Here is a 57,671-nt window from a genome sequence, read left to right as displayed (position 1 = left end):
TTGCCCTTGATGAGCGCAACGACACGACGAGCCTTCTGAGGGGTCACGCGGATGTGTCGCACGCGTGCGATGGACTCCACCATTTCTCTCTCCTCTGCCCCCGCGTCAGCGGCGGCGGCCCTTCTTGTCGTCCTTCACGTGGCCGCGGAAGGTGCGGGTGGGCGCGAACTCGCCCAGCTTGTGGCCGACCATGGTCTCGGACACGAACACGGGGATGTGCTTGCGTCCGTCGTGCACGGCGATGGTGTGACCCAGCATGGCCGGGATGATCATCGAACGGCGCGACCAGGTCTTGATGACGTTCTTGGTGCCGGCTTCGTTCTGGACGACGACCTTGCGAAGCAGGTGCTCGTCGACGAAGGGGCCCTTCTTAAGGCTGCGAGGCATCTTCCTCTACTCCTACTTCCGCTTCTTGCCGGCGTTGCGACGACGGACGATGTACTTGTCGCTTTCCTTGTTCGCGTGACGGGTGCGGCCCTCGGCCTGACCCCACGGCGAAACAGGGTGACGACCACCCGAGGTCTTACCCTCACCACCACCGTGCGGGTGGTCGACCGGGTTCATGGCGACACCGCGGACGGTCGGGCGGATGCCCTTCCAGCGGTTACGGCCGGCCTTGCCCCAGTTGATGTTCGACTGCTCGGCGTTGCCCACCTCGCCGACGGTCGCGCGGCAGCGCGCATCGACGTTGCGGATCTCGCCCGAGGGCAGACGCAGCTGGGCGTAGGGGCCGTCCTTCGCCACGAGGCGAACCGACGCACCGGCCGAGCGGGCCAGCTTCGCGCCGCCGCCGGGGCGGAGCTCGATCGCGTGGATCACGGTACCGGTGGGGATGTTCTTCAGCGGCAGGTTGTTGCCCGGCTTGATGTCGGCCGAGGGACCCGACTCGACGATGTCGCCCTGCGACAGCTTGTTCGGCGCGATGATGTAGCGCTTCTCGCCGTCGAAGTAGTGCAGGAGCGCGATGCGCGCGGTGCGGTTGGGGTCGTACTCGATGTGAGCGACCTTGGCGTTGATGCCGTCCTTGTCGTTACGACGGAAGTCGATGACGCGGTACTGACGCTTGTGGCCACCACCGATGTGACGCGTGGTGATGCGGCCCTGGTTGTTGCGGCCACCGGTCTTGCTGAGCGGGCGGAGGAGCGACTTCTCAGGCGTCGATCGGGTGATCTCGGCGAAGTCGGCCACCGACGAGCCGCGGCGACCCGGGGTCGTGGGCTTGTACTTGCGAATAGCCATATCTCTAGTCCTCTATCCCGACCGTCAGCCGACTGCCGTGAAGATGTCGATGGTGCCCGACTTCAGGGTCACGATGGCGCGCTTGGTGTCCTTGCGCTTGCCGGTGCCGAAGCGGGTGCGACGGGCCTTGCCCGCACGGTTGAGCGTGTTGACCGCTGCGACCTTGACGCCGAAGATCTTCTCGATGGCGAGCTTGATCTCGGTCTTCGAGGCGCGAGGGTCGACGAGGAACGTGTACTTGCCCTCGTCGATGAGCCCGTAGCTCTTCTCCGAAACGACCGGCTTCAGGATGATGTCGCGCGGGTCCTTGTTGACGGCGGTCATGCCGAGACCTCCTCGGTGGCGGCGCTCTTCGACGCGACGAACGCGTCGTAGGCGGCCTTGGTGAAGACGATGTCGTCCGAGACGAGCACGTCGTATGCGTTGAGCTGGTCAGCCGGCAGCACGTGCGCGAACGCGATGTTGCGGACGCTGAGGACGCTGATGTCGTCCGAGCGGTCCACGACCACGAGCACGTTCTTGGTGGCGCCGAGACCGGTCAGGACCGCAGCGGCTGCCTTGGTCGACGGAGCACCCTCGATGCCGAACGACTCCACGACGTGGAGACGCTCGCCGCGAGCACGGTCGCTGAGCGCGCCCAGCAGGGCGGCCGCGATCATCTTCTTGGGGGTGCGCTGCGAGTAGTCGCGCGGCTTCGGGCCGTGGACGATGCCACCACCGGTCATGTGCGGCGCGCGGATCGAGCCCTGACGGGCGTTACCCGTGCCCTTCTGCTTGAAGGGCTTGCGGCCGGCGCCCGAGACCTCACCGCGACGCTTGGTCGAGTGGGTGCCCTGGCGAGCCGCCGCGAGCTGCGCGACGACGACCTGGTGGATGAGCGGGATGTTCGTCTTGACGTCGAAGATCGCAGCAGGCAGCTGGACGGAACCAGCCGCCGTGCCGTCTGCCTTCACGACGTCGAGCGCGAGAGTCGAGTCAGCCATGAGATCAGGCACCCTTCACTGCGTTGCGGACGTAGACGATGCGGCCGCGAGCACCGGGGACGGCGCCCTTGACGAGCAGCAGACCCTTCTCGGCGTCGATGGCGTGCACCTTGAGGTTGAGGACGGTCACGCGCTCGCCACCCATACGGCCGGCCATGCGCATGCCCTTGAAGACGCGGCTCGGGGTCGACGAGGCGCCGATCGAGCCGGGCTTGCGGTGGTTGCGGTGCGCACCGTGCGAGGCGGAGACACCCTTGAAGTTGTGACGCTTCATGACACCTGCGGTGCCCTTGCCCTTGCTGGTGCCGACGACGTCGACCAGCTGGCCGGCCTCGAACGTGCCGTCCACCGTGAGCTCCTGACCGAGTGAGTAGTCAGCGGCGTCCGCGGTGCGGATCTCGGTGAGGTGACGGCGCGGGGTGACACCCGCGGCCTCGAAGTGGGCCGTGAGGGGCTGGTTCACCTTGCGGGGGTCGATCTGGCCGTAGGCGATCTGAACGGCCTTGTAGCCGTCCTTCTCGGGGGTACGGACCTGCGTGACCACGTTGGGCGCGATCTCGATGACGGTGACGGGAACGAGCTTGCCGTTCTCGTCCCACACCTGGGTCATGCCGAGCTTGGTGCCGAGCAGACCCTTGGAAGTCTTGTTGTTGATGTCAGCCATGTCGAACCTCAGAGCTTGATCTCGATGTTGACATCGGCCGGAAGGTCGAGGCGCATGAGCGAGTCGACAGCCTTGGGCGTCGGATCGATGATGTCGATCAGACGCTTGTGGGTGCGCATCTCGAAGTGCTCGCGGCTGTCCTTGTACTTGTGGGGAGAACGGATCACGGCGATCACGTTCTTCTCCGTCGGAAGGGGCACGGGGCCCACGACCGTCGCGCCCGCACGGGTCACGGTGTCGACGATCTTTCGCGCCGACGAGTCGATGACCTCGTGGTCGTACGACTTCAGGCGAATGCGGATCTTCTGTCCCGCCATTGTCTGCTCACTCTCTTTCTCGCGTCATACCCCTGTGGCATTGGACGCACGTGGCGCAAAGCGCCATGGCACTTCTGCACCGCTTACGCAGTGCGTGCTGCACCGCTGTTCTGCTGTCAATCCGGGTGCCGCGCCGAAGCGCTGCGTCCCGGCATCCGTCCTCCCCGCGCGCGAAGCAAGGCTCCGCCCGAGGTGGATTCGTGATGTGGTGGTTCTGCTGCCCGCGGCCTAGGACCCTGCGCATTCGCGCTGCCTATGCACTGCCCTGGCAGTGATCCGACGCACGCCAAGAGGGGCGTCGGAATGTGGAACCTCACTAGTCTACGTGCAGCCCGGGCGTGTCGCAAACTCGGGCGTGTCGCGTGACGGGTATGCTCGGGCGTTTCCCAGACGCGAAATCGGCCCGGGTCTGCCCGGGCCGCTGATAACGCGTCGGTACGCGGACCGTCGAGGCCCGCGAGTCGTCGGTTGTTAGCTCTGCTTGCGCGCCCGCGACCACGGAACGATGCCGGGATGGCGCCCCCTGAAGGTCTGCCAGCGTGGGACGGGGCCCCTTGCGTGAAGCCACGTCAGCAGCCGGCCGTGGCTCGGAGGGATGGCGAACTCGGCGGCGAACTGCGGCGTCATCGACAACGCCATTCCCGTGAGCGACTTGCGCGAGCGGTTCTCGCCGGTATCGACGTGGTAGACCACGCCGGGCCAGGGCAGCGGCTCAAGGTCGTAGCCGTGTTCCCGATACCACGCGTCGCCCCGATGCGTCGCGATGATGCCGTCCAGTCGCTCGCCGAACCCGGAGCGCAGCTCTTCCTCTGTCGCGTCGGTGCCGATATCGCTCGGCACCCCGAAGATGTCGTAGTCGACGATGTAGCAGCTTCCGCACCAGGTGTTGAAGCGGTTCAGTCGCCGGTAGCTGTTGCGTCGCTTGGAATAGATCCAGCCGCTGCTCACCACCCAGCCATCTTTTCCGGGGTTGTCGACCGTGAACTTGACGAGGTCACGGTGCAGGTAGTCGTCAGCATCGAAGATCATCGCGTAGTCAGGTTCGTGCCTGCGCGCCGCGATCAGCCCGACAGCGAGCTTTCGACCCTTGTCCCGCCGCACATCATCACGAGAGGTCGGGTTGCCGGGCGGCGCCGGAGCATCAAATGCCACCTGGACGTACTCGACGCGCTCCGGCAGCGCGAACGACGGCGCGCGGTTGCCCACCACGATGACGATGTAGTCGTCATCGGTCTGGGCGGAGATCGAGGCGAGTGTGCTCTGCAGGAGTGCCTCGACCTGGCTGTAGTCGTTGGAATTCTGGGGGTGCCGGAGTGAGGTCACAAAGGCGAGCAATCGTGATTCCTTTCATCGGAGCAGCGAAGAATCGCAGTCTCGATCCACGATCGAGACTGCCGCGCATCGGCATCGCGGCGACGCGCTATTGATCGCGGTCGACGCGCTTCACCATCGCGCGCACGCGTTGCCGCAGCCGATCCCATCGCTTGGCGATCGTGGGGGGGTGTTCGATCGCCCGGTACTTGGCGATCTCCGGCCGAAGAGCCTGGCGGTACACCTCGAGGTCGTTGGCCTCGCGTGCCTCCGCGAATGCTCGCAGACTCACCTGAGACATCTTCCTGCGCTGACGGATCAGCGCGCGACGCTGTCGCGTGACGTGCCGAGTCGATGGGGTGAAGCGCTTCTTCGGTACGGGTAGACCGCGGCTGATGTCGTCCGAGAGCCGCACCCGGAGGCCATCGCGGCGGTGCCGGAAGTTCCCGCCCTGCGAATCCGCCACGCGGTCGGGCCCGAGCGGCTCGATGGCGATCTCGCCAGTCTCTGCGCCGCCTTCGAACAACGCCAGGAGCGTCTCGTCGCGGACGACCACCACGTTCGTGCCGCGCCAGTCCTTGGAGTACTCAGGCAGCCAGGCATCGCCGAACACGACATCGGCGGTCTCGGCGAAGATGTCATCGCAGAAGTTGCATGCCTCGGGCTGGAAAGCTCCGTGCCCCCAGTTCCCGTCGATGGCCTTGCGGGTCCTCAGGGTGTGAATCGTTCCATCTTTGGCAGTCGCCTGGAAGTCGTAATCGCCGGCAGGACGCGAACGGTTCTTGACCCGGAAGTCGACGGTCTCGAGCTGGTCGGGTGATACACCGGCCTGCCACGCGAGCGATTCTCCGAAGAACTGCGACTTCAGGTGACCGCAGACGATTCCCACGAAGTAGCGCAGTTGGTCGCGGAGTTCGGGCGACTCCAGCGCGAGGCGACGCGCGGCCTTGATGAAACAGGGGACACCGACGATCGCGTACCGCCCGCCGAGACCACGGATCTCGTCAAGACCGCTCTGCAACGATGCGGACGTGTACATCGACTTGCGCCGGGCGTCGAGCTCCGCGATCGTACGCGACACCACGAACTCGAAGGCGGCACCCGAGTCCGTAGCGCGACCCACATGGATCACCCCGTCGACCTCGCCCGCCTCGAGCAGGCGCGCAAGGAACCAGGTCGTGAGGCCGCCAGAGCTGCTGTCTACGACTCGATCGTCGTCGGTGATGCGCCCAGCGAACGCACCCAGCCAATGGCCGATGCGAGGATGCCGGTCCATGTCACCGAACCTGGCGGCGGCCAGCTCATCCTCGTCGGGTCCATCGTCGGACATCGGGCACACGCGACTTGCCGCGCTGAGCTCAGCAGCGCTCAGATCCCCGGGAACAGACGCCTCGTAACTTCTGTATCGGCCCAGTGTGACGGCGACCTTGCCGTCCGTCCTCACGGCACAGGCACCACACCCGACACACAGACCTCGAGCGACGACATCAGTGATGGTGAATGCCACTACTCGCCTCCACCCGCGGTGATGTCAACGGCGGGCGCTGACTCGACACGGAGCACCTGAGCCAACGCATCACGAAGAAAGGCGATCCCACGTTCACGCTCATCGGCGATCAACGCGTTCACGCGCGTCCAGTCGATGGGCGCAGCCATGCGGTCGATATCGTGACTGTCGCCGCGAGCGATCCGGTCTTGCAGCCCGAAGACGCCGAGGAGCGTATCGAATCGGGCGACACCGCGTTTCGGGTTCGGGAACACCAAGAACGGGCGATTGAACAGTATCGAGAAAATCGCACCGTGATAGGAGTCGGTCAGCACGGCGTTGCTCATGGCGATCGAGCTCAGCCACTCCTCGACAGTCGGACGCGAATACTCGGCGGGGTGAGAGCGGGTGGCCGCCGTACCCGGCGGTTCATCCGCCCAGAGGGCCTTTTCGGTGCCGTACACCGTACTCAGGAGCCTCGCGGCCGACTGCTTCGCTGGCGTCCGATCGAGCAGATACACCGCTAGCCCGCCCGACGGCAGGTCCGCATCGGTGTTCGCCTCGTAGACCGCGCGGTATGCGGACGGCTCGAGCAGCATGGTCGGGTCCACGACGCGCACCGCTTCGATCCCCCAGTACTCCCGGCAGAGGCGCACGGCCGACTCCTCCCGGACGGAGACCGCGTTGAGCCTCGAAGCCAGAGGAGCTGTTTCGGCGATGAGGGCGGGATCGAACGGCGGGTTGTCGGACCCGAACGACGCCGCATACACGACTCTCGGTCGAGGGTCGTCCTCTCCGACGAAGTCGAAGAGGAAGCTCGGCACGTCGCAGTAGACCGGGTTCCAGACTTGATCACTGCCCGCGATGAATGCATCGGGCCACGCCACAAGTTCGCTGTCAGCTGCACGACCCGAGTACAACGGCCGCTGCTCGATCTCGCGGCGCGCGAATGAGAGCACACGACTGTTGACCTTCGCGAGCGCCGCCTTGCGATCCTTGTCGAGTCCTGGGCGCAACCGTGCGGAGATCTTGCGTTGGAGCCGCTGATACCGCGAAGGAACGGGTGGACGAGAGCGTTGGTTGGTCTTGGTGCCATCCGTCACCACGTCGGCACCGAAAGTCGACAGGACGCGCTGCAGCGCCCACGCCTGCAGGATGCCACCAGGGTTCGGATTCCGATTCGGCGGGAACGTCCGTATCAGGAGTCTCCCAGGTTTTGACATGCCGATACTCTAATCGATCGGCATTCCCGCCAGCGCACGGACCGATTGCGCGAAGGTGCCGGCACACTGCCGGCTCCCGATCGTGGTCGGCCGTCGGACGCGATTCGAGCCCGATTCATGCGCTCTCGCCCGGAAATGCCGATGCTTTCGTTCGTCTACACTGGCGCGGTGTCGTCCCGGTTAATCGTGTACCCGATGTACGTCAGCAATCCATACCTGACGATGGCGCACGTCGCGCCGGTTGCCGCAGGTTGGTCGATCATCGGCGTGCGATCGGTTGCGGATTTGGACGATGCCGTCGACGCTGGTGATGTCGTTCATATCCACTGGACGGCACCGGTGCTGCAAGCAGCGGCCGACCGGGACGTGGCATCAGCCAAGGTGGACGAGTTCGTCTCGATCCTGGATCGCCTCAAGTCCCGGGGAGCGAAGTTGCTCTGGACCGTGCACAACGAGATCGCGCACGACACACCATGGCCGGAGTTCGAAGTCCGGATCGCTGAGGCGCTGGCGGATCGCTCGGACGCGATCATCCAATTGCACGATCACACCGCCGACGCGGTGTCAGCCAGCTACACCCTCCCTGCGGCCAAGTTGGTGACGCTCCGGCATTCGAGCTACCTCGGCATCTATGGCCACGAACAGACGGCACCCGAGGCGCGGAAGGAGCTGGGCATCGAGGCGGGTCACCACGTCGTCGGATTCGTCGGGCAACTACGCCGCTACAAAGGCATCGGCACGCTGTGCGCCGCCGTCGACGTCGCCGTCGACAAAGTCTCCGACCTCACGTTGCTGGTCGCGGGCGCAGCACGCCATGGCGACAGCGCCTGGCTCAAGGAGGTGATGCCGAAGCGGGCCCGGACCGTCCGATGGAATCGGCGGGTTCCGGACAGGACGCTGGCGAACTGGGTATGTGCAGCCGACATCATTGCGCTGCCATACCAACGAGTGCTCAACTCCGGCAGCCTCCTGCTCGCCGCGACCTACGGGCGACCGGTCATCATCCCGAGCAACACGGCTCTGGCGAGCGTGTACAGCGGAGAGTCGTGGGTCCACACCTACGATGCCGACACCGACGACGTCTCCCCGCTTGCCGAGTCGATCATCAGCGCATTGGGCACCGCGCGGTCCGACTCCGATGCGGCCCGTCAGTACGCCAGGGACTGGACGCCCTACGACATGTCACGCGCATATCTCCGAATTCTCGAACGGGTGGCCAATGCCTAGCGATCGCACTCATACCGACATCAGTGTCGTGATCGCGCTGCAGGCTTGGCATGCCAGCGCGGTCGAGACGCTCTCGTCGATTCTGGACGATCAGGACGTGCACCTCGACGTCACCGTGGTCATCACCGACACGACCCTTCTCGACCCTCACCTGGCCGAGGTCCTCGCAAGAGACCCGCGCGCGCAGGTTCTTACTTCCTCGGACAGCGATCAAGCGTCGCTCGCCGCCGCCGTGGGCGTCGCTCGGGGAGACTACGTCCTCTTCCTCGAAGGTGAGGATCTGGTGCCGGCGGGAGCGCTTGCTGCGTTGCTCCGAGCAGCGCGGACGGCCGATGCCGACCTCGCCCTGGGGCGATATGTCCGTTTTCACCCGACCCGGTTGTCCACGTCCCTCGATGACGTCGTGGACCTCGACCGGCTCGGCCCGATGACCTTGGCCGTGGCACCGGGCCTTGTTCGCGCCGACATCGTCGGGTGCATGCTCATGCGGCGCGATCTCGCGGAGCGCGTATGCCTCGAACTTGATGCAGGAACTGCGGAATCGGTGGTCGCGACATCCGCTCTGCTGGGGGCGAGCCGGATAGCCGCAGTGCCACTGGCCGTGCACATCCGGCGGCTCCGTGCGGGCGTGGACCGCGAGCGCGACCTCCAGCGTCGCGTCGCTGCCGACATCGAGCGCGCGAGGCGTCTCACCGCAGCAGGCGCTTCGGTCGCACTGGTCGATCTGAGTACCAGCCAGATCCACGGCGCCTCCTGGGATCAGGTGAAAGCCTTCACGTCACGCCCGGCGCGCGATGCACGAGACCGCGAACAACGGGTACACCTTGCTGGTGAACTCAAACAACTCCTGGACCTCGTACCGGCGCCGGTTCTCGGCTCCGCCGAGGACAGAAACCGGTGGGAAGCGATTCAGCAGATGAGCAAAGGGCGATGGTCGCAGGCAGCGACTCGGACGACCCCACGTCCGGCTTTTCACGTCAGAGCCGCACGCGGCGGGGTTCGCCGCGTGCGGGGTGCCCTGCGCCGCGTGAAGAAGATACTTCTTCCTGCGGCCGCGGTCGTCGTCGTCGGCGCTGTGATCGTCGTGTGCGTGGCAGGGATCATCGGGAGCGTGACCGTCGCGTGGGTCGCGGGTTCGCTCGGCGTCCTTGCCGCCTTCTGCGCAACGGTCCTCATGCACCGCAGGACCTTGCAGCAACTTCGAAGCTCCGAGACCAGGCTGTTCCGGGTCGAGCGCGAGTTCGGAAGGACCCGACGCACGCTGACGCAGCTCGAGTCCCTGCCGACGTCTCTTGCACGCCTCGAGGCGGACGAGACCGCGCGAGCGGACGATAGGGTCAACGCACACGAACACCTGAGCCAAAGACTCGGACGAATCGAGTCCCGGACGCCGGAGCGGACTCGGAAGCTGGTCACGCGTGACGCGTTTGCGATCGCGTCGCTCACGCGCCGGCTCGACGTCGCCTTGGATATCGGCGGCTTCTCCGACTGGTCGGCGACACCCGAGATGTTCGCCTACCTCGCGGCGACGATTCCCGACCTGCCGGACGGGACCACCGTCATCGAGTTCGGTGGCGGGCTATCGACCCTCTGGCTCTCGCTCGCGAACGCGCAGCGAGAGCGTCCGATCCGGATCATCTCGCTCGATCACGATGAAGATTGGGCTTTGGAGACGCGCCGCCTCCTCGCTCGGCACGAACGCACGGACGTCGAACTTCGTGTCGCTGCGCTGCAGCCGCTGCAGATCGGAGACTGGGAGGGTGAATGGTACGACGCGGCCACGATCGCGGACGTCGGTCCCATCTCGCTGGCGCTTGTGGACGGTCCGCCCGGCACGACGTCGGATCGCGCACGGCAACCCGCGTTGCCGATGATTCGATCCAAGGTCGCCGACAGCGGCGCGCTTGTGGTTCTGGACGACATCAACCGGAGCGATGAGCAGCAGATCCGCGACGAGTGGCTTGAGATCGACGGGGTGTCGATCAATCGCGCGCTAGGACGTGCGGTCGTGCTGAAGGTCGCTCCCGAGCAACCCTAGAACCGGTCGCGCGGAGCTACGCCTGGCCTAGGCGAGCCCGCCGTAGCGCGGGCGACCGCAGCAACGCGACGCGACGGACGCCACACCTCGACTGACCCCAACACGCCAATCGCGCCACACCCACAAGAGGACTTGGATGCAACTCAAGCGTCTCGACATCCAAGGTCTGCGTGCGCTGGCAGTGACCATGGTGGTGGTGTTTCACCTTTGGCCGCACACTCTGCAGGGCGGCTACATCGGCGTCGATGTGTTCTTCGTGGTGTCCGGCTACCTGATCACCGCGCATCTGCTCTCGGAGGTAGCCCGCACGGGGTCGGTGTCGGTTACGCGATTCTGGGCCCGGCGTATCCGTCGCCTGTTGCCGGCGTCGTTCTTGGTGCTCGCGTTCTGCGTCGTGTTCGCGTTGTGGGTCGTCCCCAGAAGCCTCCTCGTGCAGAATCTCCAGGAGATCGCCGGCGCGGCGGGCTACTACGTGAACTGGCTGCTCGCATTCAACGCCACGGATTACCTCGCGAGCGAGAACAGCGACAGCCTGGTTCAGCACTATTGGTCGCTCTCGACGGAGGAGCAGTTCTACGTCGTGTGGCCGCTGCTGGTGGTTGCGGCGGTGTTCTTGGCCAAGAAGGTGTTCAGAACGTCGCGGCTGCTGGTCATCTCGATCACACTGGCCATCGTCTTCGCGGCGTCGCTGGCCTTCTCCGTGTGGGAGACCGCCACCAACCCTCCGTTCGCCTACTTCATCACCCCCACCCGCGCGTGGGAGTTTGCCGCTGGTGGCCTGGTCGCCCTCCTCCCGGCCCCGAGACGCGGTTCGCCGGGGTCCCGGAAGAACAACACGCCATGGTCCCCGTACCGGCTCCTCTCCTGGCTCGCCCTTGCCGCGGTCCTCGGCTCCGCCCTCCTCTTCACTGCCGACACCCCTTTCCCCGGATGGATCGCTCTGCTGCCGGTGCTGGGCACGGCATTCCTTCTGTGGGTGGGTGACGACGACCACCCATGGTCCCCGCAAGCCCTCTGGCATCCAGGCCCGATCCAGTTCCTCGGCGACATCTCCTACTCGGTCTATCTGTGGCACTGGCCGTTGATCATCATCAGCCCCTTCGTCCTCGGGCTCGACAGTGACTTCATGACGGGCATCCTCGTCCTCGGCGCGACGCTGCTCCTCGCCACCCTCACCAAGGCCTTCGTCGAAGACCCCGCCCGTCGGGTCACGCGTATCCCTCGCATCCGACGGGGTGCGGCAGCGATGCGTAGAGAACGTGCAACGGTCGGTGCGCAGAAGGGCATGTCGTCGGAGATGGTCGTCGACGCGACCGCTGCGCCATCCCCCCCAAGAGCCATCCCCACTCTCTGGTCGAGACGCCTGCCCGTATACGCGTTCATGCTCACCGGCATGCTTTTCTTCATCGGCGGTCCATGGGCGATGATCGCCTCGATCCGAGCCGAGACCGTCGCCGAACAGGCTCGCATCGACGAGGAGGTCGCCGACGGCGCATCCTGCTTCGGAGCGGGCGCGCTCTTGTCTGCCGATGCGCCCTGCTCCGATCCAGAATTCGCCGGCACGCTGACGCCGTCGCTTGCAGCCCGTGGAGACGACACCGACGGAGCGTTCGGCTGCTACCTATCGAAGAGCAGCGTGACCGCTCCGAACTCCGAGGTCCGCACCGACTGCCGGTACGGCAGCGCGTCCCCGTCCGCGCTCCGGGTTGCGCTCGTGGGTGACTCCCATGGCGCGATGCTGGTTCCGGGTCTGCTCCCGCTCCTGGATGGGCTCGGCTGGCAGCTGGACGTCTTCGTTGCGAACGGCGGCAACTGGGTCAAGCCCAGCGAGGGCGATGCCCGCGAGTCCTACCAGCGGTCGCTGGACGACATGCTGGTGTCGGGCGGCTACGACGTGATCCTCACTACTCAGGTCCGGCAGGACCGCACGCCAGAGGAGGCCTCCGCAACCGCTCAGCGCCTGGCCGACACGTGGGCTCCAGCCATCGCCGCGGGCGCACACGTCGTCGCGGTGGTCGACAACCCGTACCTGACGGACGATATGGAGTCCTGCGTTCAGAGCGCGACGGACCAGATGCCCGGTTCCGCCTGTGAGATGCCCCCGACCGCCGCGTTCTCGCGCAACGATCCCTTCGCAGCCGCTGCCGCCCTTGCCGGGCCCGGCGGATCGGCGATCGACATGTCGGCCGCCTACTGTGCGAACGATTCGTGCCCAGCCGTGATCGGCAACGTCCTGGTCTACCGGGACCAGCACCACATCACCGCAACGTACTCTCAGAGCCTGGGCCCCTACCTCGCAGAGGCGGTCAACGCGGCGGCCGGTCTCGATGCCGGAGCTGGGTGACATGATCGATCGAGGTCAGCCTCGATCGTTCGCGCGAGTGAGCCGAATCTGCGCGCCGGCGGGAATGCCGAACGCCCCCGAGCCGAAGCTCGGGGGCGTTCGTCAGTGAGTCAGAAGACTTACTTGATGATCTTCGTGACCGTGCCGGCGCCGACGGTGCGGCCACCCTCACGGATGGCGTAGCCGAGGCCCTCCTCCATGGCGATCGGCTGGATCAGCTCGACCGTCATGTCGGTGGTGTCGCCGGGCATGACCATCTCGGTGCCCTCGGGCAGCGTGATGACGCCGGTGACGTCGGTGGTGCGGAAGTAGAACTGCGGACGGTAGTTCGTGAAGAACGGGTTGTGACGGCCGCCCTCCTCCTTGGACAGGATGTACGCCGTGCCCTCGAAGTTGGTGTGCGGGGTGACCGAACCGGGCTTCACGACGACCTGGCCGCGCTCGACGTCGTCACGCTTGGTGCCGCGCAGGAGCAGACCGCAGTTCTCGCCGGCCCAGGCCTCGTCGAGCTGCTTGTGGAACATCTCGATACCGGTGACGATCGTCTTCTGCGTCGGGCGCAGACCCACGATCTCGACCTCGGAGTTGATGGCCAGCGTGCCACGCTCGGCGCGGCCCGTGACGACCGTGCCACGGCCGGTGATGGTGAAGACGTCCTCGATGGGCATGAGGAACGGCTTGTCCTTGTCACGCACCGGGTCGGGGATCGACGCGTCGACCGCCTCCATGAGCTCGAGGATCTTCGCGGTCCACTCGGCGTCGCCCTCGAGAGCCTTGAGGCCCGAGACGCGGACGACCGGAGCGTTGTCACCGTCGAAGTCCTGCGACGAGAGGAGCTCGCGGACCTCGAGCTCGACGAGCTCCAGGATCTCCTCGTCGTCGACCATGTCCGACTTGTTCAGCGCGACGAGCAGGTAGGGCACGCCGACCTGCTTGGCGAGCAGCACGTGCTCACGCGTCTGAGCCATCGGGCCGTCGGTGGCGGCGACCACGAGGATCGCGCCGTCCATCTGAGCGGCACCGGTGATCATGTTCTTGATGTAGTCGGCGTGACCCGGGGCGTCGACGTGGGCGTAGTGACGCTTCGGGGTCTCGTACTCGACGTGCGAGATGTTGATCGTGATACCGCGCTGACGCTCCTCGGGAGCCGAGTCGATCGACGCGAAGTCGCGCTGCACGTTGGTGGCCGACGGGTACGTGTCGGCGAGCACCTTCGAGATTGCGGCGGTGAGCGTGGTCTTGCCGTGGTCGACGTGACCGATCGTTCCGATGTTCACGTGCGGCTTGGTGCGCTCGAACTTGGCCTTAGCCACTGGGTCCTCCTCAGGACGTTCGTGTAGAGGTTCCGGGCGCTGGTGTGCGCCGGTCGTCTACGGGGATATCTCCACCTTAGTAGAGACGGTTCTGTTGATTCTGTGTGAAGTTGTGCCGTCGGGATGCCTCGTCACCGAGGCATCCCGACGGAAAAGGGTTACTCGCCCTTGACCTTCTGGACGATCTCGTCGGCCACGGCACGAGGAACCTCGGCGTAGCTGTCGAACTCCATCGAGTAGACGGCGCGGCCCGAGGTCTTCGAACGCAGGTCGCCGATGTAGCCGAACATCTCGGACAGCGGCACCAGCGCACGGACGACCTTGACGCCCTGGGCGTCCTCCATCGACTGGATCTGGCCACGACGCGAGTTCAGGTCGCCGATGACGTCGCCCATGTACTCCTCGGGAGTACGCACCTCGACCGCCATGAGCGGCTCGAGGATGACGGGGTTCGCCTTGCGGACGGCCTCCTTGAAGCCCATGGAGCCCGCGATCTTGAACGCCATCTCGGAGGAGTCGACGTCGTGCGACGCACCGTCCATGAGGATGGCCTTCACGCCCACCATGGGGTAGCCGGCGAGCACGCCGACGTTCATGGCGTCCTGGAAGCCCTGGTTGGTCGGCTCGATGTACTCGCGCGGGATGCGGCCACCGGTGACCTTGTTCTCGAACTCGTACGTCTTGTCGGCCGTGACCTCGAGGGGCTCGAGCGCGAACTGGATCTTCGCGAACTGACCCGAACCACCGGTCTGCTTCTTGTGGGTGTAGTCGTGACGCTCGACGGCCTTCTTGATCGTCTCGCGGTACGCCACCTGGGGCTTTCCGACGTTGGCCTCGACCTTGAACTCGCGCTTCATGCGGTCCACGAGGATGTCGAGGTGCAGCTCGCCCATGCCCTTGATGACCGTCTGGCCGGTCTCGGCGTTCTGCTCGACGCGGAACGTCGGGTCCTCTTCGGCGAGCTTCTGGATCGCGAGACCCAGCTTCTCCTGGTCGGCCTTGGTCTTCGGCTCGATGGCGACCTCGATGACCGGCTCCGGGAACGTCATCGACTCGAGGACGACCTGGTTGGCGCTGTCGGCCAGGGTGTCACCGGTGGTGGTGTCCTTGAGGCCGATAACCGCGTAGATGTGACCGGCGGTGACCGAGTCGACCGGCATCTCCTTGTTGGCGTGCATCTGGAAGATCTTCCCGATGCGCTCCTTCTTGCCCTTGGTCGCGTTGACGACCTGGGCACCCGAGTCGAGGTGACCCGAGTAGACGCGGATGTAGGTCAGGCGACCGAAGAAGGGGTGCGTCACGATCTTGAACGCGAGCGCCGCGAACGGCTCGTCGCGGTCCGCGTGACGCTCGATGATGATCTCTTCGTCCTTCGGGTCCTTCGCCTCGATGGCGGGGACGTCGAGGGGCGACGGGAGGTAGTCCACGACCGCGTCGAGCATCGGCTGCACGCCGCGGTTCTTGAACGCCGAGCCGCAGAGCACGGGGTAGAGCTCCGAGGCGATGGTGAGCTTGCGGATCGCTGCCTTGATCTCGGCGACCGTGAGCTCCTCGCCGCCGAAGTGCTTCTCGAGAAGCTCCTCGTCGGACTCGGCCACCGTCTCGAGCAGGATCTCGCGGTACTCCGCGGCCTTGTCGGCGAGGTCGGCCGGGATCTCCTGGATCTCGTACTTGGCGCCCATGGTCACGTCGCCCTTGGCGTCGCCGGGCCACACGAGCGCGCGCATCTCGACGAGGTCGATGACGCCGACGAAGTCGCTCTCAGAGCCGATGGGCAGCTGGAGCACGAGCGGCTTGGCCTTCAGGCGGTTGACGATGGTGTCGACCGTGAAGTAGAAGTCGGCGCCCAGCTTGTCCATCTTGTTGACGAAGCAGATGCGGGGCACGTCGTACTTGTCGGCCTGACGCCACACGGTCTCGGACTGGGGCTCGACGCCCTCCTTGCCGTCGAAGACGGCGACCGCGCCGTCGAGGACGCGCAGCGACCGCTCGACCTCGACCGTGAAGTCGACGTGGCCGGGCGTGTCGATGATGTTGATCTGGTTCTTGTTCCAGAAGCACGTGACGGCGGCCGACGTGATCGTGATGCCGCGCTCCTGCTCCTGCTCCATCCAGTCGGTGGTGGCAGCGCCGTCGTGCGTCTCGCCGATCTTGTGGTTGACGCCCGTGTAGAACAGGATGCGCTCGGTCGTCGTCGTCTTGCCGGCATCGATGTGCGCCATGATGCCGATGTTGCGGACCTTGTTGAGGTCGGTGAGCACTTCTTGTGCCACGGGGTGTCCTTAGCTGTTGAAGGTGGTAGCGGGCCCGCCGCTCCCGCGGGTCGCAGGAGCGGCGGGAATGCTGGTTACCAGCGGTAGTGCGCGAAGGCGCGGTTCGACTCGGCCATCTTGTGGGTGTCTTCGCGGCGCTTGACCGCGGCACCGAGGCCGTTCGAGGCGTCCAGGATCTCGTTCTGGAGGCGCTCGGTCATCGTCTTCTCACGACGACCCTTGGCGTAGCTCACGAGCCAGCGGAGGGCGAGCGTGTTGGCGCGGTGAGGCTTGACCTCGACCGGCACCTGGTAGGTCGAGCCACCGACGCGGCGCGACTTGACCTCGAGGGTCGGGCGCACGTTGTCGAGCGCCTTCTTGAGCGTGGCGACGGCGTCCTGGCCGTTCTTCGCCTCGACACCCTTGAGGGCGTTGTACACGATCGACTCGGCGAGCGACTTCTTGCCGTCGACGAGGATCTTGTTCACGAGCTGGCTGACGATCGGTGCGCCGTAGACCGGGTCGTTGACGACGGGGCGCTTCGGGGCGGGTCCCTTACGAGGCATCTTTCTCAGCCCTTCTTCGCGCCGTAGCGGCTGCGAGCCTGCTTACGGTTCTTGACTGCCTGGGTGTCGAGCGCACCGCGGACGATCTTGTAGCGGACACCGGGGAGGTCCTTCACACGACCGCCGCGGACCAGCACGAGCGAGTGCTCCTGCAGGTTGTGGCCCTCGCCGGGGATGTAGGCGGTGACCTCGGTGCCGTTGCGGAGCTTGACACGGGCGACCTTGCGCATCGCCGAGTTCGGCTTCTTGGGCGTGGTCGTGTACACGCGGGTGCAGACACCCGCCTGCTGCGGGTTCGCCTTGAGCGCCGGCGCCTTGGTCTTCGAGACCTTGGGCGAGCGACCCTTGCGAACCAACTGCTGAATGGTTGGCACGTTCTCTCCTTGTTGTGCTGCACGGTGACAGCGTCGTGGTCTCCCCCGCCGCATCCGGATCTTGCGATTCGTGACGCTGCGGGCTCACGCTGACCCACCGACGCGCCAGAATGACTGTCACGCTTTTCGTTGGTGGGTATGCCGTGGGGGTGGCCTGTTCGCAGGCCGTTCCCTGAGATGCGGCGCTCGCACCGCTTTCCGCACCGAGGCACGGTCGACGGCGCGCGTGAGCGCACACCCGATCCATGATACGTGGGTTTCGGAGGTCGGGCAAACGCGGAAGCACGTCGCACGCCCAACAGGCTGGCGACACGCCGCGACACGGCCGATACCGCGCTCGGGAGCGTGCGTCAGCCGCCGGTCACCAGGACGACGAGCAGGATCGCTCCCGCGACGAGGAGGACGGATGCCGCGGCCACGACCGCGATCGCGCGGCGCCGGCGGCGCCGGCGACGGGCCGCGTCGGCGGCGGCGGTGTCGACGTACTGCTGCGGCTCGCGCCGGGCGGGCTCGCCGCGCGGCACCGTCGTCGGCGGGACCGCGCGGGCCGGGTAGACGACGCGCTCGGCCTCGGGACGGTGGGCGACCCGTCCGAGCGGGGCGGGGGCATCCGTGGCCGGCCGCTCGCCCTCTGCCGTCCGGGGGTCGGCCGTCACGGGGCCGCGGCGGCCGCGCGCGACGATCGTCGCGCCTGACCGCGGGTCCTCCGGCGTGTGCGCACCGCGGCGCGGGCCGGGCTGCGCGGACGCGGTCGCCGCCTGCGTCGGGATCCCGCTGTCGGATGTCGCCGCCGGCATCGGCAGCCCCGTCTCGGACGACGCGCTCGAGCGCGACGAGACGGCGGTCGCGTCGAGGTCGACCGGCAGATCGGGGGCCCGGTCGGCCGCTCCCGCGGCGCGACGGCCACCGCGTCGCGAGGGGAGCGTGCGGTCGTCGAGGGCGTCGTCGGCGTCGGCGCGGGGCCCCGCCGCGGGGGCCGGCGCCGGCGCCGAGCGCCGCGACAGGGCCGTGCGCTCGTCGTCCGGATCGATCACCCGTTGCTCCGCCGCAGCCGGACCTCGGCGTCGCCCAGCAGGAACCGGTCGCCCGCCTCCACCTCCTCGCCGGGAGGCGCCTCGACCTCGGTGCCCATCACGGTGGCGAACAGCACGCCGTTGGTGGAGCCGAGGTCGGTGACGTACCACTTGTCGTCACGCAGCCGCAGGCGCGCATGCGTCTTCGACACCGTGCCGTCCTGGATCGAGACCAGCTGTGCGCCCGGGTGCGCCGGGTCGGCGGCCGGCCGGCGACCCAGGATCACGATCTCCGAAGAGAGCGCGACGGGCTCACCGCTCGGCGGCACGATCGACCAGTCGGTGCGCTTCCGGCGGGCGATGACCGTCTGCTCGAGGATCTCGTGCTCGTCGGGGATCTCGGGCTTGGCGTGGAACGCCGACACCGACGACCGCGCCGAGCGCGGCGAGCCGGCGTCCGGCGCGCCGTGGATCGCCGACACGGGGCCTGAGATCTCGGGGAACGCCTCGGCCTCGTTCATCGGGGAGCGCGCGGGCGCCCAGGGCTCGCGCTCGTCGCCCGCCGCGGGCGCGGCCGGCACGCGCGTGACGGGCGGCCGTGTGATGCCGTCCTCGCCGGTGGTGGCGGTCTCGGGCGCGACGAAGGGCTCGGCGGTGCTGCGGGCGGGACCGCCGCCGGGCGTGACCGAGGCGACGGGAGGAACGGACGCGAGCGGCGTCGCGGGCACCGCCGAGATCGGCGCCGGCGCACCGGGCACAGCCCCGGTGACCTCGGCGCTCAGGTCGACGCCGTCGAGCGCGAAGCCCTGCCACGGGTCGGCGTCGCCCGAGCCGTTCCTGCTCACGTCGGCGGGCGAAGCGGCGACGGGCCGGCCGGGCAGCGGCGGCGGCGTCCAGCCGGCGACCGACGGCGCGGCATCGGGCGCGGAGGAGGGAACGGATGCCTCGGCGGCCGGTGCGACGGAAGCGGTCGGCGCGGCGGCTGCCGGAGGGATGGCCGCCGCCGGTGCGGCGTCCGCGGCGGAGTCGGGCATCGGCCGCGGCACGGGCGCGGGCCCGACCTGCGTCGGCACGCCGGCCGGAGGAGCGGATGCGGGCGGCGGTGCGAACCCGGCGCCGGCGCTGGTCGGCGCCGGAGGGTACGCCGCACCGGCGGCCGACGGCGCTGACGGGTACGCCTCAGAGGCCCCGGTCGGCGCACCGGGTGTGGTGAACTGCGGCAGCGGCGGGATCGACGCCGCCTCGGCCGACGTACGACGGACGCCTGCGCCGAAGGAAGCGGGGGACGAAGCATCCGTCTCCCGTCCGACCCAGCGCGCACTCCCCCAGCCGACGACGGACGCCCAGACCGGGAAGGCCAGGAAGGCGAGCACCGTCATGCCGGGGCCGAAGCCGAAGGCGACGTTCACGCGGTACAGCGCGATCGCCCAGACCGCGAGGAAGACGAGGCCCACGACCGGGACGAACATGAGGATCACGAGCCAGGGCGACAGGCCCGCCAGCTGGAGGACGACGACGGTGTTGAGGACCGGCACCCACGCCTTCCAGGCCTCGACGCCGGACTTGCGGAACACCGCCGACAGCGCGAGCGCGGTCCACACGTAGAGACCGGCGGACAGCAGCAGGATGAACAGGGTGCCGACGACGGCTGCGGTGGCATCAGTGGCGTTCATGGCATGGGACGCGCGGGCTCGGCCCGTCGTCTCCCCCTCTCTGCGAATCGCGTGCGGCCGCCCTTTTCGGGCGCCGTCGGGCGGAACAACGATCTCAACGATACGGTCGCAAGCGCTCCGCGCCAGAAACCGCGCTCACGTCGCAGGGCGCGCCGCTCCGCGTCGACCGCCTCCCAGTATCGCCGGGACTCGTCGGCCGAGAGGTCCGCGTGCGAGAAGACGGCGCGGTCGGCGCCCTGCGCGAGGGCGGCTCCGGCGGGAGTCGCGAAGGCCGCGGCGAGCTCGGAGCGGGTGGCGGTGCGGGATGCTGCGCGGCCGGTGTCGAGCGCCGCGTCGACGTACTCGTCCCAGCCGCCCGCGACGCGGGTGGCGGGCGTGCCGGTGCGACGACGGGACCGGCGGCGTGCGGCCTTCGTCCCGATCACGATGAGGAACGGGCCGAGCGCGAGCACCAGCACCAGCAGCGCGATGCCGCCGATCCGCAGCATCGGCCAGAGCCACGCCAGGTCGGTGCCGTCGTCCTCGTCGGCAGGTCGGTCGGCGGCCGAGTCCTCCTGCATGGGCTCGGGCGGCACGACCTCCTCGATCTCGTCGGGCCGCACCTCCGTGACGTTCTCGGGGTCGCGCTGCTCGGTGGTGTCGAGGCTGGGCGACTGGGCGTACTGCGGGGTCACGTCGATCGCGACCCAGTCGCCGGCGGCCGACTGCACCTCGGTCCATGCGGTGAGATCCTGCGCGCGGCAGGCGCCTTCGTCGCACGTCGAGAGCCCGGGCTCCGCTGCGGCCAGCCGCGCGCCCAGCACCACGCGGGACGGGAAGCCGAGCTCGCGGGCCATGAGCGCCACCGCGACGGCGAACTGCTCGTCGTCGCCGATCGCGGCGACGAAGTTGCCGGAAGCCACGGCCTTGGGGTCGGTCTCGCGTTCGAGCAGTCGCGCGAACATCGTGTCGACGCGGGCGAGCGAGTGGCCCGAGGCGCTGGGCTGGAACGCGTAGTCGGGGAGCGCCGCCACCCACGCCGGCTCCCCGGAGCCCTCGGAGCCCTCGGTGAGGCCGTGGCTGAGGTAGCCGCGCTCACGGAGCAGCGCGACCGCGCTGTCGAGGGCGGCGCCGCCGGACCCGACGGCATGCTCGTCGAGCCACGTGCGAAGGCTGTCCGGCGCGGCGACGCCGCCCGGGCTGCCGGGCGCGTCCAGCTCGGCGAGCCGCGGGGCGTCGGGCTCGATGCCGCGCACCACGAACGCGTCGCCCGGCTCGAACCCTCCCCCGGCGGTCTGCACTCCCGCCGACGCGGCGGAGTTGTAGTAGAAGCGGTCGGCGAGCGACGCGGCCCGGTCGCCGTCGAACGCGACGGCCTCGAGACGGCCGGCGGTCGGCATCCAGATGCCGTCCCACGCGTCGACCTCGATGCGCGCCGCGACCGGCGTGCCCTCGCCGGCGTCGAGCGCCGACGGCACCCGGATGAAGCGGCCGGCGTCGACAGCTCCCTCGCCGCCCGAACGGAACACCTCGCCGTCATAGGCATCGAGGGTCGCGAGGCGCACGCGCTCGGGGAGCATGCCCACCACGCCGTCGGTCACGACGGGCTCGACCGTGAACAGCACGTCGTCGGCGCGGCTGTCGGCGAACAGCGCGCGGTACTGCGACAGCGGGCTCACCTCGGCCGACAGGTCGATGTCGGGCCCCACGGCCGAACGCAGCACCTCGCGGTCCGCGCCGCGCGCCGCGAAGGGCACCACTGCGACGGCGATCGCGAGCGCCACCGCCACCATGCCGGCACCGAGTGCGGTGCGGCGGCGGTCGGCCGCCGAGGGGCGACGCGAGATGCGGACGCCGCTGGACGCCGCAGCCCGCTGCAGCGCGCGGACGCGCTCGTCGTGCGTGCGCCAGGCCAGCCACAGCAGGCACGCCACGAGGCCCGCGACACCGACCGCCGTCTCGACGGGCGCGTAGAGGAAGACCGGGCCGAGCTCGAGCGGGGCACTCACGGTGGTGCGGCCGAAGAAGAGCCCGAACGTGACCATGCCGAGGGCCACCGGCACCGCGGCGTACGCGGCGCGGTCCTCGCGCCACGCCAGGAGCAGCACCGTGCAGGTGCCGACGAGGAAGACGACGAGCGCGGGCACGAGCAGGTTGCGATACGAGCCGACCGGCAGCTCGACGGTGACGAGATCCTTCCAGCCCAGCACGAGCCCGCTCGCGAGCTCGCCGAGGCCGCGCACCAGGTCGTCGGGAGCGCCGAGGCGCGACGGCACCGCGAGGGGCACGCCGAGGATCAGGATCGCGAGGGCCAGGGCGCCGGCGACCGTCCACCCGGTCCAGCGCCGCCACCACCCGATCGCCGCGATCCCGCCGCCCACGAGGGTGCCGGCGACGGCGAGGAGGGCGAAGGTTCCCGAGCGGTAGATGGGCCACGCCGCCACGGCGGCGACGACGGCGATCACCGCGGCGAACCCTGCGCCGACCCACACGCGGGCGACGAGCCTCGATGCGCGCAGCCCCGGGGTGTCGGCGGCGCCGCGGGGCGCAGCATCCATCCGCCCCATCACCGGGATGGGCCCGCTCACGATGCCGCTCCCCTGAGCAGCAGGCCCGAGAGGTCTTCGAGGGTGCCGACGGTGAGCACCGTCATGCCCGAGAGCGGCTGCATCCGCGGGTGCGCGCGCTCGTCGCAGATGACGCCCACCACCGCGGTGTCGGCGGGGAACGCGAGAGCCGCCTGCTGCAGCCGCGTGAGCGGCACGCGCGAGCCCACCACGACGAACGCGATCGAGAGCCGCTCGCCCGACTCGGCGGTGAGCCGGCACACCTCGCCCACCGCCATCGTGCTCTCGAGAAGGTCGACGCCGCTGAAGCCGTCCAGCATGGGGCGGGGCGCCACCGCAGGGATGTGCTGGATCGCCCGGAGCCTGCCCCGCACGACCCGCGGGATCTCGGACCCGGTCACGATCTGCACGTCGCGGGCGTCGTGGACGGCGCGGAGGCCGAGCGACGCCGCGCACGACACGGCCAGTTCGAACTCGTCGGCATCCGCGTACTCGGCCTCGGCGACGGCGAGGACCACGGCCATGCGCGAGCGGCGCGACTCCTCGTACTGGCGCACCATGAGCCGCCCGGTCTTGGCCGTGGACCGCCAGTGGATCTGGCGCCGCGAGTCGCCCGGGGCGTACTCGCGGATCGCATGGAACGACATGTCGGCGTCGACCAGGCGGCGCGTCGGCGCGCCCTCGAGATCGCGGATGAGCCCCGCGCTCGTCGACGGCAGCGACACCGTGCGGGGGTGGACGTAGAGGTCGTGCACGTCGGGGAAGGAGTGCTCGCGGCGCAGCATGCCGATCGGGTCGCTGCGCACCGTCGTCGCGGGACCGACCGTCACGATGCCGCGCGTGAGGCCCGGGATGTCGAGCGGCTGCTCGACCGCATGACCCGGGCGCAGCAGCGGCACGCCGAACTCGACCAGCCCGGCGCCGACGGGGATGTCGATGCGGCCCGGCAGCGCCGTGCGGTGGCCGTCGTTGCGCACGTCGATGCGGCCCGTGACGCCCTCGCCCGCGACGACCCGCTCGTGCGTCAGCGACAGGTCGACGTCGTACGCGCGGGCGCCGAAGAGGAACGGCACGGCGGCGAGCAGGAGGATGACGGATGCCGCGCCCGCGACCATGAACTCGACCCAGCCGAACACGATCCCGAGGACGAGCCCCACCGTCGCCGCGACGGCGACGAGCGCACCCGCCGGCCGGATCGTCTGCGCGGCCCACTCGGCCGCCGTGGTGATGCCCGAGCCCGCAGCCCGCCACACGCGCGTCCACCACACGGCGGCGCGCACGAACGCGCGACCGCGGCGCGACTCGCCGACGCTCGTGGCCGTGGCGGTCACGTGCGTGCGGCCGGTCGTGCCGGTGACCTGGACGGTGCGCGTGAGGCGAGGCTCCATCGTCGTGGAGCCGCCGCGGCGCTCGGGGGTGCTCATACCGCTTCGCGCCTCGAGGGCGGCGCCACGTCGAGCAGCACCTGCCCGACCACGGTCTCGGGAGTGACGCCGTCGAACTCGGCCTCGGGATGCAGGATGAGGCGGTGCGACAGCACGGGCACGGCGAGCGTCTTGACGTCGTCGGGCGTCGCGTAGGTGCGGCCCTGCGCCGCGGCGCGCGTGCGGACAGCGCGTGTGAGGGCGAGGGCGCCTCGGATGCTGACGCCCAGGCGCACCTCGTCGGCCGTGCGGGTGCTGTCGACCAGGCGCGCGATGTAGTCGAGCACGAGCGCGTCCACGTACACCTCGGCGGCGAGATCGGCCATGCCGACGAGCGCCTGCGGCGTGATGATCGGCGTGAGCTCGGCGGTCGAGACGGCGGCGCCGTCGAGGATGCGGACGGTCGCTGCGTGATCGGGGTAGCCCAGCGACGTGCGCATCATGAAGCGGTCGAGCTGCGCCTCGGGCAGGCGGTAGGTGCCGGCCTGCTCCACCGGGTTCTGCGTGGCGAGCACGAGGAACGGCACACCCGCCTCCCGCGACACGCCGTCGATCGTGACGCGCCCCTCCTCCATCACCTCGAGGAGCGCGGACTGCGTCTTCGGGCTCGCCCGGTTGATCTCGTCGGCGAGCACGATGTTCGCGAAGATCGGCCCGGCGTGGAACTCGAAGACGCCTTCCTTCTGGTCGTAGACGCTGAGTCCCGTGATGTCGCTCGGCAGCAGGTCGGGCGTGAACTGGATGCGAGTGTTCGTGCCCTGCACCGACTGCGCCATCGCCCGCGCCAGCGATGTCTTGCCTGTCCCCGGGACGTCCTCGAGGAGCACGTGGCCGTCGCTCAGCATCGCGGTGAGCACGAGCTCGACGACATGGCGCTTGCCGAGCACGGCGCGCTCGACGTTGTCGGCGATCTGCCCGAACGTCTGCGCGAACCAGTCGGCCTGCTCCTGCGTGATTGTCATGTCGTTCCTTGGGGTCGGGGAAGGGAAGTGGATGCCGCGGCGCCGGCCGTGCGGCGGCGGTTCACGGTCAGGGGGTCGGCGGATCGGGGACGGCCGCGGGGGCACGGCCGCTCTGCCACGTGGTGGCGTCCCAGTAAGCCCCGGTGCCGTCGCCGAGGAGGACGTACTGCCCCTCAGTCCACGCCGTCGTCTGGCCGAGGGCGCCCAGCGAGTTGAGCTCGTTCAGGCCGCCGGGGAGTCGAGCGAAATCGGGAGTGAAGTGGCCGGGAGCGCCGGCGACGACGCCCGTCGGCAGCGGCTCGTTGGCCGTGCAGTTCGTGACGTTGAACGTCCTCGTCGCATCGTTCAGACCGAATGCGCCCCACGATGCGGTCCATGTGAGCCCTTCGATGCTCGCCGTGCCTCGCGGCACCTTCCACCCGCCTTCGTACGCGAGCTCACGGCCGTTCCTCGACCTGAAGACCGCGTTCGCGTCACTCCAGCTGATCGTCGCCTTGGTCCCGTTCGCGGACGACGAATCGCCGCCGAGCCGCAGGGTCGTTCCGCCTTCGCACGCCCCGATGCTCCAGTTCGCCCACACCTGGAAGGGGGCGCTCCCGGCAGCGGGGACGACGTTGGCGCGGGCGGACTCGGTGCCCCAGAAGCGGTGCCGGTACCAGACCTGGATGCCCTGGTCGGGGTTGTCGAACCTCGTCGACGGGTAGCCGGAGAACTGCACCTCGTTGTTCCGGGGAGGCCGTTCCGGTGAGGTGGGTTCTGATCCCACCACCCATTCGAAGCGGCCGCTGCCTTCGCGCGGAACCGGGCCGACGACGAACGTGTATCCGCTGGGCGCATCGGGTCGCCGTTCGGCACGCACCGTCGCAGTGGCGGTCGCCGTGCCGAAGGTCTGCCCGAACGCCCGGGATGCCACGCACATCGTGAACGAATACTCCTGGCCGTCGGCGAGACCCGGGAAGGTGAACGTGCGATCCGTCTGGGTCGGTGTGCACTGCCCCTGCTGCGAGACGCCGTAGAGCAGCGTCGAACCGTCGCCGTTCGGCACGGCCCCCGCCGTCGCCGTCACGGTCGAGGTGCCGTCTCCCGACGACGTCGCCTCCAGCGACAGGGTGGGATCGAGCGGCGCGCCCACGCCATTGGCCAGCACGGTGGCTGCGCGCCCCTCGAGGCTGCCCCCGAGTCCGTTCGGTATCTCGAAGCGCGAGTAGGGCGTGACGGTGATCTGCGTCCGTGAGTTGGTGCCGACGCGGTACCCGGGCACGACCAGCGTGGGGCGGTTGCCCGTGACCGGTACCCGCGCAGTCTCGCCGGTGTCGCTGCGGATCTCCAGGCTGCCCGTGGATGCGCTGTCGATGCCGTCGATCGTCAGCGAAACGATGCCGCCCTGGCCGTCGCTCGTCACCACCGGCTCTGCCGTGACATTCGACGGAGCGGACGGCGTGTCATACGCCCACGCCACGGCACGCACGCTCGACTTCGACTCGCCGACGGAGTTGACCGCCCATGCCTCGTACGTCCGCTGCTCACCGTTGGGCGCCGCAATCGCGGGACACGCGCCGTCGGCGGTGCAGCGGGCGACCTCCTGCCCGTTCGTGCGGATGACGAAGCCGGTCAGCCCCGGGTACGCGCGCCGTGCCTCGCCCGGGTCGACGCGCAGCGTGGCGCTGCCGTTCGCGTACGCGACCTGCGACACGCTGGCGGGGGCCTTGGGGTAGCCGAGCAGGTCGAGCAGCACACGGCCGTCGCGCTCTGAGCTGGTGATCCGCCCCTGGGCGTCGCGCACCGAGAACGTGGCCGAGCACGACGCCCCGGGGGCGTCGCCCGTCCAGGACGCGGTGACGGAGGTCGCCGACGCCACCGCAAAGCTCACGCCGGCGCACGCGCCGGTGGACCGCACGTCGACGAGCTCGAGCGGGGTGCCCGGCAGCGGGTTGACCTCTCCGTTCGCGCCGATCACCGGGATGGCGCACGACGACCCCGAGGCCTGCGTGCACTGCTGCACGACCGAGCCGCCCTGCGGGAGGGTCGACGGCGCTGCGCCGACGCGCAGGATCAGACGCGCGGGGGCGACGGCCGGGTGGCTCGTCACCGACACGATGACGACCTCCTCGGTGCCCGGCACAGCGCGGTCGGCGCCCGTGACGGTGAGGGTGGAACCGTTCTGGGTGACCTCGAACGCGCTGCCGGAGTGGTCTGTCGCGTAGGCGATGCCGTCCCAGTCCGCCCGCAGCTGCCAGGTCGTCATGGTCTTGAGGTCGTAGGCGGCGGTCTCGCCGGGGCCGGCGGTGATCGACGCGGGGCGCAACTCGGGCTGCGGGTCGCGCGGCTTCACCGTGATCGGCACCGACAGGTATGTCCAGTCGGCCTGGCCCTCCAGACGCACCGGAACCTGGCACGCGTCCACCCAGGGGGCGCCGGTCCCGGCGTCGTAGCGCACCGTCGTGCCGGACTCGACCGTGCAGGCCGCCTCAGGGCGGGCGCCGGAGGCCTTGACCTCGACGTCGACCTCCAGCCGTGTCCCCTTCGGGCGGGCGACGAGATCGTCCATGTCGAAAGAGGTCGACTCCTGCTCGGTGGCCTCGGGAGTCTTCGCTCCGGCGCGCAGGCTCAGCGCGAGGTCGTCGTCGCCCGGAACCCGCAGGAAGCCGTAGGACGTGACATCCTCGCCGGCGGTGCTCGTGCCGGTCACGGCGAACGGGATCAGCCGGGTCTTCTCCGGCAGTTCGCCGCGCAGCTGGCTGCCCCGCACCGACACGCCTTCGGGCTCGCCCCACAGCGACAGCGTCAGATCGTCCACGTCGCCGCCGGACCACGCGACCTTGCCGGCGAGCACGTCGACCCCGCGCGGGAAGTCGTCGCGCGTCTCGACCGTGAGGTTCGTGTCGGCGACCACCGGGAAGTCGGGCACGCTCTCGCGCACGACGCGCACGACGATGAGCCCGCGACCGGTGTTGCCCGACGATGACTCGACGTCGTACAGGAACGACATCGTCGTCGGTTCTTCGCCCGCCGCGATCAGCACGGTGGCATCGTCGACGTCGAGGATGCGGTCGTTCAGGCGCCCGTACTCCGGGTTCTCGCTGCCGTCGATGAGCGTGGTGGGCGCGTCCGGACGGACGGCCGTGACCGTCAGCGCACCCATCGTCGGGTCGACGTCGTTGGACAGGGGACTCACGCGGATCGTGTTCCCCTGGCCGGCCTGCACCTGGACGTAGTCGGTATAGGTGATCGGGCTCGGGTTCGCCTCGCCGTCGAGCACGCCGATGCGCACGGTGCCGTCGGCGCTCTCGCCGAACGAGTCGACCACGCGGTAGCGGAACGAGACCTGCCCCTTGTCGCCGGGAACGCTGGTATAGATGATGGATGCCCCGTCCGCGGCGATCGTCGCGGCACCGCGCTGCGGCTGCTCGACGATGCGGTCCAGGGTCACGACGTCGCCGTCGGGGTCCATGCCGAAGCCGTCGAACTCGACCTGCGCGGACTGGCCGCTGAGCACGCGGCCCTCCATGGTGTCGGCGGTCGGCGCCCGGTTGGCGTCATCGTCGATCACCTGCACCCGAACGGTCGCGGCGTCGGCGAGAGAGGGCGAGCCGGTGGTGAAGACCGAGTAGTCGACGCCGTACTCCCCCGGCTCCTCGGGCGCGAGGTAGCGCAGCACGTCTCCCGAGGCGAAGGCGAGCGCCTCGGGCGTCGAGGAGACCACCGACGCGGGGTTGAGCGTCGGACGCCCGCCGGACGGCGAGATGTCGTTGTCGAGGACGGGGATGTCGAGCTGGGCGCCGGCGCGCACGACGACGGTGTCGTCGACCGCGATGGGCGCGAGTTCGGGAGCCGGCGGCAGCAGGTACACGGTGGCCTGGCCCTGCACGCTCGAGCCGGCGTCCTCGGTGCCGTCGCTCACGAGATACGTCACGGTGCCGAGCCGGCCGGGACTGCCGTCCGCCGTCGTCCCCGACACGCGAAGGTGGTTCTGCCCCACCGCGTCGACCGACAGGGTGGCGCCGTCGTCGGCGCGCGCGACGACGTCGCTGAGCAGCAGCACGCGGCGTGTCGGGTTCGAGACGGCGTCGAAGACCTCGAGCGTCGCGTCCTCCTGCGGGTGGACGAACGCCACCACGGGCGAAGTCGCGAGCTGTGCAGGGGCGTCGGCCGGCAGCAGCGTGATCCGTGCCGTGGCGGTCGCCTCGCTCGTGCCGTCCGTCACGGTGAAGTCGACGCGATAGCTGCCGGGGTTCTTGGAAGCGAAGTCGAACGACGTCGAGCCGCCCACGACGGTCGCGGTCGCCGCGGCATCGTCGAGCACGCGGACGGAGTCGAGGGAGAGCATGCCCGCGGTGCCGGTGACGTGGTCCGCCACGTCGACCGTGATGCTCGACGCGACAGTGTCGGTCACGGCGAACGACTGCACAGCGAGCTTCGGCTGCGGTGACACCCGCACCGCGAGCGACTTGACCGCCGTCTGCCCCTGCGTGTCGGCGACCGTGACCGACAGTTCGATCATCTGCTCGCCGGTCTGGCCGTCGTCGCTGTGCTGGTACACGACGTCGCCGCCGGGCGTGGCCGCGACGCTGCCCACCCCGGTCTGGTTCTCGACGGACAGCAGCAGCAGCGGGTCGCCCTCCGGGTCGACCCAGCCGTTCAGCACCGGCACCGTCACCGTGCCGCCGAGTGCGACCTCCGGCTGGGGCCACTCCACGAGGCAGCGTTCGACGCCGCACCATTCCGGCGCGGACTCCGCGCCGGCTCCCGCGACGGTGAGCGTCACCGTCGTGGGCTCCGAGTTCAGCCCGTTCTCGGCTGTGCCGTCGGTGACGGCGTACGAGAAGGTCGCCGACCCGCTCGCGTTCGGTGCGACCTGCACGGCGAACCGCTGGCCGTCGTCGGTGACCGACACGGTGCCGAATCCCGGGTCGAGCCCGGTGACCGACGACGGGTCGATCGTCAGCACGTCCTCGTTCGGATCGTGATCGTTCAGCAGCACCGGAAGGGTCGCGAGCGCACCGGCGCGCACGCCGAACGCGTCGGGCTCCGCGATGGGCGGCTTCGGGTCGAGGACGACCTGCAGCTGCTCGTCGCTCGGGACGGCTTCCGGATCGGTGCGGTCGTCCAGCGTCCAGTCCTGGCTCGACGTGATCAGCGCGCCGTCGGGCACCGACCAGGCCCAGCCCGATCGCGTCTCGTTGAGGATGACCGTCGACGACCCGGCGACGAATGCCGGGCGGCGGGCGTCCCCCATGGTCTTGCCGTCGTAGTCGAGCGCGACGGTGCCCTCGTCGGAGCGCCACAGCAGGCCACCGGTGTCTCCCTGACCGAGCCACGCGGCGTACGTCACGCCGTCGTGGGTGATCGGCTGCGCCGGCGTGCCCACGACAGCGCCGGTGCCGCCGCCCACCTCGACCTGCATGCCGGACCCGTCGACCGGCACTCGCACGAGGGTGGTGTCGTCGGCGAGGTAGACGTCCGAGCCGTGGGCGTCAGGCGCCCCGAGCACCAGGGCACCCGTGACCGGCGCCTTCGCGACGGCGCTCTGGCCCCGCAGCCAGACGTCGCCGTCCTCAGTGTCGACGACAGCCCACGCGTCACCGGCTGCGGTGATGGCCGGAGTCGACAGACCTTCGGGGTCGAAGACGTCGCGACCGCGCGCATCCCCCGCGCCGATGTCGTACCGCAGCACCGAGCCGTCGGCGCGGGAGTAGGCGAACAGCATGCCGCGGGTGTCGACGGCGATGGCATCGGCGGTGTACTGGGGCGCGCTCTCGTCGTCGGACGGGTACGGGTCCAGCTTGGTGGCGTCCCCGCCCGACAGGCGCCCGGCGTAGAGGGCGCCCGAGTCGGTGAGGTAGGCGACCCAGTCCCCCGCGGTCACCGCCTCGGTCGTGCCGGCCGGGGTCTTCTGCGAGGACTCCAGCGCCTCCTCGTCGAGATCTGCGGGCATCGCGGCGTCGATGCGCGTGAGCGTCGAGTAGCTGTCGCTGAAGAGGTACGCGGCATCCCCTGTCTGCACCACCTGGTCGGGATTGTTGATGCTGCGGACGGTGTCGAGCTCGCCGACCGACGTGTTCACGCGGGCGTAGCGGCGGCCATCGCCTGTCTGCAGCGCCCACACCGCGGTGTCGACGTCGGGCGTCTCCTGGGCGTCGAGCCCGGGCCACACGATGCTGATGCCGATGACGGTGACCACCACCGCTCCGGCGGCGACGAGGCCGGTGATCGTGCCCCGTCGCATCAGAGGACCCCCGCGGCCATCAGCGCCACGACGACCGCGCCGGCGCCGGCGACGAGGCCCGCCCCGATGCCGATGGCCCACGGCAGCAGGGCACGCGCACGTCCGCGCCGGCGGGCGGGCGCCGAGATCTCGGTGTCCTCGTCGCGGGCGAGCTGCGCCACGCCGGTGCCGGCGTGGCTCTTGCGGGTGAGGTCGCGCTCCACGCGCGAACGCGCGGGCCCGCGGAGCGCCGAATCGCTGAAATCGACGGGGGCGGATGCTGGGGACCACTCCGCATCGGGGATCTCGAGGGGCGTCGGCGACAGGCCGAGCCCGGACTGCACCTCGCGCAGCGCCTCGCCGAACGCACGCGCGGAGTCGTAGCGACGCCCCGGATCGCGGCTCATCGCGGTCGCGAGCACGGACTGCAGCGACGCCGGAACGTCGGCCCGCGGGATCTCGACATAGCTGGCGCGCGCGATGCGCTTGCGCAGCAGCTCCTTGGTGTTCTGGCCGCGCTCACGGCGCTCGAACGGGCTGTGGCCCGCCAGCAGCGAGTACACCGTGGCGCCGATGCTCCACACCTCGCTGGTCACTGTGCCGCTGGTCTGCTCGGCGACGACCTCGGGGGCGCTCCACGGGATCGACATCGCCAGCACCTCGCCGCCGCTCTTGCGCTGCAGCGAGGCCGAGATGCCGAAGTCCGCGAGCACCGGTGTGCCGAACGTGGTGATGAGGATGTTGCTCGGCTTGACGTCGCGGTGGATGAGGCCTGCGCGGTGCGCCGACTCCAGCGCGCTCGCCATGCGCACGCCGATCGCGAGCACCTCCTCCACGGGGAGTCGCTCGACCCGGTACCGCTGCGCGAGCGAGCCCGGGCAGTACTCCATGACGATGTACGGGCGGCCGTCGGCCGAGATGCTCGCCTGGTACACCGTCACGATCGACGGGTGCGCCGACAGGTGCGCGAGCACGTCGGCCTCGGCGTTGAACATGCGTCTGAGCTCGGGGTCGCGCACGTCGCTGGGCATCACCTTCACGGCGACGTTGCGGCGCGGCATGTCCTGCTCGTACAGGAAGACGTCGGCGAAGCCGCCCGAGCCGAGCGGGCGGATGTAGGCCAGCCCCGGGAGGATCGGAGGCGCCGAAGGAAGCCGCGCAGCCACCACCACACCTCCCCGCAGTCCGATACCGTCGCACTCTTGCCGCCCACACGACAACAAACCCGGTCATGCTAACAAAACCCACCTCCCGGGAAGCCGCATGGCGGACAGGGATGTGGAGAGCGCAAGCGCGTGCGGCGGGCCGGCACCGGACCGTGCCGCACTGACGGAGCCGACGTCAGTCTATCCGCGGAGCGTCCCCGGGGTCGTGGGGGTCGAACGGTGCGTCGAGCGACTTCGTGAGATCGGCGAGCATCGCCTCGATCTGGGGCTCGACGTACTCGGTCACCGCGGCCTGGATGCGCAGGCGATGGTGCAGCAGGATCGTGCACACCTCACGCCCCACCATGTTCGCGTAGTCGTCCGCGAGCCCGACCTCCTGGCGGAGCGCCGCCTTGGCCTCTTCGCTCAGCGGGGGCAGCGCGGGAACGTGCGCGTCGGCCTCCTCGGCGAGCCCTGCGATCGTGAACAGGAACGGCGCGCCCGGCACCGGATCCGGGTCGAGCGGCAGTCCCTCGAACTCGGGGGCGAGTCCCTCGCCCGGGCGGTAGCTGCGCGCCCGGTTGCGGGCGGCCTGCTGGTCGAGCTCAGCCTGCAGCATGGGCAGGTTCAGCGCCGTGTACTCGGCGACCGAGCGGTCGACGATCGTCTTGATGCGGGTCGACAGGCCGTGCTGCACGCCGTGCGGCACGTCGGCGCCGAGTCCCGCCGCCGAGAGGACCGGCGATCCGAAGCAGCGACGGCAGGGTGCCGTCCGGCCGTGGTGCGTCGCGGGCTCCCAGCGGGGCACCCACGCGAGCCAGGCGTCCACCGCCTGGCTGACCTGGGTCTCGAGCGACCGCTCCACCTGACCAACGCTAGTGCCAGGCCCCGGTACTCACGCAGATTTCCGCGGCCGCCTGCCCAATTCCCCTCCTGCGAAGTCCGGACGTCGCGGAATCGGATGCTGCGACCGCGGGGGCCGGCGCCTCGGCCACCGGATCACTCGTCGAACTCGTCCTCCCAGGGCCAGCGCGGGCGGCGGGCGCGGGTGCGCACGAGCGCGATGCCCGCCCACGACGAGACGAAGGCGGCGGCCGCCACGACGACGCCGAACCACGTGGTCGCGAGGCGTCCGACCACCGCGGTCGCGACGCCGAGGTCGGCACCGGTGAACACGGCCCCGAACCACACTCCCCCGAGGTAGGCGAGGAAGGTCGCGGCGGTCGTCCACGCGGCTCCCCAGTACGACGGATGCTGCGCCCCCGCGCCTGCAACGGCACCGGCGCCCGCGGCGGCCGGTGAGGCGGCGCGCGCGGGGGGCGCAGCATCCGTCCGCCGTCCGGTGCGGGCGATCGCGGCCCAGAGGCCCCCGCCGAACGCGAGCGTCGCGCACACGACACCCGTGATGCCGGGAACCTGCCCGAGGCCGGGGGTGGCGATGACGTCCTCGCCGGTCGCGAGGCTCGTCATGCCGAGCCCGAAGATCAGCAGCGCGACGAAGCCCATCGTCGCGAAGGCGAGTGCGACGGGCGGTCGCACGGGTCCTTGCGACGGCCCTTCGGAACCGTCAGCGGCCATGCCGCCAGCCTACGTCGGCGGGCACGACCGCGAACGGGACCTACGCGCGTACCAGCTGCGGCCCGGCCTCGAGCGTGCGCTCGTACTCGCGCTGGGCCTCGATGTTGAGCTCGGTGACGCGCTTCGCGCGCGCGGCGGCCCAGGCGCCGAACCAGATCGTGAGCTCACGGCCGATGATGAACGCGGCGATCGCCAGCGGCGCCAGCAGCTCGCCCTCGACGAGCTTCGCGCCCTCGCTGGCGGTGAGGTTCCAGAACGGCGCCTGGAACAGCGCGCCCAGGATGTGCCCGCCGTACGCGGCGACGCCCACGAGGATGCCGAAGACCACCCAGTGGCCCCAGCGGCCGCGGTTGACGATGGCACCGAGCAGCCAGAAGCCGATGAAGAACACCACCACGGGCACCCACAGCGACCAGGTCGCGAGGGCCTCGAGAGCGGTGGTGCCGACGTTCGCGCCGGTGACGTCGCCCTTGATCGCGTCGACGCCGAGCCACACCCCGAGGTAGAGCACGGCGAACGCGACGGCGGCGAGGAGGCCGATCGCTCCCGCGGCGGCGCGGTTGCCGCGCGGGCGCGGCGCCTCGGGCGCCTGCACGAAGATCGGCTGCGGGGCGGCCGCGGCGACGACGGCGGGCTCGGCGACGACGGGCTCGCTCGGGGTCACGACGGGCGGCACCACGACGGTCGGCGAGTCGTCGGCGGCGGGAGCGGGGGTCGCGGTCGAGGTGTAGTCCAGCGACGCGGCCTCGGGCGAGTCCCACGGGTCGGGCTCGGCGGCGGCCGGCGCGTCGGCGGTCGTCGCGGGGGCGTCTGCGGCCGCGGTGCCGTCCGCAGCAGAGGCGGCGGGCGCGTCGGAGGCCGCGGCGTCGGAGGCGGCGGCGGGGGTCTCTGCGGCGGAAGCCTCGGCGGCACCGGCATCACGGCGGGCGGCCTCGGCGTCGGCGAGACCTTCGTTCGCACGGCCGACGACGTCGTCGACGCCGTGCGGCTCCTCGACGGGTTCGCCGTAGGTCGACTTGGGGTCACTCATCGCAGGCACTCCTCACGCAGGGCTGATCCCCGCAGATGGCAGAGTAGCCCGCCATTCCGCGCACACGGCGGAGGCGTGCCGGAGGAATCCGCGCCTGCCCCACTACCCTGAGCCCATGGCACCACGGGCGTCCCGACTCTCCGCGGCCTCGGCTGGGCCCCCGCCACCTGAGGCGCCGCGACGCGCGCCGGTGCGGCGTGGAGTGGTCGCGGGGGCCGCGCTCCTCGCACTCGCCGCGCTGACGGCCTGCGCGCCCGACGCGCCTTCGGGTGGGGGCATGACCTTCACGCCGACGCCGTCGTCCTCGACCTCGGGGGCCGCGACCCCCACCCCGACGCCGTCGCCCACGGCCCGGGCCGAGATCCCCGACGACTGCCGCGCGATCCTCACCGCCGACGTGCTCGCGCAGCTCGAGGGCGTGCCGCTCAACGATCCCGCCTTCGGCGCGTCGGGATCCCAGCCCGACGGCAGCCTGGTGTGCGTCTGGCGCGACCCCGCGTCCGACACCACCGGCCTCGTCACCACGATCAGCTACATGTCCCGCGGGCCGGCGCTCGACATGCTCAACAAGCTCGTCACCGACGAGGGGTACACCTGCTACACCCCCGACGGCGGCACGCGCTGCGAGAAGACCTGGCCGAACGAGACCTACCCGGTCACCGACGGGCGCACGCTGTTCTGGCGCGACGACATCCTCATCGACACGAAGTACTCGAACCTCGCGCCCTCGGGCTACACGGCGGCCGTCGTCTCCAGCATCTTCGGGTGAGCGTCGCGGCGGTCAGCCGAACACCGTGCGGTCGAGCCGCGCGCCGTAGTCCTCGGGATGCCAGTCCGTCTCGACGCTGACGAGCCACAGCCCGTCGCGCAGGGTGTGCTCCTCGCGCACTGCGCCCTGCGTGCGCTCGCACACCGTGGCCCCCTCCCCCGTGCGGCACGAGAACCCGTCGCCCGCCAGCGCGGCCTCGGCGATCGTGACCGCGTCCGCACCGACCTTCGACAGCGTCGTGACGATGCCGCCCGCGTCGAACCGCCACGTGCAGGTCACCACCACGTCGGGCGCGGCCGCGTCGGCGAACGCCGTCGCCGTCGTCGCGGGCGCCGCCGTCGACTGGCCGAGCAGCGATCCCTCGTGCCACGTCAGCTCGTTCCACAGGTCGTCGGAGTACAGCGTGCGGCAGTCGACCGCACCCCCCTCGGCCGCGGTCTGCGCGGGGGTGCGCTCCGGCGTCGCCGCCGGCCGCGGCGCGGTGGCGCCCCGCAGTGTGTCGCCGACCCACGTGACGGCCACGGGCACCATCGGCAGCGCCAGCCACACGAGCGACGCGACGACCGCGGCGCACAGCATCCCGGCGGGCACGGCGATCCACGGGTTGCGTCCGCCGATCCTCGCCATGGGGCCCCCACCTCCGTCTCCACGGTAAGCCGGGATGACGGATGCTGCGCCCCGGCGCGCGCGGTGCCCTCGAACAAGCCCCGGGCCGAGGCATCCACCCCTCCTTCGAATGTGCCGAAACACGGGTCGGTGACGGCGACACGCCGGGAACGGATGCTGCGCCCCGGCGTGTCGCGTGATCCACCCGTGTTTCGGGGCGGAGGACGCCGGGAACGACGAACGGCCCCGGTCGGAACCGGGGCCGTTCGGCGAGGATCAGGGTCTCAGCGACCCGGAACTCAGTTGTAGTCGGTGGTGAAACCGTCGGTGGAGAAGCTGTCGAAGTCGACGTAACTCAGGTCGGCGTCGGTGTACGCGCCGTCCGAGGCGAAGATGCGGTTGGGGTACCGCTCGCTCTTGGCCTCCTCCGTCGCCTCGACCGTGACGTTGCGGTACTTCGCAAGACCGGTTCCGGCGGGGATGAGCTTTCCGATGATGACGTTCTCCTTGAGGCCGACGAGCGGGTCGCTCTTGCCCTCCATGGCCGCCTGCGTGAGGACGCGGGTGGTCTCCTGGAACGACGCGGCCGACAGCCACGACTCCGTCGCGAGCGACGCCTTCGTGATACCCATCAGCTCGGGACGACCCGACGCGGGGCGCTTGCCCTCGCCGACCGCCTCGCGGTTGATCGACTGGTAGCGCTTGAAGTCCACCAGCTCACCCGGCAGCAGCGTGGTGTCGCCGTGGTCGACCACGGTGACCTTCCGCAGCATCTGACGGACGATGACCTCGATGTGCTTGTCGTGGATCGGCACACCCTGCGAGCGGTACACGCCCTGGACGCCGTTCACGAGGTACTTCTGCACCTCGCGCGCACCCTGCACGCGCATGACCTCCTTGGGGTCGAGCGTGCCGACCTGCAGGGGCTGACCGACGGTGACGTGCTGACCGTCCTCGACCAGGAGCGTCGCGCGCTTCAGGACCGGGTAGACGTGCGGCTCGTCGCCGTTGTCGGGCGTGAGGATGACCTTCTTCGACTTCTCGGTCTCGTCGATGGTGATGCGACCGTCGGACTCTGCGATCGGCGACGCACCCTTCGGGGTGCGGGCCTCGAACAGCTCCTGCACGCGGGGAAGACCCTGCGTGATGTCGTCGGCCGAGGCCGAACCACCGGTGTGGAAGGTACGCATCGTCAGCTGCGTGCCGGGCTCACCGATCGACTGGGCCGCGATGATGCCGACGGCCTCGCCGATGTCGACGATCTTGCCGGTCGCGAGCGAACGGCCGTAGCACTTCGCGCAGACGCCGACCGCCGAGTCGCAGGTGAGCACCGAGCGCACCTTGATGGACTCGACACCCGCCTCGACCAGCTTGTCGATGAGCACGTCGCCGACGTCCTCACCGGCCGAGGCGACGACCTCGCCCGAGGGCGAGACCGCGTCGGCCGCGAGCGTGCGGGCGAACACCGAGTTCTCGACGTTCGCGTCGCGCACCAGCGTGCCGTCGGCGCCCGGGGCGGCGATGGTGAACTCGAGACCCTTGGTCGTGCCGCAGTCCTCCTCGCGGATGATGACATCCTGCGAGACGTCCACCAGACGACGCGTCAGGTAGCCCGAGTCGGCGGTACGGAGGGCCGTGTCGGCCAGACCCTTACGGGCACCGTGCGTCGCGATGAAGTACTCCGCCACCGACAGACCCTCGCGGTACGAGGAGATGATCGGACGGGGGATGATCTCACCCTTCGGGTTGTTCACCAGGCCTCGCATACCCGCGATGTTGCGGATCTGCAGCCAGTTACCACGAGCACCCGACGACACCATGCGGTTGATGGTGTTGTTCGCGGGGAAGTGGTCGCGCATCGCCTTCTGGACCTCGTCGGTCGCCTCGGTCCAGATCTTGATGAGCTCCTGACGACGCTCGGCGTCGGTGGTGAGACCCTTCTCGAACTGGCCCTGGACCTTCGCGGCCTGCTTCTCGTAGCCGGCGACGATCTCGGCCTTGTTCGGCGGCGTGAGGATGTCGCTCAGCGCCACCGTGACACCCGAACGGGTGGCCCAGTAGAAGCCGGCGTCCTTGATGCGGTCGAGCGAAGCCGCGACCTCCACCTTCGGGTACTCCTCGGCGAGCTTGTTGACGATCTGCGACAGCTTGCCCTTGTCGGCCTGCTCGCGGACGAACGGGTAGCCCTTGGGGAGCGTGTCGTTGAAGATCGCCTGGCCGAGCGACGCGTCCACGAGGCCGTGGCGCTCGTAGCCCTCGGGGGCTTCGCCCTCGAGGAACGCGAGACCCGGGATGCGGATGCGGACCTTGGCCTGCAGGTCGAGGGTGCCCTCGTCCTTGGCCAGGATGGCCTCGCCGACCGAGCCGAACACGCGGCCCTCGCCGGCAGCACCCTCGATGACCGTGGTCAGGTGGTGCAGACCGATGATCATGTCCTGCGAGGGCAGGGTCACCGGGCGGCCGTCCGACGGCTTGAGGATGTTGTTCGAGGCGAGCATCAGGATGCGGGCCTCGGCCTGGGCCTCGACCGACAGCGGCAGGTGCACGGCCATCTGGTCACCGTCGAAGTCCGCGTTGAAGGCGGCGCAGACGAGCGGGTGCAGCTGGATGGCCTTGCCCTCGACGAGCTGCGGCTCGAAGGCCTGGATGCCGAGACGGTGCAGCGTGGGCGCGCGGTTGAGCAGCACGGGACGCTCGCGGATGATCTCCTCAAGCACGTCCCACACCTCGGGACGCGTGCGCTCGACGGCGCGCTTGGCCGCCTTGATGTTCTGCGAGTGACCGAGGTCGATCAGGCGCTTGATCACGAACGGCTTGAACAGCTCGAGCGCCATCTGCTTGGGCAGACCGCACTGGTGGAGCTTGAGCTGCGGACCCACGATGATGACCGAACGGCCCGAGTAGTCCACGCGCTTGCCGAGCAGGTTCTGGCGGAAGCGACCCTGCTTTCCCTTGAGCATGTCGCTCAGGGACTTGAGGGCGCGGTTGCCGGTACCGGTGACGGGGCGACCACGGCGGCCGTTGTCGAACAGCGCGTCGACGGCCTCCTGCAGCATGCGCTTCTCGTTGTTGACGATGATCTCGGGGGCACCGAGGTCGATCAGGCGACGGAGGCGGTTGTTGCGGTTGATCACGCGACGGTAGAGGTCATTCAGGTCGGAGGTCGCGAAGCGGCCACCGTCCAGCTGCACCATCGGGCGCAGCTCCGGCGGGATCACCGGGACGACGTCGAGCACCATCGAGGCCGGCGACATGCCGGTCTGGAGGAACGAGTTGACGACCTTCAGGCGCTTGATCGCACGGATCTTGCGCTGGCCCTTGCCCTCCGAGATCTGCAGGTGCAGGCTGTCGGCCTCGGCCGCCAGGTCGAAGGCCTCGAGGCGACGCTTGATCGACTCCGCGCCCATGTGGGCCTCGAAGTACTGACCGAAGCGGTCCTGGAGCTCGTGGAAGATCTCGTCCTCGCCCTTGAGCTGGCCGACCTCGAGCGTGCGGAAGTCCTCCCACACCTTCTCGAGACGGGTGATCTGGTCGTCGGTGCCCTTGCGGATCGACGCCATCTCCTTCTCGGCGGCGTCCTTGACCTTCTTCTTCTGGTCGGCCTTGGCACCCTCCTCCTCGAGCGCGGCGAGCTCCTCCTCCAGCTTCTGGAGGCGAGCGGCGACACGCGCGTCGCGGCGGTCGGCGAGCGTCTTGAGCTCGAGGCGGATGTTGTTCTCCTGCGTCGACAGGTCGCGGTGACGCGCGTCCTGGTCGACCGAGATCACCATGTACGCGGCGAAGTAGATGACCTTCTCGAGGTCCTTCGGCGCCATGTCGAGCAGGTACCCGAGGCGCGAGGGCACGCCCTTGAAGTACCAGATGTGCGTGACGGGCGCGGCGAGCTCGATGTGGCCCATGCGCTCACGGCGGACCGAGGACTTGGTGACCTCGACGCCGCAGCGCTCGCAGACGATGCCCTTGAAGCGGACGCGCTTGTACTTGCCGCACGCGCACTCCCAGTCGCGCGAGGGTCCGAAGATCTGCTCGCCGAACAGACCGTCCTTCTCGGGCTTCAGGGTGCGGTAGTTGATGGTCTCGGGCTTCTTGACCTCGCCGTAGGACCAACGACGGATGTCGTCAGCGGTGGCCAGGCCGATGCGAAGCTGATCGAAAGTGGTTGATTCGAGCACTGGTTCTCCTGTGTCGGAAATTCGTTCGTTACCTGGCGCGCTTAGATCTCGTCGATCGACGAGGACTCGAAGCGGCTGGAGATGTTGATGCCGAGCTCTTCAGCGGCGCGGAAGGCGTCGTCGTCGGTGTCGCGGAGGTTGACCGCGGTGCCGTCGGCCGAGAGGACCTCGACGTTCAGGCAGAGCGACTGCATCTCCTTCATGAGCACCTTGAACGACTCGGGGATGCCGGGCTCCTGGATGTTCTCGCCCTTGACGATCGCCTCGTAGACCTTGACGCGGCCGAGGATGTCGTCGGACTTGATCGTGAGGAGCTCCTGCAGCGCGTACGCGGCACCGTAGGCCTCGAGGGCCCACACCTCCATCTCACCGAAGCGCTGGCCACCGAACTGCGCCTTACCACCGAGCGGCTGCTGGGTGATCATCGAGTACGGGCCCGTCGAGCGCGCGTGGATCTTGTCGTCCACGAGGTGGTGCAGCTTCAGGATGTACATGTAGCCGACTGAGATCGGAGCCGGGAACGGCTCGCCGGAGCGGCCGTCGAACAGCTGCGTCTTGCCGGACGAGTCGATCAGCCGCTCGCCGTCGCGGGTCGGGGTCGTCGAGTCGAGCAGACCCGCGATCTCGGCCTCGAACGCGCCGTCGAACACCGGCGTGGCGACCTTCGTGCCCGCGGGCGCCTCGAACGCCTGCTCGGGCAGCTGGGCGGCCCACTCCGGGGTGCCCTCGACCTTCCAGCCCTGCTTGGCGATCCAGCCGAGGTGGAGCTCGAGGACCTGGCCGAAGTTCATTCGACCGGGGATGCCGAGCGGGTTCAGGATGACCTGGACCGGCGTGCCGTCCGCGAGGAACGGCATGTCTTCCACGGGGAGGATCTTCGCGATGACGCCCTTGTTGCCGTGACGGCCGGCGAGCTTGTCACCCTCGGTGATCTTGCGCTTCTGGGCGATGTAGACCACGACGCGGCGGTTGACGCCCGAGCCGAGCTCGTCGTCGCCGTCCTCGGCGTTGAACTCCTTGACCGCGATGATCGTGCCCTGCTCACCGTGGGGCACCTTCAGCGACGTGTCGCGGACCTCGCGGCTCTTCTCGTTGAAGATCGCGCGGAGCAGTCGCTCCTCGGCCGAGAGCTCGGTCTCACCCTTGGGCGTGACCTTGCCGACGAGGATGTCGCCGGGGCGAACCTCGGCGCCGATGCGGATGATGCCGCGCTCGTCGAGGTCCTTCAGGAGGTCCGGGCTGACGTTGGGGAGGTCACGGGTGATCTCCTCCTTGCCGAGCTTCGTGTCGCGGGCGTCGACCTCGTACTCCTCGATGTGGATCGAGGAGAGGGTGTCGTCCTTCACCAGGTCCTGGCTGAGGATGATCGCGTCCTCGAAGTTGTGACCCTCCCACGTCATGAACGCGACGAGGAGGTTCTTGCCGAGCGCGAGCTCGCCGTTCTCGGTCGCGGGACCGTCGGCGATGACCTCGCCGGCCTCGACGCGCTCACCGGCCGAGACGACCACGCGCTGGTTGTACGACGTGCCCTGGTTCGAGCGGTCGAACTTGCGGAGGAAGTAGTCCTGCGTGCCGCCCTCGTCGAGCTGCACGGTCACGACGTCGGCCGAGACCTCGACGACGACACCGGCCTTGTCGGCGGTGACGACGTCACCGGCGTCGATCGCGGCGAAGCCCTCCATGCCCGTGCCGACCACCGGCGACTCCGAGCGGAGGAGCGGGACGGCCTGGCGCTGCATGTTCGCACCCATGAGGGCGCGGTTCGCGTCGTCGTGCTCGAGGAAGGGGATGAGCGAGGTCGCGACCGACACCATCTGGCGCGGCGAGACGTCCATGTAGCCGATCTCCTCCGAGTGGAAGAGGTCGACCTCGCCGCCGTTGCCGCGACGGGCGAGGACGCGGTCCTGCGCGAAGCTGCCGTCGGCCTTCAGCTCGACACCGGCCTGGGCGACGATGTAGTCGCTCTCCTCCGAGGCGGTCAGGTAGTCGATCTGGTCGGTGACCTTGCCCTCGACGACACGACGGTACGGCGTCTCGATGAAGCCGAACGCGTTGATGCGCGCGAACGAGGCGAGCGAGCCGATCAGACCGATGTTCGGGCCTTCCGGCGTCTCGATGGGGCACATGCGGCCGTAGTGCGACGGGTGGACGTCACGGACCTCGACGCCCGCGCGCTCACGCGACAGACCACCGGGGCCGAGGGCCGAGAGGCGGCGCTTGTGGGTCAGACCCGCGAGCGGGTTGTTCTGGTCCATGAACTGCGACAGCTGCGACGTTCCGAAGAACTCCTTGATCGCGGCCACGACGGGGCGGACGTTGATCAGGGTCTGCGGCGTGATCGCCTCGATGTCCTGCGTGGTCATGCGCTCGCGGACGACGCGCTCCATGCGCGACAGACCGGTGCGGACCTGGTTCTGGATGAGCTCGCCGACCGCGCGGATGCGACGGTTGCCGAAGTTGTCGATGTCGTCGACGTCGAGACGGATCTCGGCCGGCTTGCCGCCGCGCACGCCGTCGAACGCCACGTCGCCGCGGTGCAGGCGCACCAGGTACTTGATCGTCGCGACGATGTCGTCGACCGTCAGCACCGAGTCGGTGAGCGGCTTGTCGACGCCGAGCTTGTGGTTGATCTTGTACCGGCCGACCTTGGCGAGGTCGTAGCGCTTCGGGTTGAAGTAGAAGTTGTCCAGCAGCGCGCGGGCGGCCTCGGCGGCGACCTGCTCGCCCGGACGGAGCTTGCGGTAGATGTCGCGAAGGGCGTCCTCCTTGGTGAGGATCGTGTCCTTCGAGAGGGTCTCTTCGATCGAGTCGAAGCCGGCGAACTCGGCGAGGATGTCCTCGCTGGTGAGGCCGAGGGCCTTCAGGAAGACGGTGACCGACTGCTTGCGCTTGCGGTCGATGCGGACGCCGACCTGGTCGCGCTTGTCGATCTCGAACTCGAGCCAGGCACCGCGCGACGGGATGACGCGCGCCGACACGATGTCCTTGTCGGACGTCTTGTCGGGGGTCTTGTCGAAGTAGACGCCGGGCGAACGGACGAGCTGCGACACGACGACGCGCTCGGTGCCGTTGATGATGAACGTGCCCTTGTCGGTCTGGAGCGGGAAGTCGCCCATGAAGACCGTCTGGGTCTTGATCTCACCGGTCTGGTGGTTCATGAACTCGGCCTCGACGTAGAGCGGGGCCGCGTACGTCTTGCCGCGCTCCTTGCACTCCTCGATGGAGTACTTCTCGGGCTCGAGGTACGGGTTCGTGAACGAGAGCTGCATGGTCTCGCTCAGGTCCTCGATCGGCGAGATCTCCTCGAAGATCTCCTCGAGGCCCGAGACCTCGGGCACGTCGGTGCGACCGGCGGCCTTCGCGTCCGCGACGCGCGCCTTCCAGGCCTCGTTGCCGACGAGCCAGTCGAACGACTCGGTCTGCAGCGCGAGAAGGTCGGGGACCGTCAGCGTGTCGGAGATCTTGGCGAACGAGAGGCGGGATGCTCCGCGACCGTTCTTAGGGGTGGTGGTGGGGTTGGATGCGTTGCGCGCAGCAGCCAAGGGGATTACCTCCGTGGGCCCGTAGGGCTCGTTTCCTTGTCGTCAGGTGGAGTGCTCCTCATCCCCGAAACCCGCGCGGCACTCCTCACGTGAACGTGAGGGGGCGCAGGCACAGCCGACCACCATATGAGGGCAGGGGGAATCCAAGAGCGCAAAGACCCACTATACGTCGTACGACGCGCCGTGTCCAGTCGGATTCTTGAAAAGTTCCGGATGCTGCGGTATAAGCCCGGACGCGAGCACATCCGCGCACCGCAACCATGGCGAAACTCCCTCGATCGCGCCAATATATGCACATGACTGGGGTGGGACACCCCGTGATCCGTACGCCCGACCAGCGGATCCGGGTGTTCGTGAGCTCGACCCTGCGAGAGCTCGCGGAAGAACGCGAAGCAGTGCGGTCGGCCATCGAGCGACTCCGGCTCGCCCCCGTGATGTTCGAACTCGGCGCCCGCCCCCACCCGCCCCGAGACCTCTACCGCTCCTATCTCGCCCAATCCGACGTCTTCATCGGCATCTACGGCCAGAGCTACGGCTGGGTCGCGCCCGACGAGAATGTCTCCGGCCTCGAGGACGAGTACAACCTCGCCCCCGCCGGCATGCCCAAGCTCATCTACGTCAAGGACGCCGACACCCGCGACCCCCGCCTCACCGAGCTCATCGCCCGCATTCAGGCCGACGACACCGCCGCCTACCTCCACTTCACCGGCAGCGCCGACCTCGAAGACCAGGTCGCCGGCGACCTCGCCATGCTCCTCGCCGAACGCTTCGACCAGTCGCGGCGCACCGAGCTCGCGACGGCCGCCGAGATCTCGCTCGCCGCCCGCGTGCCCGAGCCGTACACCGAAACGATCGGGCGCGAGGGCGAGCTCGCCGAGATCCGGGCTCTCCTCGCCGGCGGCCTCCACCGGGTGGTGAGCCTCATCGGCCCCGGCGGCATCGGCAAGAGCCGGCTCGCCATCGAGGCGGCCCACGCGAACACCGACCTCTTCCCCGACGGCGTCTACTTCGTGCCGCTGGAGGGCGTGCTCGAGGCGGGGCTGCTGCTCCCGACGATCGCGTACATCCTCGGGGTCCGCGACACCGGCGCGGCGGCCCTCGAGGAGCGCATCGCACAGGCGATCGGCGATCGGCACGCACTGATCGTGCTCGACAACTTCGAGCAGATCATCGACGAGGCGCCCGTGCTCGTGCGGCTCTACACGCTCGCGCCCCGCGCCTGCTTCCTGGTGACGAGTCGCACGCTGCTGCGCATCCGCGGCGAGCGCGTGTTCGAGGTCGCGACGCTCGACACCCCCGCCGCCGGCGTGCCCGTGACGCTCGGCCATGCACAGGCTTCGGCGGCGTGCCGCCTGTTCACCGAACGCGCCGCCGCCGCCCTCCCCGGCTTCGAGCTGTCGTCGGACAACGCGGCGGACGTCGCGGAGATCTGCCGTCAGCTCGACGGTCTGCCCCTGGCGATCGAGCTGGCGGCCGCGAAGATCCGCCTGCTCTCGCCGCATGACGTCGCCGAGCGCCTCGGCCGGACGCTGCCGCTGCTGTCGACGTCGGTGCGCGACCTGCCCGAGCGGCATCGCACGATGCGCGCGACGATCGACTGGAGCGTCGGACTCCTCACAGCGGAGCAGCGGGCGATGCTCGAGGACCTGGGCGTCTTCGCGGCGCGATTCACCCTCGAGGCCGTCGAAGCGGTGGGAGCGGGGCGGTCATGGGGTGAGCAGGCCATCGAGACCCTGGCCGCGCTCATCGACGCCTCGCTCGTGCAGCGGATGGACGCCGGCGGCCGAACCGTCTTCTCGCTGCTGGCGATCGTGCGCGAGTACGCGCTCGAGAGGCTCGAAGCCCACGGCGGTGCGGCCGACATGCGGATGGCGCACGCCGACTACTACCTCGGCCTCGTCCGGCGCATCGCGCCGCGCCTGCGAGGTTCCGAGCAAGTCGAGGCGGTCGCCGAGCTGGGGCTCGAGGTGCCCAACCTCCGCGCGGCCGCCCGTCACCTGGTGCAGGAGGACCGCCTCGACGATGCCGGCGACTTCGCCTGGACGCTCCTGGCGTACTGGTGGATCTCGGGCTACTTCGCCGACGTCAGCCTCTGGATGGGCGAGCTGCTCGACAAGGGCCTGCCCGTCTCGCCGCGCACGCGCGCGGTCGCGACGTTCTTCCCGTTGTGGGCGGGGATGTGGCAGCGGCCGAGCGATCAGGTGGTCGACGGCCTCGGCGACGCGGTCCGCTGGTTCTCGGAGAGCGGCGACGAGCTGGCCGCGGCGATGGCGCTCGCCGCCCGCGCGTCGACGCGCATGCAGTTCCCCGACATGGATCCCACCGTCGTCCGCTCGGAGCTCGGCACCGCGATCGCCACGCTCCACCGGCTCGGCGACCGCTGGGCCGAATCCCTCGCAGAGGTGCCCCTCGGCCAGCTGGGGATCCTGGTCGGCGACATCCCCGAGGCGCTGCGCCACTTCGATCGCGCCGTCGAGATCGCCGACGCGGCGGATGACGCCTTCAACCGCGTGGTCGCGGGGAACAACCGGGCACGGCTGCGGTTCCTCCTCGGGGAGCACGACGCGGCGGAGGCGGAGTTCCTGCTCACTCTGACCCTGTCGATCCGGCTGCACTTCGTCGACGGCGCCACCTACGGCCTGGAGGGCATGTGCGCCATCGCTGCGGTCCACGGCGAGGCGTGGCGCGCGGGTGCACTGTCCGCCGTCGCGGCGACCATCCGCGAGACGACGGGCATCTACGACATCGCGGGCTTCGCGGTCCATCTCGAGCCGCTCGAAGCCCTGCGCGCCGCCGACCCCGAGAACGTCGCCGCCGGCGAGCAGGCCGGACGCGGCATGGGACTCGCGGATGCCATCGCGATCGCCCTCCCCGACGCCGACGCCGACCTGCCGGAGAGGGTTCCCACGTGGTGACAGTTCCCGATCACGCCGCCGTGATCCGCACGCCCGACCAGCGGATCCGGGTGTTCGTGAGCTCGACCCTGCGCGAGCTCGCCGAGGAGCGCGAGGCGGTGAAGTCGGCCATCGAACGACTTCGCCTCGCCCCCGTCATGTTCGAGCTCGGCGCTCGGCCCCATCCGCCCCGCGACCTGTACCGGTCCTATCTCGCGCAGAGCGACGTGTTCGTCGGCATCTACGGCCAGAGCTACGGCTGGGTCGCGCCCGACGAGGACGTCTCCGGCCTCGAGGACGAGTACAACCTCGCGCCGCGCGCCATGCCCAAGCTCATCTACGTCAAGGACGCCGACAGCCGCGACGAACGGCTCAAGACCCTCATCGCCCGCATCCAGGCCGACGACACGGCGGCGTACCTGCATTTCCGCTCGGCCGCCGAACTCGAGGATCAGGTCGCCGGCGACCTCGCGATGCTCCTGGCCGAGCGCTTCGACGAGTCGCGGGCGCCCGCCGTCGACGACGGGGAGCCGAAGCCGACGCTGGTGGGGCGCGTGCCGGTGCCGTACACCACCACGATCGGCCGGAAGGACGACATCGAGGCGGTGCGTACCCTCCTCGCTCGGGGCACGGACCGCGTGGTCAGCCTCATCGGCCCCGGCGGCATCGGCAAGAGCCGACTGGCGATCGAGTCCGCGCTCGCATGCGGCGACCTCTTCCCCGACGGCGTGTACTTCGTGCTGCTGGAGGGAGTCCTCGAGGCGGGCCTGCTGCTGCCGACGATCGCCTACTACCTCGGCATCCGCGACAACGGCGAGGCCGCCCTCGAGGAGCGCATCGCCCACGCGCTCGCGGATCGCCGCGTGCTGATCGTGCTCGACAACTTCGAGCAGATCGTGGATGCCGCTCCCGTCCTCGTGCGCCTCTACACGGTCGCGCCGACGGCGACGTTCCTGGTGACGAGCCGCATCGTGCTGCGCATCCGCGGCGAGCGCGTCTACGACGTGCCGCCGCTCACGACGCCGGCCGGCGAGCGCCCCGCGAGCCTGGACCACACCACGCGCACGGCGGCGGTGTCGCTGTTCGTCGACCGGGCGCGGGCGATCGACCCGCGTTTCGACGTCACGCCCGACAACGCACGCGATCTCGCCGACATCTGCCGCCGGCTCGAGGGGCTGCCGCTGGCGATCGAGCTGGCCGCGGCGAAGGTGCGGATCCTCGACCCTGCGCAGATCGCGGACCGCCTCGAGCAGAGCCTGCCGCTCCTGACCGCGGCGGTGCGCGATCTGCCCGAGCGGCACCGCACCATGCGCGCGACGATCGACTGGAGCGTGAGCCTCCTGCCGCCCGAGCAGCGCGATCTCCTCGCGGATCTCGGGGTGTTCGCGACGCGGTTCACGCTCGACGCGGTCGAAGCCCTGGGCGAGGGGCGTCCGTGGGGCGGCCACGCGATCGACGCGCTCGCCGCCCTCGCGGACGGCTCGCTCGTGAAGCAGAGCGAGGTCGGCGGGCGGCGGGTGTTCTCGCTGCTCGCGATCGTGCGCGAGTACGCGCTCGGGCGTCTCAAGGAGCGCGGCGACGCGCAGCGCGTGCGGCGCGCCCACGCCGACTACTACCGAGGTCTGGTCCAGCAGATCGCCCCCGACCTCGGCGGGCGAGGCCAGGCCGACGCCGTGGTGCGGCTCGGGCTCGAACTGCCGAACCTGCGCGCGGCCGTGCGCCATCTCGTCTACACCAACCGGCTCGACGACGCCGGCGACTTCGCGTGGTGCCTGCTCATCTACTGGTGGATCTCGGGCTTCTTCGCCGAGGTGCGGGTGTGGATGCTGGAGCTCCTCGAGAAGCAGCACGACCAGCCGATCACGCCGCACACGCGCGCGATCGCGTGGTTCTTCGCACTGTGGGGCGAGATGTGGCAGCGGCCCAGCGAGCAGGTGGTGGCCGGGCTCGGCGAGTGCGTGCGCCTGTTCCGCGAGAGCGGCGACGAGGATGCCGCGGCGATGGCGCTCGCCGCTCGCGCGACGGCGCGCGTGCAGTTCTCGCACCTCGACACCGACAAGGCGGAGGCCGAGCTGCGCGAGGCGGTGGTCACGCTGCGCGAGCGGGGGAACACGTGGGCCGAGGCGATCACCGAGGTCTCGCTCGGGCGGCTCGCATGGGTGCGCGGTTCGACCGACGACGCGCTCGCGCACTTCGACCGCGCCACGTCGGTCGCCCAGTCGCGCGGCGACCTGTTCACGACGTCCGTCGCGGGCAACCTTCGGGCGCGTCTGACCTTCCAGCTCGGCCGCATCGACGAGGCCGAGCGCGAGTTCGTGCACACCCTGCTGCTGTCGGTCGGGCTGCACTACGAAGAGGGCGTCGCGTACGGACTCGAGGGCGTCTGTGCCGTCGCCGCCGCCCACGGCGAGGCGTGGCGGGCGGCGGCGCTGGCCGTCGCGGCCGGCGAGATCCGCCGCCGCATCGGCATCTTCGACGTCGAGGCCTTCACCGTGCACACCCCCTACCTCGAGATCCTCCGCGGCCGCGACCCGCAGAGCGTCGACGCCGGCGAGCTCGCCGGGGCGGAGCTCACGGTCGCCGAGGCCGTGCAGCTGGCGCTCTCCGAACGCGACTTCGCGAGCGTCGCCGAGGCCCTCAGAGCCTGGTAGGAGGACGGATGCCGCGGGCCGCAGCATCCGTCGTTCCGAGGTATCAGAACCCCGCGCGGCGCGCTCTGGTGCGGTGAGGCGTGCGCTCGTATGCTGTGCACCGACCGCGCACCTCGGATTCATCGGGTGGACGGTGCCCGTGGGGATCGGGCAGCGGTGCGAGGGGGTCGGGATGGCTCTGGTTCCGGATGAGCCGCGCGTCGGCATCGACGCCGACGACGGCGCCCTCGAGGTGCAGCTGGACACCGCCCCGCCTGGGACGGGTCCCGACCAGACGGGCATCGTGCTTCTGGCGGACGCGATGCTCCAGGCGCGGGCCGCCACCGTCGCGACGGTGCGCGTGCACGGGTCGGACGACTTCCACTACGCGGTGATCGTGTCGCGCGACGCGGGGGTGGTGCTCGTCCACCTCGAACCCGACGGCGACGGCGACGGCTACTCGGCGCAGGTGGCCCTGTCGCGCGGTGAGCGGGTGCACCTCAGCATCGTCGCGAGCGACCGCGAGACGGGGATGGCCGCGCTCGAGGAACGGGTCGCGCAGGGCGGCATGGGCGCCGGCGGCGCGGAGGCCGAGATGGCCGGCCCGCCGCCGGACCTCGGGGACGACTTCGGGGACGTGCTCGGCGGAGGTTTCGGCGGACGTGAGGTGGGGCTGGCGCCGGGCGGCCGCGACGTCCTGCCGCCGGCGATGGTGGAGGAGATCCAGGAGTCCGAACCCGAGCCCGAGCCCGTCGCCGCGGGCCCGGCGCCCGCGGAGGGCGGGGCGGATCGGCCGAAGCCCGCGGTGGACGGCTCGACCCCGATCGACGTGAACGTCGCCGCGTCGATGCCGGCGGACCTGTACGAAGACGTCCCGTTCGACGTCGTCGTGACGCTCTCGCGGGAGAGGATCCTGATCCCGAAGGGGCACGCCGGCGACGCCCAGCCCGTCAAGGTGCGGAAGCGGGGCGCGATCCGGATCGCGGTGCAGGCGGACGGCTTCGACATCGCCTCCGGCACCGAGCCGAGCGTCGTCGCCGAGATTCCGCAGCCCGGCGCGCCGAATGTGTACACCTTCGGCCTGGTCCCCGGCGCCGAAGGGCTCGGGCGCGTGACGGTCACGGTGACGCAGGATCCCGACGTGATGCCGCTCGCCGTCATCCCGCTCTCGACGATGATCCTCGCGGCCGACGACGCGCCCGCGGACGCCGGCGAACTTCGGGCGCCGGTCCGAGGCGAGGCGGGCGCCGCCACTCCGCCCAAAGAAGTCGCGAAGCTGCCCATGATCGCGATCGAAGAGACGATCTCGCGCGGGCACAGCGTGCTGAAGGTCACGGCGAAGGTGGGTAAGAAGCGCGAGACCAACACGATCTGCCTGCTCGACAAGGCCGCGTACGTCGACCAGATCTACCGGGACCTCGAGAGGATCCGCGACACGTACGTCACGGAGAAGAAGGCCGGAGTGGCCGGCGAGACCCTGATCGCGCACGCGGAGGAGGCACTGCGCGGCGTGGGCACGCGGATCGCGCGCACCCTGCTCGGCGACGAGGTGAACGCCCTGCTGTGGGACAGGCGCGACCGCATGACGCAGCTCGTCATCCAGACGTCGGGCGAGCTCGACATCCCGTGGGAGATCGTGCACCTCGCCCGCGTCGGCGAGGCCGAGCGCGACGACGACTCGCACTTCCTCGGCGACAAGGGGCTGACGCGCTGGCTGTGGGGAACCACGCAGCCGACGCGCTTCACGGTCGCGGCGGCGCGCGCCGTGGCGATCGCCCCGGACTACACCGACGCCGCCCTCAAACTCCCGGCCACCCAGCAGGAGGTGGCCGAGCTGCGCAAGCGCCTGGCGCTCATGCCGGACGGCCCGGTGACCCGCGACGAGGTGCGCACCCGGATCGAGGCCGGTTTCGACCTGCTCCACTTCGCCGGTCACGGCCGGTGGCGCGACCGCGATCCGCGCGGACAGGAGATCGCCCTCGCCGCCTTCGTCACGGCGCAGGACGACGGTTCCGCCGCGTACAGCGACGCCGACGCGCGGGAAGACCTGTCGCGCCGACCGGACGCCGGGGACGCGGCATCCCATCCCTTCGTGTTCCTGAGCGCGTGCGACGTCGGCCGGCTGCAGCAGGGAGCCACCGGGCTCGGCGGCTTCGCGGAGGCGTTCCTGCGCGGCGGCGCCGGTGTGTTCATCGGCTGCAGCTGGGCCGTGCGAGACGACGTGACCGCGGAGTTCGCGACCACGTTCTACGAGCAGCTGTTCGCGGGCAAGACGCTGGGCGAGGCGGCCGCGGCGGCCCGCAGCGCCGCGCGCGCCCACAACGACCTCACCGCGCTCGCCTTCACCGTGTTCGCCGATCCTCGTGCGCAGATCGTCGTGGTCTGAGCATCCGCCCATCCCGCAGCGCCCGCCGCGGGTCCGCCATCCACAGAAAGGCCCGTCATGTCCGATTCCACCCTCACCGCGGACCAGCTCACCGAGCTGCGCGCGCACGTCGTGTACACCGCCGACGGCACCCTCGCGGACTCGTCGAAACCCGACCCGCAGACGCTCGACGAGTTCCACACCACGGCTGCCGACGTCCAGGAGATCGTCACCACGCACCTCGACGCGTTCGTCCGCGCGCAGCAGGCGAAGATGCCCCGCGGCAAGAAGGGGCCGGTGCCGGTGCTCATCTGGGCGCACGGCGGGCTCACCACCAAGGCGCAGGGCATGGCCACGGCCCATCGCCAGGTGTCGTGGTGGCTCGACAACGGCGTCTTCCCCATCCACGCGGTGTGGGAGAGCGGGTTCTGGACGACCCTCGAAGACGTCATCGGGGGCAAGCGGGCGGGTGAACGCGGGATCAGCGACCTGACCGACATCGCGGTGGAGGCCGTGGCGCGGCTGCTCGGCGGGCGCAAGTTCTGGGACGACATGAAGGTGGATGCCTCGGCCGCATCGCTCGGCCCGACCGGTGGGCGGGCAGCCGGCGGTGCGTTCGTGCTGGCGGCGGCGCTGCGGGACTACGTGCAGAAGAACCCGAAGTCGATCACGCTGCACGCGGCCGGGCACAGCGCGGGCTCGATCTACCACAGCGCCTTCGTGCCGCTGCTGTTCAGCGGCGACGACCCCGTGCCCAGCGTGAAGACGGTGACGTTCCTGGCGCCCGCGGTCCGCATCGACACCTTCGAGCAGGAGCTGCTCCCGCTGGCCCGCTCGGGCGGCATCGAGGACCTCTCGATCTTCACGATGAACCGCGACCAGGAGAAGCGCGACAACACCGCGGGCGTGTACCGCAAGTCGCTGCTGTGGCTGGTCTCGCACGCGTTCGAGGTCGAGAAGGAAGCGCGGATCCTCGGGCTCGAGGAGCACCTGCGCACCGCCGGGCCGACGCTGTCGTACCTCAAGCAGGAGGACGAGCGGCTGGTCCTCGGCCCGACCTCGGCGGGCAAGCGCACCAGCACGCTCGCGACGTCGCACGGTGACTTCGACAACGACGCGGCGACCATGATGAGCCTCGCCCGCCGGGTCGTCGGCACGAACGGGGCCGATCCCGACGACGACGTCTCGAAGCCGTTCGGCGCAGAGTCGCGCGAGGCGTTCCCGACGCCCCCGCCCGAGCCCACGGTCTCTCGCGCGCTCGAGCCGCGCAGGCGTGCGCTGTGCATCGGCATCGACGCCTACGAGAGGCAGCCGCTCAGCGGCTGCGTCGCCGACGCCCAGACCTGGGAGGACGCGCTCACGACCCTCGAGTTCGATGTGGTGCGGCTGCGTGACAAGGACGCGACGCGCGACGCGATGCTGCGGTCGATGCTCGACCTCGTCACCACCTCGGCGGCCGGGGACGTCGTCGCGATCCAGTTCGCCGGGCACGGCACGACGGTGCCCGACCTGGACGGTGACGAGGCCGCCTCGCAGGACAAGAACGACGAGGCGCTGTGCCCGGTGGACTTCTTCGCCGGCCAGATCGTGATCGACGACGACCTCGGCGTGATCTGGGACGCGATCCCCGACGGCGTGTCGGTGACGCTCTTCTTCGACTCCTGCCATTCGGGGTCGGCCAACCGCAACCTCGGCGACAGCGAGATCCTGGAGATGACGACGCCGCTCGGCGCGACGCCACGCAAGATCTACCTGACCGACGACGAGCGGGAGCTGTTCCGCGCGGCGCGGGGCGTGCCGCTCGACGATCCGGTGCGCCGCGCGGCGCGGGAGGACGTCGTCGCATCCGAGACCGGACGCGCGGTCGACCCGCCCTCGCGAGCGGTGCGCGAGATCCTCTTCAGCGCGTGCCAGCCCGACCAGGTCGCCCTCGAGACGGGTGGCCACGGCGTCTTCACCACCAACGCGACGAAGGTCCTCCTCGAGAACCCGGGCGCGTCGAACCAGCAGTTCCACGTCGCCGTGCGCGACGCGATGGCGGAGCTCTGGGAGCAGCGCCCCGCGTTCGAGCCGGGCGTCGGCCTCGCGGACGTGCCGCTGCTCTCGCCGCACCTCGTCGCGGACGTCCTCGTGACGCCGCCGGTGCCGCCCGTTCTGCCCCCGATCCCGGAGACGAACGGTCACCGGGCACCCGAGGAGCTGCGGACCGCCGCGATCGTCGCGATCCTGCGGGCCACGGCCGACCTGCTGGAGGCCGGGTCGGAGTAGCCGTTCGCCGGTTCGGGGGTCACGACACGAGGGGTGGTCGTGGCCGCGGCGATCCCGCGTGTCCGGCCGGTTGAAGCGTGGGGCGGGGCGTGCGGGCGTCAGCCCGCGGGGCGGGCGTGCCGGAAGCGGATGCGCGTGCCCGGCCGCGCCTGGGCGACGAGGTCGAGGCTCTCGTCGGTCACCACCGCGATGACCGGGTAGCCGCCGGTGACCGGGCCGTCGGCGAGGAGGATCGTCGGCCGCCCGCGAGGCGGCACTTGCAGCGCGCCCGGCACCATCCCCTCGCTCGCGAGCTCGCCGGTGCGCAGGCGCGTGAGCTCGGGCCCGTCGAGGCGCACGCCGACGCGGTCCGCGTCGTTCGAGACGGTCCACACCGCGTCGTAAAGCGTCGCGAGCGCCGCCGGGGCGAACCAGTCGGCGCGCGGGCCGGGCGCGAGCTCGAGTTCGAGCTCGTCGTCGTGCGGCGCTCCCCACGCGCTGGGCGGCGCGACCGGAATCGGCACCGCCGCGTCGTCGCGCACGCCGACGACGTCGCCGGCGCGCACTGCCGCGGGCCCGAGACCCGCGAGCAGGTCCGTCGCGCGCGAGCCGAGCGCGACGCGGGCGTCGAGCCCGCCGCGGACGGCGACGTACCCGCGCGCGCCGTGCGCGAACCAGTCGAGGTGCAGCTCGGCGCCGGCCGGCCACGCGTGGGCCTGATACGGATCGACCTCGCGCCCGTCGAGACGCACCGTCCCCCAGGCACCCGTCACCGCGACCCAGTGATCCGCCCCGGCCACCGCTCGCAGCCCGCCCATCGTGACCTCGAGCCCGGCGGCGCCCTCGGGGTTGCCGACCAGCCGGTTGGCGGTGCGCAGCGCGCCGCGGTCGAGCGCACCCGACACCGCGACACCCACGGATCCCGCCCCTTCCCGCCCGAGATCCTGCACGGTCGTCAGGAGCCCCGATTCGACGACACGGATGCTGCGACCCGCCGCCTCCGCCCCCACATCCTCGACCGCCACCTGCTCATCTGTCGCACTCTGCCGCTCTGGCCGACCATTCGCGACAGGTGAACTGCTCGGGAGTGCGACCGCCGCCGGGGACACGGTGCGGAAGCGCACGCGCGTTCCTGGTGCGAGGAGTGCCGGGGACGCGGCATCCGGGTCGAACAGGCGTGCCGCGGTCGTGCCGATGAGCCGCCAGCCGCCCGGGGTATCGCGCGGGTAGGCGCCGCTGAAGACGCCCGCGAGCCCGACCGATCCGGCGGGCACTCGGGTGCGCGGCGACGCGAGCCGGGGCACGTCGAACGGCCAGTCGTCGCTCACGAGGTACCCGAATCCGGGCGCGAAGCCCGTGAAGGCCACGCGCCAGTCCGCCTCGGCGTGCCGGCGCACGAGTTCGTCGACGGCGACGCCCAGCAGGCGCGCGGTGTCGGCGAGGTCGGCCCCGTCGTACGCGATGTCGAGATCGATGCGGGGGGTCGCAGCATCCGTTTCCGCCGTCGTCGTCGTGGCCGCGGCGAGCGCCCACGAGCGCGCCGCGGACACCGCAAGCACCCGCGGGTCGACCCGCACGAGCACCGTGCGGGCTGCGGGGACGAGGTCGACGACGCCGTCCGGGCGCGAGGCGGCGAGCGCGGCGTGCAGCGGCAGCACTTCGTCGAGCGCGGCGGCCTCGAGGAGGAACGCACGCTCTCCCATCGGCCGCACCCGCGGGGTCACGACCCCTCCCGGCGCGGCGCCGCGGCGGGGGCGCGGCCGGCGGTGCCCGTCACCACGGCGCCCGCACCTCCACGCCGGCGGCGTCGAGCGCCGCGCGCACGGCGCGGGCCATCTCTACAGCGGACGGCGAGTCGCCGTGCACGCACATGGACGCGGCATCGGCGCGCACCAGGGAGCCGTCGAGGGCCTCGACCACGCCGTCGCGCGCGAGGCGCACCGCCCGCGCCGCCACGAGGCCGGGGTCGTCGAGCAGCGCGCCGGGCTGCGTCCGCGGCACGAGCGAGCCGTCGGGCAGATACCCGCGATCGAGGAACGCCTCGCGGACGAACGGCAGGCCGACGGATGCCGCGGCCCCCTCGATCTCGCCGCGCAGACCCAGGACGGCAAGCGGCCGGCCGAGCCGCGCCGACTGGTCGGCGATCGCTCTGGCGACGGCGTCGGCCTGCCCGCGGTCGGTCGTGACCGCATGGTAGAGCGCGCCGTGCGGCTTGACGTAGCGGAGATCGGCGCCCGCGTCGGCGAGCGCGGCGAGTTGCTGCGCGATCGCGGCCGTCAGCGCGGCCGAGTCCATCGCGACGGCGACGCGGCCGAAGTTCGCGCGGTCGGGGTAGGAGGGGTGGGCGCCGACGGCGACTCCGAACCGCTCGGCCCGCGCCACCGCCTCGCGCATCGACACGGCGTCGCCGGCGTGCCCGCCGCACGCCACGTTCGCGCTCGAGATCACCGCGAACATCGCCTCGTCGTCGGCCGTCGGCACCCCGTCGACGGTCTCGCCGAGGTCCGCGTTGAGGTCGATCGCCGCCATCCCTCCACGGTATCCCCGCCCCGCCCCCGCGGCACGGACCGGGGCGGCTAACGTGGAGCCCATGGCACGCGCGCGGGACGACGCCCCCGTTCCCTCCGTCCGGCTCTCGGACGGAACGCTCGCCCGCGTCGTGCGCTCGCAATTCGGCGGCGGGTGGGAGCTCGACGTCGACGGCACGCCGCAGTCGCACGTGGACCTCGACGATCCGACGCACCTGCACTTCGAGTACGTCGCGCGCATGGGCGCCGTGATCGACCGGCTGCGGATGCCCGGGCAGCCGCTCACCGCGATCCATCTGGGCGCCGGCGCGCTCACGATCCCGCGGTACATCGAGCAGACCCGTCCGGGCTCGCGGCAGCAGGTCGTCGAGCTCGAGCCGGCGCTGTGGGACCTCGTGCGCGAGAACCTGCCGCTCCCCAGGGGCGCCTCTGTCCGGGTGCGCATCGGCGATGCGCGCGAGACGCTCGGGCGCCTGCCCGCGGGCCTCGTCGGCGCCGCCGACCTCGTCGTCTCCGACGTCTACTCGGGCGCCCAGACCCCCGCGCACCTCACCACCGTGGAGTTCTTCACCGAGGCCGCGAAGTACCTCGCGCCCGACGGCGTGCTGCTGGTCAACGTCGCCGACGGCGCGGGCCTGGCGTTCGCCCGCCGCGAGGTCGCGACCGTGCAGGCAGTGCTCGAGCACGTCATCGTGCTCGCCGAGGTGCAGACGCTCAAGGGCCGCCGCTTCGGCAACCTCGTGATCGCCGCGTCCCGCGCGCCCCTTCCGACCGAGTGGCTCCCGCGACTCATGGCCGCGGGTCCGCACCCCGCGAAGGTCGCCGAGGGCCGCGAGCTCGACGACTTCGCACGCGGCGCGCGGGTCGCGACGGACGCCGACGCGACGCCCTCGCCGAAGCCCTCGGCATCCGTCTTCACCCGCTGACGGGGGATGGATGCTGCGCCCCGGCGTGGCACGACCGCGTCCCGGGAAGCGGCAAGGCACACTGGTTAGGCCAGCGGCG

At 70.2% G+C, this 57,671-nt stretch carries 38 protein-coding genes (1 of these 38 cut by a window edge); 9 read left to right on the top strand and 29 right to left on the bottom strand.

Annotated features, from left to right (window positions below; all coding sequences use genetic code 11):
• From rplV to ACFC1I_RS18070, 10 genes are all read right to left on the bottom strand, one after another.
• Positions 1-83: the 5' portion of a 50S ribosomal protein L22 gene (gene rplV / locus ACFC1I_RS18115; protein WP_045301488.1), read on the bottom strand. Its footprint begins 316 nt before the window's first position; the window shows 83 of its 399 coding nt (coding positions 1-83); the start codon lies at positions 81-83; the stop codon falls past the left edge of the window.
• Positions 84-105: 22 nt separating this feature from the next.
• A complete protein-coding gene (gene rpsS / locus ACFC1I_RS18110) occupies positions 106-387 on the bottom strand; it encodes a 30S ribosomal protein S19 (protein ID WP_045275479.1) in 282 nt (93 codons plus the stop codon).
• A gap of 12 nt (positions 388-399) precedes the next feature.
• Positions 400-1,239: a 50S ribosomal protein L2 gene (rplB, locus tag ACFC1I_RS18105; protein WP_045301487.1), complete on the bottom strand. Its 840-nt coding sequence runs from the start codon at positions 1,237-1,239 to the stop codon at positions 400-402.
• Between the two features lie 24 nt (positions 1,240-1,263).
• A complete protein-coding gene (rplW, locus tag ACFC1I_RS18100; protein ID WP_192635689.1) occupies positions 1,264-1,563 on the bottom strand; it encodes a 50S ribosomal protein L23 in 300 nt (99 codons plus the stop codon).
• Positions 1,560-2,222, bottom strand: coding sequence for a 50S ribosomal protein L4 (gene rplD, locus ACFC1I_RS18095; protein ID WP_376012588.1), 663 nt, complete (start codon positions 2,220-2,222; stop codon positions 1,560-1,562). Before rplD ends, rplW begins: the two co-directional genes overlap by 4 nt.
• A 4-nt stretch (positions 2,223-2,226) precedes the next feature.
• Entirely contained in the window at positions 2,227-2,886 is a 660-nt protein-coding gene (gene rplC, locus ACFC1I_RS18090) for a 50S ribosomal protein L3 (protein ID WP_376012586.1), read from the bottom strand.
• A gap of 8 nt (positions 2,887-2,894) precedes the next feature.
• Positions 2,895-3,203, bottom strand: a complete 309-nt coding sequence (gene rpsJ, locus ACFC1I_RS18085; protein ID WP_018171443.1) for a 30S ribosomal protein S10 — start codon at positions 3,201-3,203, stop codon at positions 2,895-2,897.
• Positions 3,204-3,674: 471 nt separating this feature from the next.
• Positions 3,675-4,538, bottom strand: a complete 864-nt coding sequence (locus ACFC1I_RS18080; protein ID WP_376012583.1) for a glycosyltransferase family A protein — start codon at positions 4,536-4,538, stop codon at positions 3,675-3,677.
• Between the two features lie 85 nt (positions 4,539-4,623).
• Entirely contained in the window at positions 4,624-5,844 is a 1,221-nt protein-coding gene (locus ACFC1I_RS18075) for a Coenzyme F420 hydrogenase/dehydrogenase, beta subunit C-terminal domain (protein WP_376012580.1), read from the bottom strand.
• A gap of 176 nt (positions 5,845-6,020) precedes the next feature.
• Positions 6,021-7,223 carry a polysaccharide pyruvyl transferase family protein gene (locus ACFC1I_RS18070; protein WP_376012577.1) on the bottom strand — a complete coding sequence of 401 codons (1,203 nt, stop codon included), beginning with the start codon at positions 7,221-7,223 and terminating at the stop codon, positions 6,021-6,023.
• Positions 7,224-7,364: 141 nt separating this feature from the next.
• On the opposite strand from ACFC1I_RS18070, the gene ACFC1I_RS18065 reads away from it, so the two are divergent.
• The 3 genes from ACFC1I_RS18065 to ACFC1I_RS18055 all read left to right on the top strand — a co-directional run bounded on the left by ACFC1I_RS18065 (position 7,365) and on the right by ACFC1I_RS18055 (position 12,832).
• The gene (locus ACFC1I_RS18065) at positions 7,365-8,450 is read left to right on the top strand and encodes a glycosyltransferase (protein ID WP_376012574.1); all 1,086 of its coding nucleotides are present in this window, start codon (positions 7,365-7,367) and stop codon (positions 8,448-8,450) included.
• A gap of 28 nt (positions 8,451-8,478) precedes the next feature.
• The gene (locus ACFC1I_RS18060; RefSeq protein WP_376012571.1) at positions 8,479-10,488 is read left to right on the top strand and encodes a hypothetical protein; all 2,010 of its coding nucleotides are present in this window, start codon (positions 8,479-8,481) and stop codon (positions 10,486-10,488) included.
• A gap of 136 nt (positions 10,489-10,624) precedes the next feature.
• Positions 10,625-12,832, top strand: coding sequence for an acyltransferase family protein (locus tag ACFC1I_RS18055; RefSeq protein WP_376012569.1), 2,208 nt, complete (start codon positions 10,625-10,627; stop codon positions 12,830-12,832).
• Positions 12,833-12,951: 119 nt separating this feature from the next.
• Here the strand turns inward: ACFC1I_RS18055 and tuf are convergent, their stop codons facing one another.
• The 14 genes from tuf to ACFC1I_RS17985 form a co-directional block, all read right to left on the bottom strand.
• On the bottom strand, positions 12,952-14,145 hold the full coding sequence (gene tuf / locus ACFC1I_RS18050) for an elongation factor Tu (RefSeq protein ID WP_045301476.1): 1,194 nt from the start codon (positions 14,143-14,145) through the stop codon (positions 12,952-12,954).
• A 158-nt stretch (positions 14,146-14,303) separates the two neighbouring features.
• Positions 14,304-16,418: an elongation factor G gene (gene fusA / locus ACFC1I_RS18045; protein ID WP_376012565.1), complete on the bottom strand. Its 2,115-nt coding sequence runs from the start codon at positions 16,416-16,418 to the stop codon at positions 14,304-14,306.
• A gap of 74 nt (positions 16,419-16,492) precedes the next feature.
• Positions 16,493-16,963 (bottom strand): 30S ribosomal protein S7, encoded by a 471-nt coding sequence (gene rpsG, locus ACFC1I_RS18040; protein ID WP_042538706.1) that lies wholly within the window; start codon positions 16,961-16,963, stop codon positions 16,493-16,495.
• Positions 16,964-16,968: 5 nt separating this feature from the next.
• Positions 16,969-17,337, bottom strand: coding sequence for a 30S ribosomal protein S12 (rpsL, locus tag ACFC1I_RS18035; protein WP_018171438.1), 369 nt, complete (start codon positions 17,335-17,337; stop codon positions 16,969-16,971).
• Between the two features lie 350 nt (positions 17,338-17,687).
• Complete coding sequence (locus ACFC1I_RS18030; protein WP_376012561.1) at positions 17,688-18,371, bottom strand: hypothetical protein; 684 nt, start codon at positions 18,369-18,371, stop codon at positions 17,688-17,690.
• The gene (locus tag ACFC1I_RS18025; RefSeq protein WP_376012558.1) at positions 18,368-20,023 is read right to left on the bottom strand and encodes a DUF5684 domain-containing protein; all 1,656 of its coding nucleotides are present in this window, start codon (positions 20,021-20,023) and stop codon (positions 18,368-18,370) included. Before ACFC1I_RS18025 ends, ACFC1I_RS18030 begins: the two co-directional genes overlap by 4 nt.
• Positions 20,020-22,590 (bottom strand): transglutaminaseTgpA domain-containing protein, encoded by a 2,571-nt coding sequence (locus ACFC1I_RS18020; protein WP_376012555.1) that lies wholly within the window; start codon positions 22,588-22,590, stop codon positions 20,020-20,022. Before ACFC1I_RS18020 ends, ACFC1I_RS18025 begins: the two co-directional genes overlap by 4 nt.
• Positions 22,587-23,993 (bottom strand): DUF58 domain-containing protein, encoded by a 1,407-nt coding sequence (locus ACFC1I_RS18015; RefSeq protein ID WP_376012552.1) that lies wholly within the window; start codon positions 23,991-23,993, stop codon positions 22,587-22,589. Before ACFC1I_RS18015 ends, ACFC1I_RS18020 begins: the two co-directional genes overlap by 4 nt.
• The gene (locus ACFC1I_RS18010) at positions 23,990-24,955 is read right to left on the bottom strand and encodes an AAA family ATPase (RefSeq protein WP_376012549.1); all 966 of its coding nucleotides are present in this window, start codon (positions 24,953-24,955) and stop codon (positions 23,990-23,992) included. Before ACFC1I_RS18010 ends, ACFC1I_RS18015 begins: the two co-directional genes overlap by 4 nt.
• 67 nt (positions 24,956-25,022) lie before the next feature.
• Complete coding sequence (locus ACFC1I_RS18005) at positions 25,023-31,181, bottom strand: Ig-like domain-containing protein (protein WP_376012547.1); 6,159 nt, start codon at positions 31,179-31,181, stop codon at positions 25,023-25,025.
• Positions 31,181-32,326, bottom strand: coding sequence for a serine/threonine-protein kinase (locus tag ACFC1I_RS18000; RefSeq protein ID WP_376012544.1), 1,146 nt, complete (start codon positions 32,324-32,326; stop codon positions 31,181-31,183). Before ACFC1I_RS18000 ends, ACFC1I_RS18005 begins: the two co-directional genes overlap by 1 nt.
• 175 nt (positions 32,327-32,501) lie before the next feature.
• Complete coding sequence (locus tag ACFC1I_RS17995) at positions 32,502-33,170, bottom strand: spermidine/putrescine ABC transporter substrate-binding protein (protein WP_376012541.1); 669 nt, start codon at positions 33,168-33,170, stop codon at positions 32,502-32,504.
• Positions 33,171-33,304: 134 nt separating this feature from the next.
• Positions 33,305-33,883 (bottom strand): hypothetical protein, encoded by a 579-nt coding sequence (locus tag ACFC1I_RS17990; RefSeq protein ID WP_376012538.1) that lies wholly within the window; start codon positions 33,881-33,883, stop codon positions 33,305-33,307.
• A gap of 40 nt (positions 33,884-33,923) precedes the next feature.
• A complete protein-coding gene (locus tag ACFC1I_RS17985; RefSeq protein ID WP_376012535.1) occupies positions 33,924-34,913 on the bottom strand; it encodes an ABC transporter in 990 nt (329 codons plus the stop codon).
• A gap of 277 nt (positions 34,914-35,190) precedes the next feature.
• Between ACFC1I_RS17985 and ACFC1I_RS17980 the strand changes: the two genes are divergently transcribed.
• Positions 35,191-35,682, top strand: a complete 492-nt coding sequence (locus ACFC1I_RS17980) for a hypothetical protein (RefSeq protein WP_376012532.1) — start codon at positions 35,191-35,193, stop codon at positions 35,680-35,682.
• 12 nt (positions 35,683-35,694) lie between these two features.
• Here the strand turns inward: ACFC1I_RS17980 and ACFC1I_RS17975 are convergent, their stop codons facing one another.
• The 3 genes from ACFC1I_RS17975 to ACFC1I_RS17965 all read right to left on the bottom strand — a co-directional run bounded on the left by ACFC1I_RS17975 (position 35,695) and on the right by ACFC1I_RS17965 (position 44,002).
• Positions 35,695-36,309 (bottom strand): hypothetical protein, encoded by a 615-nt coding sequence (locus ACFC1I_RS17975; protein WP_376012529.1) that lies wholly within the window; start codon positions 36,307-36,309, stop codon positions 35,695-35,697.
• 278 nt (positions 36,310-36,587) lie between these two features.
• The gene (gene rpoC / locus ACFC1I_RS17970; RefSeq protein ID WP_376012526.1) at positions 36,588-40,460 is read right to left on the bottom strand and encodes a DNA-directed RNA polymerase subunit beta'; all 3,873 of its coding nucleotides are present in this window, start codon (positions 40,458-40,460) and stop codon (positions 36,588-36,590) included.
• A 41-nt stretch (positions 40,461-40,501) separates the two neighbouring features.
• The gene (locus ACFC1I_RS17965) at positions 40,502-44,002 is read right to left on the bottom strand and encodes a DNA-directed RNA polymerase subunit beta (protein WP_376012523.1); all 3,501 of its coding nucleotides are present in this window, start codon (positions 44,000-44,002) and stop codon (positions 40,502-40,504) included.
• A 296-nt stretch (positions 44,003-44,298) separates the two neighbouring features.
• Here ACFC1I_RS17965 and ACFC1I_RS17960 point away from each other — a divergent pair, with 296 nt between their 5' ends.
• The 4 genes from ACFC1I_RS17960 to ACFC1I_RS17945 all read left to right on the top strand — a co-directional run bounded on the left by ACFC1I_RS17960 (position 44,299) and on the right by ACFC1I_RS17945 (position 54,159).
• Positions 44,299-46,917 carry a DUF4062 domain-containing protein gene (locus tag ACFC1I_RS17960; protein ID WP_376012520.1) on the top strand — a complete coding sequence of 873 codons (2,619 nt, stop codon included), beginning with the start codon at positions 44,299-44,301 and terminating at the stop codon, positions 46,915-46,917.
• The gene (locus tag ACFC1I_RS17955) at positions 46,911-49,547 is read left to right on the top strand and encodes a DUF4062 domain-containing protein (RefSeq protein WP_376012517.1); all 2,637 of its coding nucleotides are present in this window, start codon (positions 46,911-46,913) and stop codon (positions 49,545-49,547) included. The genes ACFC1I_RS17960 and ACFC1I_RS17955 overlap by 7 nt, the downstream gene beginning before the upstream one ends.
• Positions 49,548-49,719: 172 nt before the next feature.
• Positions 49,720-51,912 (top strand): CHAT domain-containing protein, encoded by a 2,193-nt coding sequence (locus ACFC1I_RS17950; protein WP_376012514.1) that lies wholly within the window; start codon positions 49,720-49,722, stop codon positions 51,910-51,912.
• Positions 51,913-51,969: 57 nt separating this feature from the next.
• The gene (locus ACFC1I_RS17945; protein ID WP_376012511.1) at positions 51,970-54,159 is read left to right on the top strand and encodes a caspase domain-containing protein; all 2,190 of its coding nucleotides are present in this window, start codon (positions 51,970-51,972) and stop codon (positions 54,157-54,159) included.
• A 98-nt stretch (positions 54,160-54,257) separates the two neighbouring features.
• On the opposite strand, the gene ACFC1I_RS17940 is transcribed toward ACFC1I_RS17945, so the two are convergent.
• Together ACFC1I_RS17940 and ACFC1I_RS17935 are read right to left on the bottom strand one after the other, a co-directional pair.
• Complete coding sequence (locus tag ACFC1I_RS17940) at positions 54,258-55,841, bottom strand: 5-oxoprolinase/urea amidolyase family protein (protein ID WP_376012508.1); 1,584 nt, start codon at positions 55,839-55,841, stop codon at positions 54,258-54,260.
• A gap of 70 nt (positions 55,842-55,911) precedes the next feature.
• Positions 55,912-56,667, bottom strand: a complete 756-nt coding sequence (locus ACFC1I_RS17935) for a LamB/YcsF family protein (protein ID WP_376012505.1) — start codon at positions 56,665-56,667, stop codon at positions 55,912-55,914.
• A 61-nt stretch (positions 56,668-56,728) separates the two neighbouring features.
• Between ACFC1I_RS17935 and ACFC1I_RS17930 the strand changes: the two genes are divergently transcribed.
• Positions 56,729-57,592, top strand: coding sequence for a spermidine synthase (locus ACFC1I_RS17930; RefSeq protein ID WP_376012502.1), 864 nt, complete (start codon positions 56,729-56,731; stop codon positions 57,590-57,592).
• Positions 57,593-57,671 lie beyond the last annotated feature (79 nt).

The sequence above is a fragment of the Microbacterium sp. NPDC056044 genome, assembly GCF_042267145.1.
Lineage (GTDB): Bacteria > Actinomycetota > Actinomycetes > Actinomycetales > Microbacteriaceae > Microbacterium.
This window is presented reverse-complemented; position numbering and strand designations above follow the sequence as displayed.

Coding starts and splice junctions, on each gene's coding strand:
- rpsS (WP_045275479.1), bottom strand. CDS start 387: ATGCCTCGCAGCCTTAAGAAGGGCCCCTTCGTCGACGAGCACCTGCTT.
- ACFC1I_RS17930 (WP_376012502.1), top strand. CDS start 56,729: ATGGCACGCGCGCGGGACGACGCCCCCGTTCCCTCCGTCCGGCTCTCG.
- ACFC1I_RS17950 (WP_376012514.1), top strand. CDS start 49,720: ATGGCTCTGGTTCCGGATGAGCCGCGCGTCGGCATCGACGCCGACGAC.
- ACFC1I_RS17985 (WP_376012535.1), bottom strand. CDS start 34,913: ATGAGTGACCCCAAGTCGACCTACGGCGAACCCGTCGAGGAGCCGCAC.
- rplC (WP_376012586.1), bottom strand. CDS start 2,886: ATGGCTGACATCAACAACAAGACTTCCAAGGGTCTGCTCGGCACCAAG.
- ACFC1I_RS18055 (WP_376012569.1), top strand. CDS start 10,625: ATGCAACTCAAGCGTCTCGACATCCAAGGTCTGCGTGCGCTGGCAGTG.
- ACFC1I_RS17935 (WP_376012505.1), bottom strand. CDS start 56,667: ATGGCGGCGATCGACCTCAACGCGGACCTCGGCGAGACCGTCGACGGG.
- ACFC1I_RS18015 (WP_376012552.1), bottom strand. CDS start 23,993: ATGAGCACCCCCGAGCGCCGCGGCGGCTCCACGACGATGGAGCCTCGC.
- ACFC1I_RS18025 (WP_376012558.1), bottom strand. CDS start 20,023: ATGAACGCCACTGATGCCACCGCAGCCGTCGTCGGCACCCTGTTCATC.
- ACFC1I_RS18010 (WP_376012549.1), bottom strand. CDS start 24,955: ATGACAATCACGCAGGAGCAGGCCGACTGGTTCGCGCAGACGTTCGGG.
- ACFC1I_RS18005 (WP_376012547.1), bottom strand. CDS start 31,181: ATGCGACGGGGCACGATCACCGGCCTCGTCGCCGCCGGAGCGGTGGTG.
- rplB (WP_045301487.1), bottom strand. CDS start 1,239: ATGGCTATTCGCAAGTACAAGCCCACGACCCCGGGTCGCCGCGGCTCG.
- ACFC1I_RS18075 (WP_376012580.1), bottom strand. CDS start 5,844: ATGTCCGACGATGGACCCGACGAGGATGAGCTGGCCGCCGCCAGGTTC.
- rpsJ (WP_018171443.1), bottom strand. CDS start 3,203: ATGGCGGGACAGAAGATCCGCATTCGCCTGAAGTCGTACGACCACGAG.
- ACFC1I_RS17945 (WP_376012511.1), top strand. CDS start 51,970: ATGTCCGATTCCACCCTCACCGCGGACCAGCTCACCGAGCTGCGCGCG.
- ACFC1I_RS17980 (WP_376012532.1), top strand. CDS start 35,191: ATGACCTTCACGCCGACGCCGTCGTCCTCGACCTCGGGGGCCGCGACC.
- ACFC1I_RS18065 (WP_376012574.1), top strand. CDS start 7,365: ATGCTTTCGTTCGTCTACACTGGCGCGGTGTCGTCCCGGTTAATCGTG.
- ACFC1I_RS17940 (WP_376012508.1), bottom strand. CDS start 55,841: ATGGGAGAGCGTGCGTTCCTCCTCGAGGCCGCCGCGCTCGACGAAGTG.
- rplW (WP_192635689.1), bottom strand. CDS start 1,563: ATGACCGCCGTCAACAAGGACCCGCGCGACATCATCCTGAAGCCGGTC.
- ACFC1I_RS17990 (WP_376012538.1), bottom strand. CDS start 33,883: ATGGCCGCTGACGGTTCCGAAGGGCCGTCGCAAGGACCCGTGCGACCG.
- ACFC1I_RS18070 (WP_376012577.1), bottom strand. CDS start 7,223: ATGTCAAAACCTGGGAGACTCCTGATACGGACGTTCCCGCCGAATCGG.
- ACFC1I_RS17960 (WP_376012520.1), top strand. CDS start 44,299: ATGACTGGGGTGGGACACCCCGTGATCCGTACGCCCGACCAGCGGATC.
- rpsG (WP_042538706.1), bottom strand. CDS start 16,963: ATGCCTCGTAAGGGACCCGCCCCGAAGCGCCCCGTCGTCAACGACCCG.
- rplD (WP_376012588.1), bottom strand. CDS start 2,222: ATGGCTGACTCGACTCTCGCGCTCGACGTCGTGAAGGCAGACGGCACG.
- ACFC1I_RS17975 (WP_376012529.1), bottom strand. CDS start 36,309: ATGGCGAGGATCGGCGGACGCAACCCGTGGATCGCCGTGCCCGCCGGG.